The organism is Natrialba asiatica DSM 12278 (genome assembly GCF_000337555.1).
In the GTDB taxonomy this organism is placed as follows: domain Archaea; phylum Halobacteriota; class Halobacteria; order Halobacteriales; family Natrialbaceae; genus Natrialba; species Natrialba asiatica.
Genome location: NZ_AOIO01000017.1, coordinates 57,672 through 114,353 on the forward strand (window position 1 = coordinate 57,672; position 56,682 = coordinate 114,353).

Annotated in this window: 51 protein-coding genes and 1 pseudogene (1 of these 52 cut by a window edge); 22 read left to right on the forward strand and 30 right to left on the reverse strand. The window is 63.6% G+C overall.

Annotated features, from left to right (window positions below):
* Positions 1–261: 261 nt before the first annotated feature.
* Together C481_RS05355 and C481_RS05360 are read right to left on the reverse strand one after the other, a co-directional pair.
* Positions 262–882: a class I SAM-dependent methyltransferase gene (locus tag C481_RS05355; RefSeq protein ID WP_006108105.1), complete on the reverse strand. Its 621-nt coding sequence runs from the start codon at positions 880–882 to the stop codon at positions 262–264.
* Positions 882–1,829, reverse strand: a complete 948-nt coding sequence (locus C481_RS05360; protein WP_006108106.1) for an NAD(P)/FAD-dependent oxidoreductase — start codon at positions 1,827–1,829, stop codon at positions 882–884. The genes C481_RS05355 and C481_RS05360 overlap by 1 nt, the downstream gene beginning before the upstream one ends.
* Before the next feature lie 218 nt (positions 1,830–2,047).
* Here C481_RS05360 and C481_RS05365 point away from each other — a divergent pair, with 218 nt between their 5' ends.
* The 3 genes and pseudogenes from C481_RS05365 (at position 2,048) to C481_RS05375 (ending at position 4,823) form a co-directional block, all read left to right on the forward strand.
* On the forward strand, positions 2,048–2,446 hold the full coding sequence (locus tag C481_RS05365; protein WP_006108107.1) for a helix-turn-helix domain-containing protein: 399 nt from the start codon (positions 2,048–2,050) through the stop codon (positions 2,444–2,446).
* 278 nt (positions 2,447–2,724) lie between these two features.
* Positions 2,725–3,407: pseudogene (locus tag C481_RS23185) on the forward strand (transposase); the annotation flags it as partial.
* Positions 3,408–4,073: 666 nt separating this feature from the next.
* On the forward strand, positions 4,074–4,823 hold the full coding sequence (locus tag C481_RS05375; protein WP_006108108.1) for an IclR family transcriptional regulator: 750 nt from the start codon (positions 4,074–4,076) through the stop codon (positions 4,821–4,823).
* Positions 4,824–4,832: 9 nt separating this feature from the next.
* Here the strand turns inward: C481_RS05375 and C481_RS05380 are convergent, their stop codons facing one another.
* Positions 4,833–5,621, reverse strand: coding sequence for an enoyl-CoA hydratase/isomerase family protein (locus C481_RS05380; protein WP_006108109.1), 789 nt, complete (start codon positions 5,619–5,621; stop codon positions 4,833–4,835).
* Between the two features lie 201 nt (positions 5,622–5,822).
* Between C481_RS05380 and C481_RS05385 the strand changes: the two genes are divergently transcribed.
* Positions 5,823–6,950, forward strand: coding sequence for an acyl-CoA dehydrogenase family protein (locus tag C481_RS05385; RefSeq protein ID WP_006108110.1), 1,128 nt, complete (start codon positions 5,823–5,825; stop codon positions 6,948–6,950).
* A gap of 28 nt (positions 6,951–6,978) precedes the next feature.
* On the opposite strand, the gene C481_RS05390 is transcribed toward C481_RS05385, so the two are convergent.
* Complete coding sequence (locus tag C481_RS05390) at positions 6,979–7,839, reverse strand: 3-hydroxyacyl-CoA dehydrogenase family protein (protein ID WP_006108111.1); 861 nt, start codon at positions 7,837–7,839, stop codon at positions 6,979–6,981.
* Positions 7,840–7,918: 79 nt separating this feature from the next.
* Positions 7,919–9,571, reverse strand: coding sequence for an acyl-CoA synthetase (locus C481_RS05395; protein ID WP_006108112.1), 1,653 nt, complete (start codon positions 9,569–9,571; stop codon positions 7,919–7,921).
* Between the two features lie 179 nt (positions 9,572–9,750).
* Between C481_RS05395 and C481_RS05400 the strand changes: the two genes are divergently transcribed.
* Positions 9,751–11,451 carry an acyl-CoA mutase large subunit family protein gene (locus C481_RS05400; protein ID WP_006108113.1) on the forward strand — a complete coding sequence of 567 codons (1,701 nt, stop codon included), beginning with the start codon at positions 9,751–9,753 and terminating at the stop codon, positions 11,449–11,451.
* Positions 11,452–11,753: 302 nt separating this feature from the next.
* Here C481_RS05400 and C481_RS05405 read toward each other — a convergent pair whose 3' ends face one another.
* The 6 genes from C481_RS05405 to C481_RS05430 all read right to left on the reverse strand — a co-directional run bounded on the left by C481_RS05405 (position 11,754) and on the right by C481_RS05430 (position 19,015).
* Positions 11,754–13,826: a TRAP transporter permease gene (locus C481_RS05405; RefSeq protein ID WP_006108114.1), complete on the reverse strand. Its 2,073-nt coding sequence runs from the start codon at positions 13,824–13,826 to the stop codon at positions 11,754–11,756.
* A gap of 42 nt (positions 13,827–13,868) precedes the next feature.
* Entirely contained in the window at positions 13,869–14,921 is a 1,053-nt protein-coding gene (locus C481_RS05410) for a TAXI family TRAP transporter solute-binding subunit (protein WP_006108115.1), read from the reverse strand.
* Positions 14,922–15,014: 93 nt separating this feature from the next.
* On the reverse strand, positions 15,015–16,217 hold the full coding sequence (locus C481_RS05415; protein ID WP_006108116.1) for a CaiB/BaiF CoA transferase family protein: 1,203 nt from the start codon (positions 16,215–16,217) through the stop codon (positions 15,015–15,017).
* 82 nt (positions 16,218–16,299) lie between these two features.
* On the reverse strand, positions 16,300–16,485 hold the full coding sequence (locus C481_RS05420; protein WP_006108117.1) for a hypothetical protein: 186 nt from the start codon (positions 16,483–16,485) through the stop codon (positions 16,300–16,302).
* Positions 16,486–16,570: 85 nt separating this feature from the next.
* The gene (locus tag C481_RS05425) at positions 16,571–17,788 is read right to left on the reverse strand and encodes a mandelate racemase/muconate lactonizing enzyme family protein (protein WP_006108118.1); all 1,218 of its coding nucleotides are present in this window, start codon (positions 17,786–17,788) and stop codon (positions 16,571–16,573) included.
* A 117-nt stretch (positions 17,789–17,905) separates the two neighbouring features.
* On the reverse strand, positions 17,906–19,015 hold the full coding sequence (locus C481_RS05430; protein ID WP_006108119.1) for a mandelate racemase/muconate lactonizing enzyme family protein: 1,110 nt from the start codon (positions 19,013–19,015) through the stop codon (positions 17,906–17,908).
* Between the two features lie 160 nt (positions 19,016–19,175).
* On the opposite strand from C481_RS05430, the gene C481_RS05435 reads away from it, so the two are divergent.
* Complete coding sequence (locus C481_RS05435; RefSeq protein ID WP_006108120.1) at positions 19,176–20,477, forward strand: DUF362 domain-containing protein; 1,302 nt, start codon at positions 19,176–19,178, stop codon at positions 20,475–20,477.
* A 2-nt stretch (positions 20,478–20,479) separates the two neighbouring features.
* On the opposite strand, the gene C481_RS05440 is transcribed toward C481_RS05435, so the two are convergent.
* On the reverse strand, positions 20,480–21,277 hold the full coding sequence (locus tag C481_RS05440) for an IclR family transcriptional regulator (RefSeq protein WP_006108121.1): 798 nt from the start codon (positions 21,275–21,277) through the stop codon (positions 20,480–20,482).
* A 441-nt stretch (positions 21,278–21,718) separates the two neighbouring features.
* Between C481_RS05440 and C481_RS05445 the strand changes: the two genes are divergently transcribed.
* From C481_RS05445 to C481_RS05455, 3 genes are read left to right on the forward strand one after another with little or no spacing between them, the layout of a single operon-like run.
* The gene (locus tag C481_RS05445) at positions 21,719–22,507 is read left to right on the forward strand and encodes an SDR family oxidoreductase (protein ID WP_006108122.1); all 789 of its coding nucleotides are present in this window, start codon (positions 21,719–21,721) and stop codon (positions 22,505–22,507) included.
* Positions 22,504–22,851: a cupin domain-containing protein gene (locus C481_RS05450; protein WP_006108123.1), complete on the forward strand. Its 348-nt coding sequence runs from the start codon at positions 22,504–22,506 to the stop codon at positions 22,849–22,851. The genes C481_RS05445 and C481_RS05450 overlap by 4 nt, the downstream gene beginning before the upstream one ends.
* A 36-nt stretch (positions 22,852–22,887) precedes the next feature.
* Positions 22,888–23,709: a fumarylacetoacetate hydrolase family protein gene (locus tag C481_RS05455; RefSeq protein WP_006108124.1), complete on the forward strand. Its 822-nt coding sequence runs from the start codon at positions 22,888–22,890 to the stop codon at positions 23,707–23,709.
* A 68-nt stretch (positions 23,710–23,777) separates the two neighbouring features.
* On the opposite strand, the gene C481_RS05460 is transcribed toward C481_RS05455, so the two are convergent.
* From C481_RS05460 to C481_RS05475, 4 genes are all read right to left on the reverse strand, one after another.
* Complete coding sequence (locus tag C481_RS05460) at positions 23,778–24,212, reverse strand: universal stress protein (protein ID WP_049904449.1); 435 nt, start codon at positions 24,210–24,212, stop codon at positions 23,778–23,780.
* Between the two features lie 492 nt (positions 24,213–24,704).
* Complete coding sequence (locus C481_RS05465; RefSeq protein ID WP_006108126.1) at positions 24,705–25,364, reverse strand: metallophosphoesterase family protein; 660 nt, start codon at positions 25,362–25,364, stop codon at positions 24,705–24,707.
* A gap of 137 nt (positions 25,365–25,501) precedes the next feature.
* Positions 25,502–26,431: a ferritin family protein gene (locus C481_RS05470; protein WP_006108127.1), complete on the reverse strand. Its 930-nt coding sequence runs from the start codon at positions 26,429–26,431 to the stop codon at positions 25,502–25,504.
* 127 nt (positions 26,432–26,558) lie between these two features.
* Complete coding sequence (locus C481_RS05475; RefSeq protein WP_006108128.1) at positions 26,559–27,056, reverse strand: hypothetical protein; 498 nt, start codon at positions 27,054–27,056, stop codon at positions 26,559–26,561.
* 226 nt (positions 27,057–27,282) lie between these two features.
* On the opposite strand from C481_RS05475, the gene C481_RS22625 reads away from it, so the two are divergent.
* Entirely contained in the window at positions 27,283–27,504 is a 222-nt protein-coding gene (locus C481_RS22625) for a hypothetical protein (RefSeq protein ID WP_083860896.1), read from the forward strand.
* Here C481_RS22625 and C481_RS05480 read toward each other — a convergent pair.
* Positions 27,434–29,179, reverse strand: a complete 1,746-nt coding sequence (locus tag C481_RS05480; protein WP_006108129.1) for a spermidine synthase — start codon at positions 29,177–29,179, stop codon at positions 27,434–27,436. The two genes, C481_RS22625 and C481_RS05480, sit on opposite strands and share 71 nt — an antisense overlap.
* A gap of 290 nt (positions 29,180–29,469) precedes the next feature.
* On the opposite strand from C481_RS05480, the gene C481_RS05485 reads away from it, so the two are divergent.
* Positions 29,470–30,822, forward strand: a complete 1,353-nt coding sequence (locus tag C481_RS05485) for a sulfatase (RefSeq protein WP_006108130.1) — start codon at positions 29,470–29,472, stop codon at positions 30,820–30,822.
* A 198-nt stretch (positions 30,823–31,020) separates the two neighbouring features.
* Here the strand turns inward: C481_RS05485 and C481_RS05490 are convergent, their stop codons facing one another.
* The 3 genes from C481_RS05490 to C481_RS05500 form a co-directional block, all read right to left on the reverse strand.
* Positions 31,021–31,254: a hypothetical protein gene (locus C481_RS05490; RefSeq protein WP_006108131.1), complete on the reverse strand. Its 234-nt coding sequence runs from the start codon at positions 31,252–31,254 to the stop codon at positions 31,021–31,023.
* A gap of 83 nt (positions 31,255–31,337) precedes the next feature.
* Entirely contained in the window at positions 31,338–31,991 is a 654-nt protein-coding gene (locus tag C481_RS05495) for a DUF7344 domain-containing protein (protein ID WP_006108132.1), read from the reverse strand.
* Positions 31,992–32,261: 270 nt separating this feature from the next.
* Positions 32,262–33,527: a CobW family GTP-binding protein gene (locus C481_RS05500; protein ID WP_006108133.1), complete on the reverse strand. Its 1,266-nt coding sequence runs from the start codon at positions 33,525–33,527 to the stop codon at positions 32,262–32,264.
* A 108-nt stretch (positions 33,528–33,635) separates the two neighbouring features.
* Here C481_RS05500 and C481_RS05505 point away from each other — a divergent pair, with 108 nt between their 5' ends.
* From C481_RS05505 to C481_RS05520, 4 genes are all read left to right on the forward strand, one after another.
* Positions 33,636–35,666, forward strand: coding sequence for a hypothetical protein (locus tag C481_RS05505; protein WP_152422156.1), 2,031 nt, complete (start codon positions 33,636–33,638; stop codon positions 35,664–35,666).
* Between the two features lie 59 nt (positions 35,667–35,725).
* Positions 35,726–36,022, forward strand: coding sequence for a hypothetical protein (locus tag C481_RS05510; protein WP_006108135.1), 297 nt, complete (start codon positions 35,726–35,728; stop codon positions 36,020–36,022).
* Between the two features lie 139 nt (positions 36,023–36,161).
* Positions 36,162–37,136, forward strand: a complete 975-nt coding sequence (locus C481_RS05515) for an ArsA family ATPase (protein WP_006108136.1) — start codon at positions 36,162–36,164, stop codon at positions 37,134–37,136.
* Positions 37,137–37,303: 167 nt separating this feature from the next.
* Entirely contained in the window at positions 37,304–39,190 is a 1,887-nt protein-coding gene (locus C481_RS05520) for a carbon starvation CstA family protein (RefSeq protein WP_006108137.1), read from the forward strand.
* Positions 39,191–39,228: 38 nt separating this feature from the next.
* Here C481_RS05520 and C481_RS05525 read toward each other — a convergent pair whose 3' ends face one another.
* Positions 39,229–39,876, reverse strand: coding sequence for a hypothetical protein (locus C481_RS05525; protein ID WP_006108138.1), 648 nt, complete (start codon positions 39,874–39,876; stop codon positions 39,229–39,231).
* A gap of 154 nt (positions 39,877–40,030) precedes the next feature.
* On the opposite strand from C481_RS05525, the gene C481_RS05530 reads away from it, so the two are divergent.
* Positions 40,031–40,255, forward strand: a complete 225-nt coding sequence (locus C481_RS05530) for a hypothetical protein (protein WP_006108139.1) — start codon at positions 40,031–40,033, stop codon at positions 40,253–40,255.
* A 119-nt stretch (positions 40,256–40,374) separates the two neighbouring features.
* Here the strand turns inward: C481_RS05530 and C481_RS22110 are convergent, their stop codons facing one another.
* The 4 genes from C481_RS22110 to C481_RS05545 form a co-directional block, all read right to left on the reverse strand.
* Positions 40,375–40,533, reverse strand: coding sequence for a hypothetical protein (locus tag C481_RS22110; protein ID WP_006108140.1), 159 nt, complete (start codon positions 40,531–40,533; stop codon positions 40,375–40,377).
* A 144-nt stretch (positions 40,534–40,677) separates the two neighbouring features.
* Positions 40,678–41,877 carry a redox-regulated ATPase YchF gene (locus C481_RS05535; protein ID WP_006108141.1) on the reverse strand — a complete coding sequence of 400 codons (1,200 nt, stop codon included), beginning with the start codon at positions 41,875–41,877 and terminating at the stop codon, positions 40,678–40,680.
* Positions 41,878–42,051: 174 nt separating this feature from the next.
* Positions 42,052–42,360: a hypothetical protein gene (locus C481_RS05540; protein WP_006108142.1), complete on the reverse strand. Its 309-nt coding sequence runs from the start codon at positions 42,358–42,360 to the stop codon at positions 42,052–42,054.
* 95 nt (positions 42,361–42,455) lie between these two features.
* Entirely contained in the window at positions 42,456–43,592 is a 1,137-nt protein-coding gene (locus C481_RS05545; protein WP_006108143.1) for a pyridoxal-phosphate-dependent aminotransferase family protein, read from the reverse strand.
* Positions 43,593–43,720: 128 nt separating this feature from the next.
* Between C481_RS05545 and C481_RS05550 the strand changes: the two genes are divergently transcribed.
* The 3 genes from C481_RS05550 to C481_RS05560 all read left to right on the forward strand — a co-directional run bounded on the left by C481_RS05550 (position 43,721) and on the right by C481_RS05560 (position 48,423).
* Positions 43,721–44,455 carry an MBL fold metallo-hydrolase gene (locus tag C481_RS05550; protein WP_006108144.1) on the forward strand — a complete coding sequence of 245 codons (735 nt, stop codon included), beginning with the start codon at positions 43,721–43,723 and terminating at the stop codon, positions 44,453–44,455.
* A gap of 153 nt (positions 44,456–44,608) precedes the next feature.
* The gene (locus C481_RS05555) at positions 44,609–47,677 is read left to right on the forward strand and encodes an MMPL family transporter (RefSeq protein ID WP_006108145.1); all 3,069 of its coding nucleotides are present in this window, start codon (positions 44,609–44,611) and stop codon (positions 47,675–47,677) included.
* Positions 47,674–48,423, forward strand: a complete 750-nt coding sequence (locus C481_RS05560; protein ID WP_006108146.1) for a TrmB family transcriptional regulator — start codon at positions 47,674–47,676, stop codon at positions 48,421–48,423. The genes C481_RS05555 and C481_RS05560 overlap by 4 nt, the downstream gene beginning before the upstream one ends.
* 177 nt (positions 48,424–48,600) lie before the next feature.
* Here C481_RS05560 and C481_RS05565 read toward each other — a convergent pair whose 3' ends face one another.
* From C481_RS05565 to C481_RS05575, 3 genes are all read right to left on the reverse strand, one after another.
* Entirely contained in the window at positions 48,601–48,918 is a 318-nt protein-coding gene (locus C481_RS05565; protein WP_006108147.1) for a hypothetical protein, read from the reverse strand.
* 37 nt (positions 48,919–48,955) lie between these two features.
* The gene (locus C481_RS05570; RefSeq protein WP_006108148.1) at positions 48,956–50,023 is read right to left on the reverse strand and encodes an mRNA surveillance protein pelota; all 1,068 of its coding nucleotides are present in this window, start codon (positions 50,021–50,023) and stop codon (positions 48,956–48,958) included.
* A 145-nt stretch (positions 50,024–50,168) separates the two neighbouring features.
* Positions 50,169–51,125, reverse strand: a complete 957-nt coding sequence (locus tag C481_RS05575; protein WP_006108149.1) for an N-acetylmuramoyl-L-alanine amidase — start codon at positions 51,123–51,125, stop codon at positions 50,169–50,171.
* A 176-nt stretch (positions 51,126–51,301) separates the two neighbouring features.
* Between C481_RS05575 and C481_RS05580 the strand changes: the two genes are divergently transcribed.
* Entirely contained in the window at positions 51,302–51,718 is a 417-nt protein-coding gene (locus tag C481_RS05580; protein ID WP_006108150.1) for a DUF2178 domain-containing protein, read from the forward strand.
* Positions 51,719–51,808: 90 nt separating this feature from the next.
* On the opposite strand, the gene rqcH is transcribed toward C481_RS05580, so the two are convergent.
* On the reverse strand, positions 51,809–53,971 hold the full coding sequence (rqcH, locus tag C481_RS05585; RefSeq protein ID WP_006108151.1) for a ribosome rescue protein RqcH: 2,163 nt from the start codon (positions 53,969–53,971) through the stop codon (positions 51,809–51,811).
* A gap of 269 nt (positions 53,972–54,240) precedes the next feature.
* Between rqcH and C481_RS05590 the strand changes: the two genes are divergently transcribed.
* A complete protein-coding gene (locus tag C481_RS05590) occupies positions 54,241–54,900 on the forward strand; it encodes a hypothetical protein (RefSeq protein WP_006108152.1) in 660 nt (219 codons plus the stop codon).
* A 99-nt stretch (positions 54,901–54,999) separates the two neighbouring features.
* On the opposite strand, the gene tenA is transcribed toward C481_RS05590, so the two are convergent.
* Positions 55,000–55,659 carry a thiaminase II gene (gene tenA / locus C481_RS05595; protein WP_006108153.1) on the reverse strand — a complete coding sequence of 220 codons (660 nt, stop codon included), beginning with the start codon at positions 55,657–55,659 and terminating at the stop codon, positions 55,000–55,002.
* Between the two features lie 153 nt (positions 55,660–55,812).
* Here tenA and C481_RS05600 point away from each other — a divergent pair, with 153 nt between their 5' ends.
* Positions 55,813–56,682, forward strand: the 5' portion of a protein-coding gene (locus tag C481_RS05600) for a ZIP family metal transporter (protein WP_006108154.1). Its footprint extends 54 nt past the window's final position; 870 of the gene's 924 nt are visible here — the first part of the coding sequence; its start codon is at positions 55,813–55,815; the stop codon falls past the right edge of the window.

Below are 56,682 nucleotides of genomic sequence, written 5' to 3' on the forward strand. Positions count from 1 at the left end.
CGTGTTTTGGGATGTCCCATCGTATGCATCGAAAGTCCAATCTCATCTACACAATCTCGGAGGATGGTTTTGATGCGTGTCTTACTTGCAGATTGGGTGCATTAGAAATATCCGGCCGGTAAACTTGCTCGCGTAAGTGCCTACACAATCAATTAGCGGGGGCATTTGGTGAGGTCCAGACAGTCATATCAGGACCAGCCTCGACCATTCATAGAACGCCTACTTCTGGGATATAGACTCTGTGGAGAGAGTATCCATTTCCTAATCGCCACCGACCCGTTCGGCGACAAGAACACCCACTTGGTCATGCACACGCTCGACTGCAGTGACCACGAATCCGACGTCAGTGAGTACGTCCACGAGCATCCCGACGGTAGCCGCATCGATCCCGTGGCCGAATAGCGGTTCCTCAGGGTCGGTTGAGCCGAAGAACATCGCGTCACCGAGAACGAACCGACGCGGGCCGAGGTCGGCGATGGCCTCGATAGCCTCGTGCTTTTTCTCGTCGGGAAGGTGGTGAAGGGCGAAATTCGAAACGACAACGTCCACGTCGCCGTCGTATTGCGGGTCGCGAAACTCGCCATAGCCGAACTCGACGTTCTCGATGCCGCCGTCGGCGGCTTTCGACCGCGCCTGCTCTATCATTCCGTCACTGATGTCGCGACCGACGACGTGGCCGGCATCTCCGGCCAACGCGAGCGCGATTAAGCCCGTCCCCGTTCCGAGGTCGAGGACGACGTCGTCGGGGCGAGGGTCGGCGTGTTCGATAACGAGTGTGGCGCACGCATCGTAGATCGGCTTCTCTTTGCTGCCGTGTTTGTCGTCGTACTGATCGGCGATTTGTGAGAAACGATCGGCGAGGTCATCAATGGGTTCGTCCATTATTGTCGCCCCCCTTCGAAGTCTTCCTTGGAAAGTTCCATATTCACGGTCGTGCCGATTGCGTATCCATCGGAGACGGCGGACGGGATGGATGGAGGAGCCCCGCTAGAGGCGTCCCCAGCGATGAACAGCCCTTCGACCGACGTGAACCCCATTCCACGCTGAGACCGCGTTGCATCGACGAGTCCAGCCTGATTCACTTCGAGACCGAGCTGCTCTGGGAGCTCGCTGTGTTGTTCCATTGGTGGTGGGTAGAATAGAGCGTGGCGAGCTACGTCGCGGCCATCCGCGAGGGAGATGCTTTCGAGATTGCCATCGGAGCCGTTGAGTGCGGTAATCGGTTCGTCTTCGATTCCGATTCCTCGCTCGACGAACATCGACCGCGATTCTTCATCGAAGACGTCCTGCCCATCGGTGAACACGACGAGGTCCTCACTCAAGTTGTAGATGAGCTTCGCGTAGTCGACCATGTGTTGGTTCGTGACCATCACGCCGAGCGGTTCACCACGGACTTCGTATCCGTGACAGTAAGGACAGTGATGCACGCCACTCCCCCAGAACTCCTCAAAGCCGTCGGTATCAGGAAGATCATCCCTGACACCAGTCGCTAGTACGACCTTCCGACTCGTGACGGTCTCGCCGGAATCAAGGGTGCTGATGAATCCGTTGGTATCCCTGCTGACATCCGTTACTTTTATGTCTCGAAGCTCACCTCCGTATTTCATAACTTCTTCACGACCAAGACCGCGAAGTTCCTCCGGCGGGATACCATCCCTCGTCAGGTAACCATGGGCTTCAGTTGCTGGCCCATTACGGGGTTCGCCGTTATCGCAGACCAAGACGCTGCGGAGCGAGCGCCCTAACTGGAGGGCTGCACTCAAGCCCGCAGGCCCGCCTCCGATAATGAGAACGTCGTATTCCAAATCACTGCCATCAGTTGTTTGCATATCTAATGCAATGAGGAACGTAGTGATAAGGCTGTCGCTGTCGGAGACGAGCGCCGTCAAATGAATTAAGGTGCAATATTAGGGCCTGAATCCACATATTTCTTCATAGAACGGGTTCGACCAAATCGATCAAATGCTCAGCAGGAATTCTGGGTCCGCAGAAAGATTGTATCAATAGTGCAAACCTTATATGGGGGCAGTACCAATTCTCGATACCAATGCCAGACGCCGTACAAAAGCAACTCCAGAACGAACGGGAGTGGGAAGATCTTCTTGACTGTATATTCGGGTTGAATAAGCTCGACAGAGGTGTCTTTAGACTGTTAGCGGAATCTTCTGAGCCGCTTACCGTGGATCATATTGCAGAGTTCATCGAGAAAGAGCGGACGACTGCGTACCGTTCGGTCAAACGACTCGAAGAAGCGGGAGTTGCTGTGCAAGAACAAGAAAGCTGTCCGAAGGGAGGCTATCATCACGTGTATCGAGCCTCCGACCCGGACGAGATAGCAGACGAACTCCAACGAATGCTCAACCAGTGGTACGCTGAAACTGGACAACTTATTCAAGAATTCCGTGACGCGTATGCCGAGGATCATTCCCCCGAAACAAGTCAATAGCTTCTCACTCTTGGTATTTGATTGCAGGACAAACTAATGGGAGACCGTGATCGACGATCGACCGACGCATTCGTCGCTGCTCTCGAACTCCGCAAACACCTCCGTGAAGGCATGGAGTTCTGTACTCCACTTCCCATGTAGCCATTCGAGTCCCCACTATCGAACTCAAATTCAGAATAGCCCGCCTCTTGGGAGTTCCTGTATTACACGCTTCTAGTCATTAGTTGTCTGCTCAAATCATTCTGATATGAGTATTTCCTCTGTAGTGAACGCTTCGGTCGATCGTCGGGATGAACGTTCCTCTTGTATTGGCCGTTGAGCCCGTCCGCGAGAGTTCGGCGTGGGACGAGAACCCACCGAATCAGATTCATCGGGTTGTCCGGCGGCTCGTTCGACGCGCACAAGAGTTCGTCTCGATTGAGACGGTTCTCTACGACGCTGAATTCGACGCGAAGCCGGTCTACCAGACGCTGTCGAATCTAGGCGTGAACTACCTGGTCCAAAGCGGACGTTCAACGCATAGCGAGCAGCTATCAAGCGGGTGAGTGAGGACGGCCAAGACGCGGCCGTCGAATCGGCGACAGTTCACACTGACCAGGGATCGCACGCGATGCAGTTCTTGGACGTTCCTTCCACGAAAGGAGACGGAACAACAGTATTCGCAACGAATCTCAGGGTGAGGCCAGCTGAGGCCGAGGCGTTCTGCAAGCGATACAGCCGCCGATGGCAGATTGAGAACGAGTATAAGAGCATCAAATACGACTTCTAGCGAAAACTTCCTCGAAAGACTACCGTGTCAGGCTCTTCTACTTTGTGTTCGCGGTGCTACTGTACAATCTCTGGCGATTGACTGATTTCCTCCCTGAAAGCACGAGTTGACGGAGACGTTGACTACCCACCGGTTCTGACCGCCGGAGAATGTGTTGAGTTAGCGTCCGCTGCGCAGATCCCGGCTGATTAGCTGGTTGAACCCATTCGGTTCGCTTTTCGTGGGTGAAAACGCTCTCTGAGCGCAGAAAGTTGTACTGATTCCTTCATCTACAGGGTTTGGTTCGGCAATCGACTCTTCCTATCGAATTGGATGGATTGGCTCACCGTCGGCTCGAAAATAAGCAAGCACTGCGTGTCCTCCGAAACTGTGTGCATCTACTGCCGGGAGATTCTATATATTGCTATAGAATTCATATCGGTTGATTAGCGACGGGATCGCGTATTTGACGGCTCACTCTTGCCGAACGATATGTGTGGATGAATAACACTCAGCGCTGCTGAATACATGAGTACAACTGTAAATAACGTATGCCACCTTCGGTCAACGGGTCTCCGTACTGGCTGTACACCAGCACGTCACCGATACTGGAAGCCGTTTTCGGCACAGTCGGATTGCCAAACGTACAGCAGTATCTCGATGATGGCCCGTACGATCCATTAAACGGGCTACATCCGCTGTACTGGAATCCGACTCTTTCGGAACCGTCTCTTAGCACTAATTCTTCCGGTATCGTTCATCGGTCACCCACGTACTGCAATGATGGCCGATCCGATGGAGACGATCGGACCGAAATACTCGAAATAGTTTCCGGCACAACCGAAACACTTCTGTGGATAGTTCGTGGTAGTCGTCATAATGACAAACACCCCTAATCGGTCCGTCGAACGGGCCTTCAGGATCGTCGACGAACTCTCGGAGAACGGCGGCGGCCGAGCCTCCGAACTCGCGGCTCGACTCGAGATGCCGGTGAGTACCGTCCACGACTACCTGCAAGCACTCGTCGAAACGGGGTACGTGACCGCCGAGAACAAGGAGTATCGGACGTCGACGCGGTTTCTCGAGGTCGGCCACCGCCAGCGCCACCGGCTGGAGGTCGTCAAAGCCGTCCGCGACGAACTCGCGACCGTCGCCGACGAGACCGGCGAACACGTGACGCTGCTGATCGAGGAGCACGACCAGGCGGTGATCCTCGCCGTCCAGGAGGGACCGGATGCGATCAACCTGTTCGCCTATCCCGGCGCGCGGATGCCGCTTCACGCGACGGCACCCGGCAAGGCGATGCTGGCTCACATGACCGACGGGCGCGTCGCTGAACTCGTCGATCAGGGGCTCGTCGAAGTAACGTCCCGGACGGTAACCGACCCCGACGTACTACTCGAGCAACTCGAGACGGTCCGACAGCGGGGCTACGCGGTCGACGAGGGCGAGCGCATCGCCGGGATGGTCTGCATCGCAGCGCCGGTGCTCGACAAGCGCGAGCAGATCCAAGGGGCGATCTGCGTCTGCGGTCCCGAGAGTCGCCTCGGCGAGACGCGCCGTGAGGAAATCGCGGACGTCGTCCAGCGCGCGGCGAACGTGACGCAGGTGAACCTGGATTACGTTTGAGCAACCTCGTTAGCGGCCGACGAACTCGGGGTCGTCATCGCCGAAGAAGGCGCCGAGTCCGCGCCGGTAGTCCTCCGTTCGGGCCGCCGCGGCGATCGCGTCGGTTTCGGCCGCGAGCTGGGCCTCGAGTTCACGACCGTAGCTCTCGGTCAGGAGTCGGCTCGCGGCTCCGAGCGCCTGGGTCGGCCCTGCCGCCAACTCGTTCGCGAGTTCAGCAACGTGCGCATCGAACTCGTCGGTGGGGACGACCTCGGTTGCAAGACCGAGGTCGACGGCTTCCTCGGGGCCGATCGGCCGGTCTCGAAGGACGATTTCCTTCGCGTTCCGGAGGCCGACGAGTCGCGGCAGGAAGAAGGTTGAGCCGCCGTCGCCGGTCAGTCCGATGCCGGGGTAGGCAAAGCGCAGGGTCGCGTCTTCGCCGAGGACGAGCAGGTCGGGCATCAGCGCGAGGCTGAAGCCGATTCCGGCGGCGATACCGTTGACGGCACCGACGACGGGCGTTTCGGCTTGGTGGAACTGGACGATCGCCTCGTGGGCGCGGCCGGCGAGTTCGCGGAGGCGCGCGGCGTCGGCCTCGTCGCCCTCGAGTTGGGCGAGGTCGGCACCGGAGCCGAAGAACTGGCCGGCGTGGGTCAGCACGATACAGCGCGTCTCCCGGTCCTCGCCGAGGGTCGTCGCGACCGAAACGAGTTCGTCGGCCATCTCGAGGGTGAGCGAGTTCCGTCCGGCCGCGCTGTCGAGCGTCACCGTCGCCACGCCGTCGTCGTGATTGACGGCGAGGTTTTCGTAGTCGGTCATGTCAGTCAGCGATTCGTGACGGTGGTGGTTAACTGTTATCGTCCATCCGAGCACGGCACCCAGCCGCTGCCGCGTGGTTTACACAGTGATCCGAGCCGGATCTATTTCCGACTCTGCCGGAACGAGAGCGTATAGGCCGGCCCAACCGGTTCGTTTCCTGAAAATCGGACACTTTAGTATCCCGCTCACGAATATTCGACCATGGAACTGACGAGCGAACAGGAACTCGTTCGGGATACCGTTCGGGAGTTCGTCGAAAACGAGGTCGGGAGCGACGTTCGCGAAGCCGACGAGACCCAGACGTTCCCCGAAGACGTGTGGGACGGGCTGGCCGAACTCGATCTGACGGGGCTTACGGTCCCCGAGGAGTACGGCGGCATGGACGTCGACGAAGTGACCTACAGTATCGTCAACGAAGAACTCGCCTACGGCCACCTCGCGGTGGCGACGGCGCTGTCGGTCCACTGTCTCGCAACGTCGTGCATCCGCGAGTTCGGTTCCGAGAGTCGCCGGGAGGAGTGGCTCCCCGAGATGGTCTCGGGTCGTCCCGTCGGCGCGTTCGCCCTGTCGGAACCCGACGCCGGCTCGAACCCGGCGGAGATGACGACGGAGGCCGTCCGCGAGGGCGACGAGTACGTCATCAACGGCAAGAAACAGTGGATCACGAACGGCGAACGGGCGGGCGTGGTCGTCCTCTTCGCGAAGACGGACAGGGACGATCCCGAGACGGTCACCCAGTTTCTGGTGCCGAAGGACACGGCGGGACTCGAGGTCGGCAAGAAGGAGGACAAACTGGGCCTGCGGGCGAGCGACACGACGACGCTCATTTTCGACGACGTGCGGATTCCGGCCGAGAACCGGCTGACCGAGGTCGGATCGGGACTCAAGGCCGCCTTTTCGATCCTGACCGGCGGCCGAATTGCGATCGCGAGTCAGGCGGTCGGCGTGGCGCAGGCGGCGCTCGACGCCGCGGTCGCGTACGCGAACGAACGCGAGCAGTTCGGCCAGCCGATCATCGAGCACCAGGCGATCGGCCACAAACTCGCGGACATGCAAACCGACGTGCAGGCGGCTCGCCTGCTCACGCGGGACGCCGCGCGGAAGAACGAAGACGGCGTCGATCCGACGGCCGCGGCCATGGCCAAGTACTTCGCCAGCGAGGCGGCGGTCGACGTGGCCAACGAGGCCGTCCAGGTCCACGGCGGCTACGGCTACACCAAGGACTTCGACGTCGAGCGCTACTACCGCGACGCGAAGATCACGACGATCTACGAGGGCACCAGCGAAATTCAGAAGAAGATCATCGCGCGCGACCTCAAATCGCGCTGAGGTACAGCGTTGAGAGACGACCGCAGCGTTACTCGTACTCGTAGAAGCCCCGTCCCGCTTTCTTACCGAGCTCGCCCGCCTCGACCTTGCGCTTTAAGAGGTAGGCCGGCTGGTACCGATCCCCGAGTTCGTCGTGCAGCGTCTCCGAGGCGTGCAGGCAGATGTCCAGGCCGATGTGGTCGGCCAGGGTGAGCGGGCCCATCGGGACGTTCGTTCCGAGTTCCATCCCGGCATCGATGTCTTCCTTCGTGGCCACGCCCTCGTCGTAGGCCCGGATGCCCTCGTTGATCCAGGGCATCAGAATGCGGTTCGTGACGAAGCCGGGCTTGTCGTCCGATTCCCACGTCGTCTTCCCGAGGTCCTCGGCGAACTCGTGGGCCAGGTCGACGGCCTCGTCGCTCGTCTTCTCGCCGACGACGACCTCGACGCCCTCCATGATCGGGACGGGGTTCATGAAGTGCAGGCCGACGACCCGCGCCGGCCGGTCAGTCGCGCTCGCGATCGAGGTGATCGAGATCGTGCTCGTGTTCGTCGCCAGAAGCGTTTCGGCGGCGACAGTGTCGTCGAGTTCGGCGAAGATCTCGCGTTTCACGTCGAGATCCTCGAGTGCCGCCTCGACGACGAGATCGCAGTCCGCGAGGTCGTCGAGGTCGGTGGTGCCCTCGATTCGGTCGCGGATCACGTGGGGGTCGTCCGGGAGGGCGTCCCGGTCGTCGAGACGGCCGAGGCTCTCGTCGATCGAGTCGAAGCCGCTGTCGACGAACTCCCGTTTAATGTCGCGCATGACGACCTCGTAGCCGTTCGTTGCGGCGACCTGTGCGATGCCGTTGCCCATCGTCCCCGCGCCGACGACGCCGACGCGGTCTACCGTCTCCGGGGTCCGGTGCATACGCAACCTCTGCTGTCACGAGCAGTATAAGTGTGCCGACTCGCTGGCTGAGCGGTCGACCGCGCGAACGCGAGGGCAGTTAGCCGTGCTGTGCCTGTTCCTGTTCGCGGAGTTCGATCCGTCGAATCTTCCCGCTCGAGGTCTTCGGCAACTCGTCGGTGAACTCGATCCGGCGGGGGTATTTGTAGGGTGCAGTCTCCGCTTTCATGAACGCCTGCAGTTCGTCCGTTAGCTCCACGGTCCCCTCGTAGCCGTCGGCGAGGATCACGTAGGCTTTGACGACGCTCCCGCGCTCCTCGTGCGGACTCCCGACGACGGCCGCCTCGGCGACCGCGTCGTGGCTGACGAGTGCATCCTCGACTTCGAAGGGACCGATCCGGTAGCCCGAGGAGATGATGATGTCGTCGGCCCGTCCCTCGAAGAAGAAGTAGCCGTCTTCATCCTGTCTCGCGAGGTCGCCCGTCCGATAGAACTCCCCCGAGAGCTTTTGTTCGTCCAGATGGGGTTTCTCGTAGTAACCGTCGAAGATCGCCGGCGAGCCGACGGGCACCGCGATTTCGCCGATTTCGCCCGCCTCGACTTCCGCTTCGTCGTCGACATCGATGATGGTCGCGCCGACGTCCGGCGTCGGCTTCCCCATGCTGCCGGGCTTGACATCGATCCCCGGATAGTTCGACACGAGCGCAACCGTCTCGGTCTGGCCGTAGCCGTCGCGCGGGGTCACCCCCCAGGCGTCCTCGATTCGCTCCATCGGCTCCCGATTGAGCGGTTCGCCCGCCGAAAGCGCATCGCGCACCCGTACGTCGTACGCATCGAGGTCCGCATTAGCCAGCATCCGGTACTGCGTCGGAACGGCACAGAGCTTCGTGACGCCCTCGGTTTCGAGGATCTCGAGGAACGTCTCGGGCTCGAACTCGCCGTCGTATATGAGCTGGGTCGCGCCGGTCGTCAGCCCGACGCCGACCGGGCTCCAGAACCACTTCGCCCAGCCCGTTCCGGTCGTCGCCCACAGGAGTTCGTCCGCGAGTTCAGTCTCGTCGTCGATGTTCCACCAGTGGGGCGCGTTGATCCGATTGAAGCAGTACATCCAGCGGTGTTTGTGCAGGACGGGTTTCGGCTTGCCCGTCGTCCCGCTCGTGTAGTTGATCGACATCGGGTCCGCGGCGCCGAGGTCGGGACCGTCGTAGTCGGTCGGCTGGTCGGCGAGGACCGCCCGGACGGAGGTCCAGTGAACGTCGCTCTCGCCCGCTTCCCCATGCTCGTCTGCAAGCGCAGCATCGTCTCCGTCTAGTACGATCACCCGCTCGATCGGCGTCTCCGAGAGCACCGGCTCGACCATGTCGGTCAGCGACTCGTGGACGACGATCGTCGTCGCGTCGCAGTCGGTCGCCCTGAACTCGATGTCGTTCGCGCGCAGCATCGACGAACAGGGGACCAACAGCGCCCCGGTCGCGAGCGCGCCGAGTTGGATCGCGAACGCGTCCGGATGGCGCGGGAACAGGTGCATCACTCGGTCGTCCTTCTCCACCCCGAGTTCGGCTAGGCCGTTCGCAAAGCGGTACATATCGTCCCGGAGATCGGCGTACGTCCGCTCGCGTTGTGCGCCCGTCGCATCGCGGAAGTAAACGGCGGCGCGGTCGCCGAACGACTGGGCGTGCTCGGCAACGCGCGCCGTGACTGTGTATGACTCGGGAATCTCCCACTCGTCCACCGCGGTCGTATCGGTCGCCATGGGCAGTAGGTATCACACCACATGTCTTTATGGTTTCGACACCGATCCCGGGACGGTCCGAGTCGACTCGTACTCGCCACCGGTCGAAATGATCCGAGATGGCCGTCCCCGCCGCTGGCGGACGACCGTTCAACGAGTAACAACAAGACTTTAGATTCCTGCCAGACATATCCTCACTAATGTTCGACCAGGAAGAGATAGACCGGATTCGCGAACGGCGCGAGCAGTGGACCGAGGAGACGCTCGAGTCGACCCTCGACCACCGCGGCGAGCGCCAGAATCGGTTCGCGACGGTCTCGAACCACGAGGTCGACCGCCTCTATACGCCCGACGACATCGCCGAACTCGACTACGAGGACGATCTGGGATTCCCCGGCGAGCCGCCGTACACGCGCGGCCCGTATCCGACGATGTATCGCGGACGCACGTGGACGATGCGCCAGTTCGCCGGCTTCGGGACGGCGGAGGAGACGAACGAGCGGTTTCACTACTTGATCGATCAGGGCCAGACGGGTCTCTCGACGGCGTTCGACATGCCGTCGCTGATGGGGATCGACTCGGACCACCGGATGAGTCAGGGAGAGGTCGGCAAGGAGGGCGTCGCGGTGGACACGCTGCGAGATATGGAAATCCTCTTCGACGGCATCGATATCGGCGAGGTATCGACCTCGTTTACGATCAACCCCTCCGCGGCGGTCATCTACGCGATGTACATCGCGCTGGCCGACCAGCAGGGCGTTCCGCGCGATGAGATCCGAGGAACCTTGCAGAACGACATGCTGAAGGAGTTCATCGCGCAGAAGGAGTGGGTCGTTCCCCCGCAGCCGTCGCTCGAGGTCGTCACCGACACGATCGAGTTCGCCGTCGAGGAGACGCCGAAGTTCCACCCGGTTTCCATCTCGGGCTACCACATCCGCGAAGCGGGATCGACGGCGGCCCAGGAGGCCGCGTTCACCCTCGCGGACGGCTTCGCCTACGTCGAGGACTGTCTGGACCGCGGCCTGGATGTCGACGAGTTCGCGCCGCTGCTGTCCTTTTTCTTCAACTCGCACAACTCGATCTTCGAGGAGGTGGCGAAGTTCCGCGCCTCGCGGCGGATTTACGCCCGCGTCATGGAGGAGTGGTACGACGCCGAGCGCGACGAGTCCAAGCGGCTCAAGTTCCACACGCAGACGGCCGGCCAGTCGCTGACCGCCCAGCAGCCGCTCAACAACATCGTTCGGGTGACGATTCAGGCGCTGGCGGGCGTCTTCGGCGGCACGCAGTCGTTGCACACGAACAGTTTCGACGAGGCGCTCGCGCTGCCGACCGAGAAGGCGGTCCGAGTCGCCCTGCGGACCCAGCAGATCATCGCCGAAGAGTCCGGCGCGGCCGACATCGTCGATCCGATGGGCGGCAGTTTCGCGATCGAGAAACTCACGAACGAGATGGAAGCCCAGATCACGGCCTACCTCGAGGAGATCCAGGAGATGGGCGACGGGTCGATCCGCGACGGCGTTCTCGACGGGATCGAGCAGGGGTACTTCCAGCGGGAGATTCAGGACTCGAGCTACGAGTACCAACAGCGCGTCGAGCGCGGCGAGGAAGTCGTCGTCGGCGTCAACGAGTTCACGATCGAGGAGGATACGTCGCCGGAGATCCTCGAGATCGACGAGACGACGCGGGATCGACAGCTCGAGCGGCTCGAGCGGGTCAAGCGCGAGCGCGACGACGAGGCGGTCGAGGCGGCGCTTGCGGCCCTCTCGGACGCGATTCCGACGAACGAAAACGTCATGCCGTACATCGTCGATGCGGTCAAGACCTACGCGACGATGGGCGAGATCATGCAGGTGTTCGAGGACCATCACGGTGCGTATCAGGAGGAACTCAGCCCGGTTTAATACCGGATCTACAAAATATCTGTTGTACCGACATACGTCGGAGGGAGAGAACGAACCTGAGTGCTGCCGTTGAATTCAATATCCGACGTAAATCGCTCTTTGAGGCATTATAGTGGCTAATTCAGTGAAAAAGTTGACCGTGAACGAACGATATGTGTTGAACGGAGAGACGATCTGAATTGGGACGAGAGCCCTTGAAATGCGTATAGAACGCAGACACCAGATGAGGCCATCTGCTATTGCGAATAGTTCTGCGTTCTGTGAGATCGGCAGAATAGAATTATATCATATACATCATTGACCTATCGGGTAAGTTCGGATCCGACCGGTACCGTCCAACTGTCTGAGAGGTACTTTTCGGCGATGAAGACGAGTGCGAAGACGGCGATGCCAGCAACCTGGGCAAACAGGGCCGGGTAGACCATGATGAACGCGCCGAGCCAGAACAGGCCGAAGCGGATCGGGATGGTGTACTGGCGGTCGAAGTAAAACGGATAGTTGAGCCCGTAGATGATCGTCACCGCGCCGAGCAGGACGGCACCGGCCGTGATTAGCGACTGGAGACCGAGTGCGGTCGAGACGAGTTCAGGGTGGTAGATGAACGACAGGGGGAGGACGAAAAGCGGCGCGGCGATCGTCATCGCGGTGGCGCACGTTTCCCAGAAGTTGGATTCGGCGATGCCGGCGGCGACGACGACGGCGATGGCGACGGGCGGGGTGACGCCGGCCATGACGGCGGCGTAGAACACCATGTAGTGGGCCGCGAGTTCGGGGACGCCGAAGTCGTTGACGAACGCCGGAGCGACGAGGGTGGAGGTAATCACGTAGGCCGCGACGGTCGGCATGCCGATGCCCATGACGATACAGACGAGCATGCCGAGGATGGCGGCGATGAACAGGACGCCGCCGGAGATGTCCATCAGCATCAGCGCGATCTTCGAGGGGGTGCCGGTCACCATCAGCAGGTCGACGATGCCGTTGACGGCGGCCAGGATGATGGCGATCGGCGCGAGGATGATCGCGCCACGGCGAAAGCCGGCGACGGTGTTGCCGAGTTCGGTGACGAGCGAGTCGACGATGCGGGACCGGCGGACCGAACGGAGGCGCGGGCTTCGGGGCGACGGCCGGTCGTCGAGTTCGACGGTCGCGGATCGGCGTCCGGTGGCGACCGCGTAGATCGACTGGAGCACGGGGGTCGCGATACCGAGGCCGATCATGGTGGCAATGGTCCAGAGGGCGGACGTCGCGACGGTCCACTGCAACACGCCGAGCAGGGCGATCAGGACGACGAAGGGGATGCCGAATCGAATTCCTTCAACGAGTTTGTCCCCGCGGGTGAGCCGATTGTCGAAGAGGTCATCGAACTGCAGGTCCTGGCTCCCGACCTCGCGAATCGAGGTGTAGTGGACGCCGATGACGATGCTGGCGACGAGGATCGCGGCGGGCAGCAGTCCGGCGGCGATGACGTCGACGTAGGCGATCTGGAGGAACGAGGCCATCACGAACGCCGAGGCACCCATGACCGGCGGCAGGACCTGCCCGGAGGTCGAGGCCGTCCCCTCGATCGCGGCCGCCGTCCGCGGGCGGAGGCCGCTGTCGATCATCGTCGGAATGGTGAACGAGCCGGTCATCCCGGCGTTTGCGGCGTAACTGCCGTTCACCGAGCCGATGATCGCGCTCGCGAGGACGGCGGTCTGGGCGACGCCCGATTCGATGTACTTCGAGCTCGCGATCGCCACCCGAAGGATGAGATCGAACGCGCCGTAGGCGAACAACAGTCCGGCGTACAGGAGAAACGGCGCGATCAGCGTGGCCGTAAGCTGCGTCAGCGAGCCGAAGAACCCGCCGAGATCGGTGATCAGAACCTGCAACATGTACCGCGTATCGATTCCGGCGTGGCCGAAGATGCCGGGCAGCATCCACCCGTAGAGGGCGTACAGGATCGCACCGACGACGAGACCGAGGAAAATCTTCCCGTAGGACCGCCAGGTCAGGTACAGGATGACGGCGACCACCAGCCAGGCGAGGTGGTACTCGTGCTCCAGCGCCCGTCCCTGCCGCTGCTGGTAGACGGCTTCGAAGTTCGTAAACAGGTAGGCGCAGGCGACGATCATCACGCTGGCGCAGGCGATCAGTATCAACAGATCGAGATCGTCGCCGGCTTCGATCGATCCAACCGCCTCGTTGAGGATGTACAGTACCAGAATGCTGCCGAGGAACACGACGGCGTACTGCGCTCGGCTCAGCGTGCCGGGTGAACTCGCCCAGAAGAGGACGATTCCCCAGAAGAGCAGCGCGCCGATCGTGATCGCGGAGTTGAGGTATCGGAGCGTTGTTTCTCGAACGGTCGTCGGTGTCGGTTGTGCTGTCGTCATGGTTGCAGTGGTGGGTCAGTAGCGCAGGTCGTCCGCCCGTCGTCAGTTGTAAGAGCCGGCGTCGTCGGGATCGCCGACGAGCCAGTCGTCGTTCCAGGCGTCCTGGTCCTGGTAGTACTCCGCCGCACCGGGATGCCAGGGGTAGTCGCCGATCGCCGCCGACGTGAGTTCGTCGAGCGATTCGGGGGTGAATCGCGGTTCGGCGTCGCGAACGGCGTCTCCGTGTTCGTGTGCGATCCGCGTGAGTTCGTAGACGCGATCCGTGGACGTCTCGGGGTGAAACGTAAACGTCACTTCGAGGTCCCAGGAGACGATCCCGTCGGCACCGATGTCCTGTTGCCACTGGAAGTCTTCGACGACGTCGTCGTACTCCGAAAACCCGGCACCGGAGTACTCCTGGATCGCCTCGACGAGTTCGTCCGTGTGTTCGACGTATCGAACGTCGGTCCGACTGTCGTACTCGACGACGAAGCCGGTGTTGCCGACGCCGGGGGTGCCGTAGGCGATCGCGGCGTCGATCGTCCCCTCTTCCATCGCACCGGGGGCGTCGTCGACGCCCATGTCGACGATGTCCATCTCCTCGTAGACGTCCGCGACCTGGGGCATCTGCCAGACGTCGAGCGTCGTCGCGCGGGTCGAGTAGCCGGGCTCGGCCGGGTAGACGGTGGCACCCGCGAGATCGTCGAAGGTTTCGATGTCGGTGTCAGAACGGGCGACGACGTAAATGCTGTAGGGAAAGGCGAGAAACCCCTGCCAGGGGAGCGTCTCGACCGGACTGTCGGCGAACATATCCTCGCTGTTCATCGCTTTGGACATCGTGTTCGTGTCGACGATGCCGCCGTCGACCTGACCGTCGCTCATCCGGTTCGTCGTCCCGACGTAGCCCGGACTTTCGATCGTCGAGTACGCCACGTCCTCGCCGTGGTCGGAGACGGCCTGTTCGAACGCCAGTCCGACGTCCCACGTGCCGCCGGCGGACGCGCCCATTCGAACTGTATCTCCGCCCCCGCCGCCCAAACAGCCCGCCGCGCCGAGCGCACCGATCGCTGCACCTGTCTGTAGGACGCTCCGGCGGCTGACGTTACCAATAACCATGATGGGTCTACCATCGACTGGGTATCGTATATATTCTTTGGTGAGAGATAACGTACCACTGGAGCGAAAACCGAACTCGGTCAGCAAGCGGCGCTATCGCCCGAGGACGCTCGCAAGCGCCTCGTCGGACAGCACGGCCGAGAGCACCGGCTCCGTGTGCTCGCCGAGCCGCGGCGGTTCGTGTCCCGATCGCGTCGTCTTGCCGGTGAACTCGATCGGGCAGGTTGGGAACGGAAGGTCGACGCCGTCGATCGTCAGCTCGTCGAGCGTTCCGCTCGCCCGGAGGTGTTCGTCCTCGAAGACCTCGACGGTGTCCTGGACCGGCGCTCCCGGCAGGCCGCGCTCGCGGAACAGTTCGAACCACTCGTCGTTCGTTCGCTGCTCGAAGATCGGTTCGAGTGCAGCCGTCAGCGATTCGCGATGCTCGACGCGATCGTTGTTGGCCGCGTAGCGGTCGTCGGTCGCGAGTTCGGGGCGGTCGATGGCCTCACAGAACGCGGTCCAGGTGTCGTCGCTGCCGATGGCGACGGCGAACCAGCCGTCTGCGGTTTCGACGGTGCGGTAGGGTGCCAGCGAGGGGTGGACGGTGCCCCGTCGCGGGTACGGTTCCTCGGTGACGAACGTGCGCCCCGCCCGCTCGGTGAGCCAGGAGACGAGCCCTTCGAACATGGGCACGTCGATGTACTGGCTCTCGTCGTTGTAGAGTGCGGTCGTGATGCCGATGACGGCGTACATGCCGGCGCAGATGTCGCCGATCGGAATGCCGGGGCGGGCCGGCGGGCCGTCCGCTTGGCCGGTGATGCTCATGCTGCCGCCGAGCGCCTGGACGACCATGTCGAAGGCGGGCATGTCGCGGTAGGGTCCCTCGAGAAAGCCGGAGATAGAGCAGTAGACGAGTTCGTCGGTGACCTCGCGGAGGTCGTCGTAGTCGAGGCCCCACTTTGCCATCGTGCCGGGACGGTAGTTCTCGACGAGCACGTCGGCCGTCTCGGCGAGGCGTTCGAGGGCGGCGGCACCCTCCTCGGAGGCCAGGTTCAACTCAACGCTTCGCTTGCCGCGGTTGAGCGACGTGAAGTAGGCGGTGAGACCGGAGTCGCCGATTTCGGGACCGACGCTTCGCGTGATGTCGCCGCGGTCGGGCCGTTCGATCTTGACGACGTCCGCGCCCATATCCGCGAGCAGTTGCGTCGCGAAGGGTCCCGAAAGCATCTGCGTACAGTCGAGGACGCGAACGCCCTCGAGCGGGGCGTTCTCCGTCGGCGTCCCGGCCGGCGTCGACAGCGGGTCGGATGTCATGTCTCGAGTACCGTTCGCTCCCGTAATGAGCACTCCGTTCTCTCTCGCCTCGCCCGGCCCGCGGACGATCCCTGCAGCGTCGTCAGCCGAGATAGCGGACGAACCAGAGGGCAAGCATCGCGAACAGCGCCAGGGCGAGGACGACCTCGATGGCAGTGACGGCGGCGGGGACGTACGTCCGGATACCCGCCGCCGTCTCGTCGTAGCGCTCGTGGACGCGGCCGAGCGTCTCTACCACCCGCGTTCCGATCGTCTCGTCCGAAGCCATGCGTGATACACACTGACTACCGTGTTAAATCCACTCGTTTTGTCGTTTCAAAGCTGAACTCGTCGGCACCGCTGGAATCGACGCCCTAGAAGCCGGTGGTCCCGTCGAGCAGGTGTTCCTCGACGACGCGGTCGTCGAGTTCAACGCCGAGGCCCGGCGTCTCCGGAACCTCGATGGAGCCGTCCCGGATCAGCGGTTCATCGCGCTCGGTCAGATCGTCCCACCAGTCGACCTCGAGCGCGTGGAACTCGAGGACGTCGAAGTTGGGGATCACTGCGCCGAGGTGGACGCAGGCCATCGTCCCGACCGGGCTACAGACGTTGTGCGGTGAGATCGGGATGTAGTTTTCTTCGGCGCGGTCGGCGATACGCATCGTTTCGCCGAGGCCGCCGACGGTCGTCGGATCGGGCGTGACGATGTCGACGCCGTGGTCGTAGATGAGGCCCGAAAGTTCGTGGACGCGAAATCGGTTCTCGCCGGTGGCGACCGGCGTGCGCGTGGCCTTCGTGACTTCCTTCTGGGCGTCCATGTTTTCCGGCGGGACGAGGTCTTCGAGCCACATGAGGTCGTAGGGCTCGAGTTCGTAGGCGAGCCGTTTCGCGCTCTCGACGGAGTAGTCCCAGTGGCAGTCGAACGCGAGGTCGACGTCGTCGCCGATCTCCTCGCGGACGGCGGCGACGATCTCGCGTTTCTCCTCGATGGCGCCGTTCGTGAGTCGGCCGTTGAACGGGTCGGGATCGTTGTCTTGCTCGAGGTCGAGGTCGAATTTGAGAGCGCGAAAGCCCGTGTCGACGACGCGGCGGGCCTCGTTCGCGTAGGCCTCGGGCGAGTAGGCCTCGGCGTCCGCGTAGTCGGTGTAGCCGTCCTCGACGGCGTAGGCCTCGCCGGCGTGGCAGTCGCAGTAGATGCGGACCTCGTCGCGGAGTTTGCTGCCGAGCAACTGGTAGACCGGCAGGTCGAGGAGTTTCCCGGCGGCGTCCCAGAGGGCGATTTCGATGCCGGAGGCCGCGGTGACGACCTTGCCGGTCGTGCCGCCGTGGCCGGACATCTCCTGGATGATCCGTCTGTAGAGGCGCTGGACGTCGAGCGGGTTCTCGCCGAGCAGGAAGCGTTCGGCGTACTCGACGAGTTCGGGGACGCCGCCGCCGCGGTAGGCTTCGCCGATGCCGGTGACGCCGGCGTCGGTTTCGATCCTGATGAGGTTCCACTCGAAGTTGCCCTCGACGACGCAGGTGTCGATGGCGGTGATTTCGACGGTGCGGCTGTCGGCTCGGTTCTCGATCCGGTTGGAGAAGTCTTTCATGGTGTCGGTAAGTCGGTCGGTGACGAGTCGGAGTTCGGTTCGCCGGACGGATCGGGTATCGATTCGCTCGGGTGTGTTCCGCGTGCAGTGTCGGTGGTTGGAGGCTGGGCGTTCGTCTCATCGCTCGTATCGGAACCGCTCGATCGCACCCTCGTCCAATCGGACGCCGTGTCCCGGCTCCTCCGGCAGGGAAATCATGCCGTCGTCCGGGCGCAACGGCGCTTCGACGATGTCGTCGAAGACCTTCACGTCCATGTCCCGATAGAAGTACTCCACCCAGAGGGCGTTCTCGATCGAGCCGACCAGCGAGGCGTGAAGGTTCCAGTTGTAGTGAGGCGCGATCGGCACGTCGAGCGCCGCCGCGTGGTGGGCGATCTTGAGCCACTCCGTGATGCCGCCACAGACCGTCGCGTCCGGCTGGAGGATGGTCGCCGCGCCGTCGCTGTACAGCCGCTCGAAGTCGTAGCGCGGACCCTCGAGTTCACCCGTCGCGACCGGGTACGAGATCGCGTCGTTGACCGCGGTCATCGCCTCGGTGCTGTCGATCATGACCGGTTCTTCGATGAAGTACGGGTCGTAGGGTTCGAACGCGCGGCAGTTGCGGATGGCTTCCGTCGCGCTCGACCAGGCCCCGTTGGCGTCGAGCAACAGGGTGCGCTCGTCGCCGATTTCCTCGCGGACGGCCGCGACGCGATCGGCTTCCGCCTCGAGGGACCGCCGGCCGACCTTCATTTTGACGACGTCGTGGCCCTCGTCGACGTACCGGCGCATCTCCTCGCGCAGCCCCTCGTGGCCCTTGTCGTCGCGGTAGTAGCCGCCGCTGGCGTAGGACGGAACCGCGTCGGCGTGCCCGCCGAGGAGTTTGTACAGCGGCTGCTCGGCGATCTTCGCTTTCAGGTCCCACAGCGCGATATCGACGGTCGAAATCGCCCGCAGGAGGAGTCCTGAGCGGCCGATTTGAACGGTCCCGTCGTACATCTCGCGCCACAGTCGTTCGGTGTCTCGCGGGTCCTCCCCGACGAGCATCGGCTCGAGGAGCGACTCCACCGCCTGCGAGATCAGGTGCGCGCCCTCGTACCCGAGCGAGTAGCCGACGCCCTCGCGGCCGTCCGCGGTGCGAACGAACGTGATCGCGTGGTCGCGGGCGGTCAGCGTCCGGTTCGAGAAGGACACCGGCTCCGCCAGCGGGATCTCTACCGGAACGCTCTCGATTGCTGTGATCTCCACAGTCGATGCACGTCAAACGGTACCAAAAACCATTCACCATGCGGCAAGTGTCGCCTGTGGTTACGGTTCAGATTCAACCCTCCCCCCGCCGATCCCGTTTCACGCCGCGGAATCCCGTACGTGGCCGATAGTATATATACCACGATCGAAACAAGCCACTATGGAGTTCCCCGATCGGTGCGACCTCCAGGAACTGCTCGACCCGCAGCCGCTCCCGTCGTTCGCACGCGTTCGATACGACCCGGCCACTGCGACGCTCGACACCCCGCTCGAAACGGTCCGCGACGAGCTGGAGCGACTCCCGCTCGACGAACTCGAACCGGGCGCAACCGTGGCGGTCGGCCTCGGCAGCAGAGGGATTCACCGGATCGCGGACATCGCCGCGGAGACGGTTGCCACGCTCGACGAGCGGGGATTCGAGCCGATCATCGTTCCCGCGATGGGGAGCCACGGCGGCGCGACGCCCGAGGGCCAGCGCGAAATCCTCGCCGCGCTCGGGATCAGCGAGGAGCGCGTCGGTGCTCCCGTCGAAGCCACGATGGCCGTCGAGCAGGTCGACGAGGTCGCCGTCGGCGACACGGCCACACCGGTCTACTTCTCCGCCGCCGCACTCGAGGCGGACGCGGTACTGGTGATCAACCGGGTCAAACCGCACACGAACTTCACCGGCCGGATCGAAAGCGGGTGCTGCAAGATGCTCGCCGTCGGCCTCGGCAAACAGCGAGGCGCGCGGGCGTTTCACTCGACGGCGCTCGCGGAAGGCTACGTCCCCACCATCGAGGCGCTAACCGCCGCCATCCGCGACTCCACCCCGCTGCTCGGCGGCCTCGCGCTCGTCGAAAACTTCCACGAGGAACTCGGCCACATCGAGGCGATTCCGGCACTCGAACTCGAGACGCGCGAACCCGAACTGCTCGAGCGGGCGACCGCGGAGATGGCGACGCTGCCCGCCGACGACATCGACCTCCTCGTCGTCGACGAACTCGGGAAGGAGATCTCCGGCGCGGGCATGGACACGAACGTGATCGGCCGGTATCGAGTCATCAACGCGCCCGATCCCGACGAGCCCTCGATCGATCTCATCTACGCGCGCGGACTTACCGAGAAGACGAAGGGCAACGGCAACGGCATCGGCCTCGCGGACATCACGCGCCGGCGAGCGGTCGAGCAACTCGACCTTCAGAAAGTGTACGCGAACGCCTTGACCAGCGGCTCGCTCTCCAAGGCGAAACTCCCGCCCGTCGCACCGGACGACGAACTCGCGCTTCGGATCGCGCTGCCCGCCCTCGGCGGCTACGATCCCGCCACCGCCCGCATCGTCTGGATCGAGAACACGACCGCCCTCGCCGAGTTCCGCGTCTCCGAGGCGCTTGCCGCTGAACTCGAGAGCGACGACGAGATCACCGTGCTCGAGCGAGAACGGCTGCGATTCGGGGACGGTACGGCCGCGTTCGATGCCTGAGGCTACTCTACAATGTGGTCCGTTGCACTCGCGTCCGAGGCGTAGGTCACGTTCAGTTCGAGTTCGTTCGCGGCGGCGAGCATCATGCTCGGAACCTCGTCTTCGAACCACTCGCCGGTGAGGCGGTGTGAGGGGCCGGCGACGGCGAGTGCGCCGACGGCCCGGCCGTCGCGTTTGACCGGGACCGCGGTGCCGTTGAGGCCGTCGACGTGTTCCTCGCGGTTGAACGCGACGCCGCGCTCACGGACGGTTTCCAGTTCGTCGTAGAGCGCGTCGCGGTCGGTGATCGTGTTCGTCGCGTGGGCGGGCAGGCCCCACTGATCGAGGATGTCGTCGACGTGCTCGCGGGGGGAGTGTGCGAGGATCGCCTTGCCGGCGGAGGAGGAGTGGAGGTGGATCTGTCGGCCGACGCCGAAGCCGACGCGGACGGCCCGGCTACCGGTTTCGACGTGCAGGTAGATGCCGAGCCCGTGGTCTTCGACGACGAACTGGGCGCGTTCGCCGGTTTCCTCGGCGAGTTCCTGGATATGAGGCTTGGCCATCTCGTAGGCCGGATCGCGCGTCTGGGCGGCCCGGCCCAACCGCGCAAAGCGCAGGCCGATCTGATAGCGGTCGCCGTCGCGAGAGACGTATCGAAGGTCCGAAAGCGTCTGCAAGTGCCTGTGTGTCGTGCTTTCTGCCAGTCCGAGCCGATCCGCAATCGCGGAGAGGCGGGCGGGACCGAGTTCCTGCAGCGCGTGAATAATTTCGAAGCTGGTGTTCGTGGTCTGGATCGCGTCGGTGTCGTTCCGGTCCGCCATAGTGACTGTCGGTCGGACCGCTACTTAGTAGTTCCGCCCTGTGGAATCTATCGTGACCGAAGTGTAACGCTGCTGGTTCACCCGGATAGCGAGGATCCTGCGGTAGCGCGTCTGGTACAGCGGTTAGCCGGGGCTGTGACTGCAGACGGCGTCACGAAACGCTTCTATGGGCCGGAATTCAAGAATCGGACGAGGCGTGTCGTCGGTCGAACGGCGCTGTCACATTACAAGTGTACATATGTAATCTATTATCGAGTACTAAGCGGACGAAACCGCATGGCTGTGGAAAAGACGGTCGTTAGCCGTTGAAAGCCGAGGTACGTGTGGGCACAAGCTGATTCCGTAGCACGGAATCCAGCGGTTGCCGACGAAGTCTCGCCTCCCGTTGGGATTACCGCAACGGCAACCTTTTTCATGCTCTCCTTTGGCTTTACGGACGATATGGACCTACAGATCGACGGCAACGCGGCGCTGGTGACGGCCTCCTCGAGCGGCCTCGGAAAGGCGTCTGCGCGGGCGCTCGCCCGGGAGGGCGCAAACGTCGTCATCAACGGCCGCGACGCGGATCGACTCGCGGACGCGAAAGCCGATATCGAATCGGACGCGACCGGCGAGATCGTCACCCAGCAGGGCGATCTGACCGACGAGGACGACATCGAAGCGCTGGTCGAGACGACCGTCGACGAGTTCGGCGGCATCGACCACCTCGTGACGAGCGCCGGCGGCCCGCCGTCCGGTCCGTTCCTCGACACCGACGACGAGGACTGGTACCAGGCCTACGACCTGCTCGTCATGAGCGTCGTCCGCCTAGCTCGGGAGGCGGAACCGCACCTGCGCGAGAGCGACGCGGGAACCATCGTCAACATCACCTCCCGGAGCGTCAAAGAGGCGATCGACAGCCTCGTCCTATCGAACTCGGTTCGGATGAGCGTCATCGGCCTGGAGAAGACCCTCTCGCAGGAGTTCGCGCCCGACGTGCGGACGAACGCGGTGCTTCCCGGACCACACGAGACCGAGCGCATCGAAGAACTCGTCAATCAGGCCGTCGACCGCGGCGAGTACGACTCCTACGAAGCGGGGCTCGACGACTGGGCGAGCAACCCGCTCGAGCGCGTCGGCGATCCGATGGAACTGGGCAACACCGTCGCGTTCCTCTCCTCGCCGCTGTCGGGCTACATCAACGGCGAGAGCGTCCTCATCGACGGGGGGTCGACCGGAGCGAACCTATGAAACCGGTCCCGTTCGACGAGGCCGAGACCTACGAGCCCGACGACGGCTGGCGACGGGTCTCGATGGCCGGCAGCGACTCGTTCTCCTTCGAGTGGTTCGAAAAGCCGCCGGGCCACAGCTCGCCGATGCACGACCACGAGAACGAGCAGGTCTGTCTCTGTCTCGAGGGCGAGTTGACGGTCGCGACCGAGGACGACGAGATCACGCTCGAACGGTACGATTCCGTCTGGCTCGACGCCTGGGAGTCCCACCGCGTCGAGAACACCGGCGACGAACTCGCGGTCGGGCTGGACGTGTTCGCGCCCGGGCGCTCGTTCGACTTCTGGACGGATCGGGACGACTGACTTCCCATCGAGAGACCACGGATTCGGAGACACCCAATGAAGTACCTCGCACGCACCATCGACGGAACGCCGCTTCTCGGCGACGACGACGGCTACGTGCCACTGGCGGCGGCGATGCCCGAACTGACGGCCGTCAGGGACGCGCTGGCGCTTGCCGCCGCCGGAACACTGCCCGATCTCGACACCGTTCCGGCCGCGCGAATCGATCCGGCACACATCCAGTTCGGCCCGCCGCTCGCCGAGTTCGGCAAACTCTGGGGAATCGGCCTCAACTACGCCGACCACGCCGGCGACCTGGACGAACAGCGACCCGACGAACCGGCGAGTTTCATGAAACCCGAAAGCGCGCTCACCGGCCCGGGCGGCCCGATCAGACTGCCGCCGATCGAGCAGACAGACGGCGTCACCGCCGAAGCCGAACTCGCCGTACTCATCGGCCGCTCCTGCCGAAACATCGACATAGAGACCACTGCCGACGTGATTGCGGGCTATCTACCGGTTATCGACATGACCGCGGAGGACATCCTCCGTCGCAACCCGCGATTTCTCACCCGCGCCAAGAGCTTCGACTCGTTCCTCGTCGTCGGCCCGGCGATCGCCGTCCCCGAGGAACCGCTCGCACTCGAGGAGCTGACAGTCCGTACCATCGTCAACGAGCAAGTGGCGGCCGCAAACGAGATCCGAAACATGCTGTTCCCGCCGGCTGAACTCGTCTCGTTTCACAGCGACGTGATGACGCTCGAACCGGGCGATCTGATCAGCACCGGGACGCCCGGCGCGGAGCCGATCTCGCCCGGCGATCACGTCAGCGCCGCAGTGGAATCGATTGGCACCGTCGATGCTCCGGTCGTTCGCTGACGACGGCGGGGACGAGCACCGGACGCTTATCTGCCGTCGGAAACTGCGGGTGCGGAGCCGCTGACGACTCAGTCTTCGGTCTGCATCTGGGTGATGACGGGCCGATCCGCCGAAAGCAGGACCGACTGCGTGACGCTGCCGAACAGTACCTTCCCGGTCGGGCTCCGCTCGCGGCCGCACAGCACGATACTGTCGGCGTCGATCTCCGAGGCAACCTCGAGGATCGTCTCGGCCGGATCGCCGTGTTCCCGCCGCATTTCGATCGACATCCCCTCGTCTTCGAGTTCGGCGAGCGCGGTCTCGGCGTGCTGTGGGAAGGCCGTTTCGTCGTAGAGATTTTCCGAATTGACGCGGCCGCTGACGCCGGTCACGTCGAACTTCTCGAAGACGTTCAGAGCGACGACCTCGATGTCCGACGGATCGCCGGGGAGCGAGCGGAGAATCGAGATCGCCTGGTCCGTTCGTCGTTCGTTCCGGTTGACCGACAATAAAGCGCGATACATATCGTATCCCTCTTCGAGCGGCCCCTTAAGTGTCCTGGCGGGCCGTCGTCTCTCTTCGACGACTGATCGGTATCGGGACTGGTTACGACGGGGAGCAGCGACGGCGGAACCGGATTCGCCGTCCGCCGCGAGGGTATCAGTATCGATATTGATACTGCGCTGACAGTCCCGATGGATTTGACGTATAATGTTGTATATTGGAAATCAGATGTATCATCGAAAATCTCAAATATAGTGTTTGTACGGGATTTCCTCACCGTTCTCCAGAAGAACGGCGTATTCGTCATTTGAGGCCCTAGGAGGATGTTTGATATATCGGTACTCCGCTGCGTCGAATCGCATCTTCTTATTTAGAAAGACGCCCATCTGGGGATTCTATCGCCTGTAACGGTGGAACAGGTATTTATGTCCCTACTCTCCGTTCGAGTATTCTAAAGTTATTGTCTATTGTTTTGATTTGGTAGTCTCCGTTACAGTCGAACGCACAACCAGTCACTCGTCAGGAGCGAGTTCACCGGAGCCGAACTCGTGGTCGTAGGCGGTGAGTTCGAGCGTCGCCGGGTCGAGCGTGTAGTAGCGCTCCCAGGCGGGTGCGAGACTTACGACCCTGGAACCCGCAATTTCGGCTTCGCGGTGGGTGTGATGATGGCCGACCAGACAGAGGGTCGGCGAGAGCGCCTCGATCAGGTCGGTCACGTGCTCACAGCCCGGATCGTAGCCGTAGTACAGCAGGCCGGTCGGGGCCTCGTGAGCGAGCAGCACGTCGATATCCGACAGGTCGGCGGCCCGTTCGATATCTTCGTGGGTGAAGTGACGGCGGCGGTTTCCCTCGAGTTCAGCCCGTGCACAGTCGTACCTCGTCGGCGCGTAGTTGCCCGAGAGGCCGGCGACGCGACGGCCCTCGAGCGCCGCGACTGAACTCGCAAGGAGGTGTGCGTTGGTCGTTCCCGCCGGTCGGTTTCCGGTCCGGAGCGCCTCGATCACGTCGAGGTCCTCGTTGTTGCCGGCGATGAACCAGGTCGGTGCCGGGAGGTCGTAGTGTTCGAGGTCGCCGGCCTGGAGGACGTGATCGGGGTCGACCGTCCGATAGCACTCGAGCAGGGCCTCGCGGCGGGCCGGATCGGCGGCGTGGGCGTCACCGAGGACGAGCATGGGGGAGCGACGACCGCTGGGACCATAGTGTCCGTGGCGGCAGTCGTCGGGGTTCTCGGGGTGCTGGTCGGTTCAAGCCACCGACGAGAGCGATCCGTCGCGGGCCGTCATCGGACGGCCTTGGCCGCGTCGAACCTCTAGTCGTCTTCTATCCGAACGAGTTCATCGACGTCCGGAATGTCGGCTGCGGCGTCCGTGATCTGTTGCATTCGGTCCGTGTGCTTCTCGAGTGCGTAGGCGGCCAGCCTCCCGTTTTCGAGACCCACCTGCTCGCTCTCGTCGTCGGGCTGGAACCGCTCGTCCTCGGTGATCCCCTGGACGAGCGGCACGAGTTCGTCGACCGTCTCCTGGACGAGCGACGGGTCGACGCCGTCGGCGATGAGTTTCTTGAGCTGGTTCATACCGAAGCCGACGTGTCTGCCCTCGTCGCTGCGGATCTTGCTGAACCCTTCGACCAGTCCCGGAAGATGCGGCAGCGCGTCGAACTCGCCGCCGTAGGACGTTTGCATCCCGTAGTAGCCCGTCTGGGCGAGGATCCCCTCGACGGTGAGGTGGTAGTGACAGTACGCCTTCGCGCGGTTTTCGGGCGTGTCGTCCTCGAGCAGCCGGTACTGGGCCGCCCGGTTGCGATCGAACAGTTCGACGTAGGGCTCGTTGAACCACTTGTCCGCGCGAGGATTCGACCGATCCCAGCCGCGTTCGTCCTCGACGGTCCAGATGACCTCGCGCCAGTAGCGGTCGAAGAAGTCGGCGTGTTTGGCCTCCTCGTACAACTGCGTCGTCAGAAACAGCTGTTCGTCGAGGTCGTCGAGTACCGTTGCAAGCGGCGCGAGATCCTCCGTGACGGCGTCCTCGCCCGCCCCGAACTTCGCGATGCCGTTCAGCGTTCGCTCCCAGTCCGTCCGAGTGAACTCGTTTGCAGCGTCGATGTATGCGAGGAGATTCTCAACGTCTTCCTCGAGTTCGATTTCGCCGGGGTCCCAGTGGCGCTCGACCGCGTTACGATAGTAGCGGTTCGCTCGGGAATCCCGATCCATCAGCTCGGTGGGCGTGTACTCAGTTGCCATAGGCCACGGTATTCCGTACAACTATTAAAGACGAGTTCACGAGAAACTGATACCAACTGAACAGGTGTGGTTCGCGGTGTGTGGTTGGAGGAGCCGTCCGATGAGGCGAGAGCGGAGCAGGCGGCGGCTACGCGCGCTGGGATGGCGAGCCGATTTCGAAGATCTCCTCGTAGAGGGTGGCTGCGAGTTGGTCCATGTTCGCCGCCGCCTCGCTGGCGTCCATCGTATCGCCGACGCCCTGCCATTCAATCGAGAGGCGAGAGAGCGGAACGAGTGCGATGCCGCCGATCGTGATGGTTCCGTCGGAAGTGCGAACGGTCCACTCGGTTCGCATGCCGGTAGCGGATTTCGTGACGGTTTCGATCTCGCCGCCGGCCTCGGCCCAGCGTTCGACGAGGCCGTCGGTGATCCGTCGCAGTTTTCGTTCGCCGAGGACGTGCACGACGACGCCGGTGCCCGCGAGAAGGACGAACGCGGCAGCCGCGAACGGGACGCCGCCGTAGGGGACGTTCACCGACGCTGCGAGCCCTGCCGTCACGACGACGAGGCCGAGTACGCGAGCGTCGAGTGCGCTGGGGACCGTTCCGCCCCATCCGGTCTCCCGCGTCGACTGATCGAGTTGCATCTATGGGGCGTGGGTCCGCCGAACGGGTAGCCGTTTGCCTGCTCCATTGGTTACTTTATACGCGAGCCGGGAACGACACTACCCTGTCGCCCCGCTGCTGGCGTCGTGAGTCGATTGTGCGGTCCCTCGAAACGTCCTCTTACCGCCGGAAGTAGACACGGATAAAGCCGAAACCAGTGCAGTCGAGTTCTTATCCGACCGGCGGCCCGTGTTCGCTATCGAGCGTATGTCACGGTCACGAGAGTTCGCCGCCGATACGCGGTGGGGCTGGTGCTGTCCGCGCTGTGAGTCTGACGTGCCGGTGTGCGAGGATCCACAGTCGGAGACGTTCCGGTGGGAGTGTCCGGAGGAGTCGTGTCCGGCCGTCGGGTTCGGGTTCACGTCGCGACGGCGGGCGCGGATCGCACTGCGGGAGTATCGGGAGCGATATCAGGAGATATATCGATAATCGGGGCCCGATCTTGGCCGACGAGTGTCTCCTTCGCACCGGGGTCCGAACCGGCAGCGATCGCAGCCGCCGGTTCGGCGGGTTCAGTATCGGTCTCGGTCCCACCCCCGCCGTCCGCCGATTCCTCGATTACGTACCGCTGTCCCAGCATCGGGTCGAGGAGGCTATCGACCTCGCCGCGGTCGTCGCGGAGGACCGGCGCGTCGTCCGTATTCGGCTCGTCCAGTCTGTTATCGATTGCACCGCCGAGATCGACCCCCATCGTCTCGGCTCGCGCGTCGTTCCTGGCTTCGAGTTCGGACTCGTCGAACGCGGTGTCGTCGTTCGTCGCCACGATTTCGATGTTCTGGACGGCGTTCGAGTCCGACGTGCGGAAGCTGTAGGCGTCGGGGAAGGCTTCCTGTACCGTCCGGTACTGGGCGCGGTAGAACTCGGCGGCCGGTCCGTTCGGAGCCGAAATGACGTTCGCGTGGAAGCGGCCGTCGTCGGCCAGCCGATCCGAAACGAGTTCCATGAACTCGACGGTGGTCAGGTGGAAGGGGACCTGTTCTTTCTTGTAGGCGTCGAGGACGATCACGTCGTAGGTTTCGTCGGTTCGCTGGAGGAACTGTCTCCCGTCGGTCGCGTGGACGTTTATATCGTCGGACTGCTCGGGGTCTTCGAGGCCGAAGTACTCCTCCGCGGCATCGGTGACGGACGGATCGATTTCGACCACGTCGACCGTCGCGTTGTACCGGTCGGCGAAGTCCTGCGGCCCGGTGTAGCCGCCACCGCCGATGAACAGGACGCGGTCGACGTCCTCGACATCGTCGCTCATGAGCATCGGCAGGTGGAAGTACTTCGTGTAGGTGAAGACGTGTCGGTCAGGTTGGTCGAGGTCGAGCGCGCTGTGCTGTGCGCCGTCGAGGTACATCGTCCGCTCGCCGCCGTTATCGATGACCTCGAGTTGTTGGTACGGCGTCTGGGTCTCGTAGACGACCTCGCCCCGGTGGTCGATGTCGAAGAGGGCGGGACCGCCGGCGGCAGCGACGACGAGCACGAGCGCGACGAATACGCTGGCAGCGGTCGGCCTGCGCGGCAGTTCCGGAGCGACGAGGACGAGTGCGGTGCCGACGAGCATCAGACCGAACAGGAGGCCGATCCCGTCGATGCTCAGCGCCGGAATGAAGACGAACGTCGTCGCGCCCGAGCCCACGATGCTGCCGATCGTGCCGAGGGCGTAGACGTGGCCGGAGGCTTCCCCGGTGCCCTCCTTCTTCGAGAGTTCAGCCGCGTAGGGGCTGATGAACCCGAGGAGATAGGTCGGGGGGCCAAAGAGGATGATGACGGCCGGCAGGGACGCGTATCGCGCCGGGAGCGCGAGCGTCGAGGTGTACATGAGCAGAATATCGCTCGCGAAGACGACGACGCCGACGTACGCCGCGGTCGCGAGCATGAGCCAACTCATCTGGCGGTTCGTCGCGACCGCCGCGCGCTTGCCGCCCTGCCAGTAGCCGAGGCTCAACGCGGCGAGCAAGACGGTCAGGATCCCCCCAACCGTGTAGATGTGATTTCCGAACTCGGGAGCGAGCGTCCGCATGGCGAGCATCTCGAGACCCATACTGGTGACACCCGAGATGAAGACGGCGAGGTCGGGTTTGCTCGGCCGAACCGAGGAGAACGCGGGGACAGCCATTGCCGGGATTGTCGCGGTCGACCCGTGAGTACCTGTTGGCTTCGGCAGATCGATACCGGCGGTCTAGTCGCTCGGTTTCAGCGCCGATCGGCCGTCCCGATTCGATCTCTTCCCGTCCGTTCGTTTCGCCGAGAACCGTCACCGGCGAGTTCAGCCGCCCCACGAGTGCAACGGAGGAGACGTGTGAGTGCGCCCCTTTGTTGGTTCGGGTATCTGCCTCCGTCCACACATATTGAATTTCAGCAATCCATACCAAAAAGGACTAACTAGTTTAGCCGTGTTGCATCGGTATGACCAATTCGGGCGAACTGCCGCCGGTTGACGATCTCGATACCGTAATCCTTCTTTCGGCGGACTCGTTGCGTGCCGACCGCGTTCATGCGACCCGCAACGGCGAGCCGCTTACACCGACGCTGGACGAACTCGCGGCGGAAGCGCTCGAGTTCGAACCCGGCATCGCGCCCGGTCCGTCGACGCGCGACACGATTCCGTCGATGCTCACCGGAAAGTATCCATCCCAGTTCGACGAATACGGGTTGCCAGCGGGCGGTTCGCCGACGACGATCGCGGAGGAACTGTCGGACCGCGGCTTTGCCACCGCCGGACTCAGCCAGAACAACTTCACGGGGCGACGGTACAATATCGACCGCGGGTTCGACTACTTCGACGACGTGAGTGCGGAAGCGCGAAAGGAAAACGACGGCGGTGCGTGGCGGCTATACGTCCGTAATCTGATCGAGGACACGCCGCTCATGGATGCCGCTTCGCACGCGAACAATCTCGCGATGGAGCACCTCGGAAAAAGCCTCTTTCACAGGGACGACGGCGCTGACGTCATCACCGATAGAGCGCTCGATTGGATGGCGGAAACGGACGGTAAACGGTTCCTGTGGGTCCATTACATGGATACCCATCATCCGTACCTCTCGCCGAAACGGATCCAGAAACAGTACGGGCGCGTCTTTTCGCCGAAGAAGATCAAACAACTCTCGCAGAAAACACGGAGTGCGCAGGACGAAATCACCGACGCGGACGTACCCGATATGGAGTACGTCTACGACTGCTCCGTCCGCTACGTCGACGAGCAAATCGGCCGTCTTTTCGACCACCTTCGTTCGGAAGGCGAGTTCGAGAACTCGCTTATTATCGTAACCGGGGATCACGGCGAAGGGTTCGGCGAGTTCGGAAAATTCGGCCACGCACACGAACTGTGGGATACGCTCGTTGCTGTCCCGCTCATCGTCCGTCACCCCCACGGGCCGACCCGAACCGTCGATGGCCAAGCGCCGCTTCGGCTACTGAAAGAATCTATCGTGGACGGAAGCGGACTGTTCGAGCTTTCGGACGGGGGTGCCGACTCTGTTTACACGGAAGTCCCGGACTACCGGGAAGACATCAAGGGCGTCCGCGGAACGGAGTACAAACTGATCGATACCGGAGACGAGCGGATCGCGACTCGGATCGACGACGGCGACGGCGACGGCGACGAAGAGGTGATTCCCGTCTCGGAGATACCGGAGTCGAAACGCGAGCGGTTAGCCGCGGAATTGGATCGCGAGTTCGAACCCGTGCAGGTCGCGTCGGACGTCGAACGGCGCGAGTTCAAGAAGGACCTGGCCGCGTTAGGCTATCTCGACGAGTGAGGCGATCTGCGGTACCGATTTCCCGGCGCACTCGCAGGCGGGTTGCGGTCTCCAGAACCGGTTTCCAGCGGTCCGGATGGGACGGCGCTCGTCGCTGCACCAGGTGCCCTCGTCGCACTCGTACCGCGTTCTCTCGATGAACCGATCTCGGACCTCGGGCGTCGCTTCGACTGTCGGCAGCAGACGGACGCGTTCAGTCTACGGGCGCGTCATCACGTGCGTGAGAACGAACAGTCCGACCGCGACGACGGCAACGGTAGCGAGGCTGAACTCGATCATCCCGATCGCGTCTGCACCCCAGACGAGCCACCAGGCGAACAGACCCGAGAGGACGGCGTTCAACACAACGAGCAGGCGCGGATCGCCGCTCGAGGATTCGAGTCCGTCGCGAAATCCGTCACGGCTACTCTCCGAGTCGGGATCGCTACCCATAGCGCGATAGGGGCACGTCACTCACTTAGCCGTTTCCGTGCTGGCGGTTCGGATCCGCCGCCGCGGTCGGACGGAGTGTCCGATCACTGACTTCGGCGACGGTCGGTGGCCTGTTGAATCGCAAGCGGGCGGTCGGCACATGCGACGGTGGTCAGGACGAACAGGGCTGTGACGATGGTGCCGAGAGCGAGCCCGGAGATCGGGAGGAAACCGAACGCGGCCGCAAGTAACAGGCCGACGCTCGCTGTCGCGGTGGCGACGTAGTACGTTTCGTCAGTCATAACCGGACCGCCGAAACGACCGAGCAGCGATTGGTCGGTTTCGTCGTCGCCAGTCATCGAATTGGGCGTCGTGACTTCGAGATACGGTCTGAAGATCTCGAGGTGATCCCCGGGATTGACGATGCCGCGTGACTTGTTGTAGTCGATAACGCCGGCCTTATCGAGTTTCGGCAAATGCGACTGGTAAAGCGGGATGTAGACCCGTTGGCGCTGTGTCGAGGACAGTTTGGCGACCGTCGTCTCGTGCTCGCGAGCGGCGACGTGCTCCGCAAGATTTCCCATCTTGACGGACCCGTCCGCCGTGAGCATATACCGAATCGCCTCGCGTCTCCGCGAGGTCTGAAGGATATGAAAGACATCGTCATCGGAGAGTGTCGTCGATTCGTCGCGCGAGCGGTCGCTCGCCGATGCATTCGCTGCGGCCGCGGAGGGGGTCGGGCGGTCGGTGGTGCTCATACTACTCACTCAGGTGAGTGAACTACGCCCTCCTAAACGTTATTGTATATCGTGTCGGCACAAACAGTAAAATAGCTATTACGTTTCAATTCAGGGACGGTCTCCATTAAGCACTCATTAGGCAGTTAGTAGTCGTTTACCGGACAATCTCGGCATCTAATAACCACCTAATAGAGTTCTAATACGCCGCTATATATCGAGCAAAATACGACATTCGTCATAAAATGAAAGTACAGTATTGGAGTCTTTCTGCTCGCTCTAAAAGAGCGGCTATTCCCGCCGTAAAACGGTTTCTTCCCCGGGTTCTACCGGAAACGAGTTCTCGGGAGCGAACTCGTCACGGTCCCGCTCGATCTCGGTGACGAGACTGTCCGTTAGCCGCGCGCGCAGTCGCGATTCAACGCCGTCGATTTCAGCGTCGAAATCGTTGTGCTCGCCGGTATCGTCGTGCGCCGTCGCGATAACCACGAGTTCGGTCTGCCGGTCGCCGAACTCGTCGTGCCACTCGAGGTCGGGACGGTTCGAACGGTAGAGGTCGCGTTCGAGCGCCGGAAGGGTGGCGATCCAGGGGCCGGTTGCAGTCAGCCGAACGGACGGGCCGGCCTGGGAGAGGGAGAGTTGCATGTCGGTGCCGGCGACCCAGACGGTGCCTTTGGAGCGAACGACGGCAGCGGGCAGCTCACGGAGAAGGGCGGCGAATCGGTCCGGGTGGAAGGGCCGGCGTGCGCGGAAGACGAACGAGTCGACGCCGTAGGCTTCGGATGGGTGGCGATGGGTGTGGTCGACATCGCGGTCGTGATCGGAATCCTGGCCCCGTCCCCGACCGTGGTCCTGCCGGTCCCGACCCCGCTGCGCATCGGCTCTCGGATCGAATCGGTCCACGCCGAGCACTCGATCGGGATCGACCGCGCTGAACTCGGTGTGGATCGTCTCGGCGGTCGGCCGAAGTGCGTCGAGAAGCGCGCCCGTTTCGGCGAGTTCGGCCGGCTCACAGCGGTCGGTCTTGTTGCAAAGAATCAGGTTGGCGGCCTCGAGTTGTTCGATCAGGAGGTCCGAGAGCGGGCGGTCGGATTCCGCGGCCGGGTCGGTCCGTCGTTCCGGTACCGCTTCCCCCGCGAAGGTGTCGATGAACAGCGGCGTGTCGAGGACGGTAACGATCGCATCGACGTCGTAGCGAGCGGCGACGCGCGAGGTCGTGGTAAAGAGGCGAGCAACGGGTTCCGGCTCGGAGATGCCGGAGGACTCGACGACGAGGTGATCGAACTCGTAGGAGCGAGCCAGTCGGACGACGGCGGTTTCGAGGTCGTCTTGCAGTTCACAGCAGAGACAGCCGTTCGAGAGTTCGGCGATGCCGTCGTCGACATCGAGTTCCGACCCGTCGGCGACGAGTTCGGCGTCGACGTTTACCTCGCCCATATCGTTGATCAGAACGGCGAGATCGCGGCCGTCGGCGTGTTGGAGCAGGTGATTGAGCAGCGTCGTCTTACCGGCTCCGAGGCTGCCGGCGAGAATCGTGACGGGAGTCGTCGAAGCCATGGGAAGCAATTGTAGCGAAGGAATAAGAACCATCGTTTATCACGGACGTATCCATGGAGACGAAAGTAATGAAAACCTATATTTGAAAGCGAAAATAATGGGTGCCTGATGACAGAGTGTCCCCGCCGTCCCGTCCTGAGTGGTATTGGCACTGCGATGACCGTCGCCCTCACTGGCACCGCGGCCGCAGACGATACGTCTGCCGAGACGAGCCAGTCCGAGTCGTTTGACGACCTCTATGCGTTCTTGCCAGCAACCCTTGCTGAGCAGGAGTCACTGTCCGTCTCCGCCATCGATTACGACCGGATGCGCCAGGCGAACGATCCGGCCACTATTATGCCTGCGGGCGGGCCGTTCGATCTCGACGCCGACGCCGTTTCGAAAAGCGTCCGCGTCTTCTCTCGAGACCAGTCGTTCTCACAGCCGCTACAGGTCTTCACTGGCGACATTGAACTCGAGGGTACGGCCGACACGCGTGAGACCGCCGGGATCGAATACGACTACTACACCCAGAGCGACCGGGATGTCGTCGCTGGAGTCACCGATGATGCGCTCGTCCTCTCGACCACCCGGGGGACGATCGAGCAGGCACTCGCCGCCGCTGCGGGCGAGACCGATCGCCTCCTCGATGCGGCACCAGCCATCGACGATGGGTTCGAGGCCGTCAGTGAGGCCGATACGAAGGCCGTCATGACGGGAACGCGGCAGTCGCTATCAGTCGACCTCGATGGCGATATCCGGTACGTCAGTCACGCTCAGACCGTCCAAGGTCCGGACACGCTCACGGTTACACAAGTCATCGAGTTCACCGACGAGTCCGACATCACGGACGAACTGCTCGAGACGATCGAGGCCGATCTGGCGTACGTGTCGACGGCCGAGGAGCCGTCTGCCGAGGTGGACGGCTCGGTCGTCACGATTACCGTCGACCGCGATCTTGCTGCCGAGCGGGCCGTCCGAGAACACGAGAGTCCAGGCTCGCTCCGGGCCGAACGTGATATCGATCTCGATGCCGAGTACCTCGAGATCGAACTCCGCCGCGGTGATCCGACCCCGGTCGAAGATCTGACGCTCGAACTCGATGACGAGGAGTACGACCGCGACATCTGGGCCGATGGACACGGAACCCTCGAAGCGGGCGATACCATCCGGATCAAGATGGACGATGTCGAACCGAACCTCTCGCTTAGATTGCGTCACGATCACGAACTCGGGAATAGTTCGAGTGGCACGTCGATTCTCTCTCACTTCCAGTTCACGTCGACGTACGATATTGATAGCGGAACGCTCAGTATCGAGTACGCCGACGAGTACCCGCTTGACGGAGACAACGTCTTCCTCGCAGCGTACGACGAACGACCGTACTACCGGCCAGACGAAAGCGCGCCGGAGCCTAAGACGACTGCCCAGCCCTGGGAGGGCAAAACCCTTGCCAGTGGCGACGAGGCGACGCTCGAGGACATCGCCCCCGGCGATACGATACTCGTCTGCTGGAAGGGAACGGACTACGAGGACAGCATCAGTCGAGCGCAGGCCGAGCCCCCGGGGATCGCTCGGTTCGAGTACGACTACGAGAGCAAGACGGTCTCGGCGTCCCTCGAGTTCGGCGATACTCGGCCCCAGCCACGCATCGCCGAGGTGTCGGAGGCCGAAACAGAGCCGTCGACTGACGAAATTGAACGCGATGCGACGGAGTACGAACTCCGCATCGACGACGAGCCCGCCGGCACGCAGTGGTCCGACGAGTTCGACACCGTCAGTTCGGGTGCGACGATCGAGATTGCGGATATTCCGGTCGGTTCGGATGTCACGGTCGTCTGGGCGGCAACCGGCACCCGCATCGGCGGCACGCGAACACAGCCCCAGGTCGATCTCGAATACGACGACGGGACGATCACACACGTCGGTGGGGATGCACTGTCCGCAACCGATCTCACGCTCCGGCTCTCGACGGAGACAGACCGCTTCACAATCGAACTCGAAGACGTCATTTCGGGAACGTTCGAGGAGGGAGATTCGTTCGAGATCACTGCAGAAACCGTCGGATCGGACGACGAAATCGGGGCGGTCCGGTACGCCCACCTTCTGTACGGTAAACAGGACCAGTACCACGTCGGGTACGTGTCTCTTGACCGGTAGCTGATCGCCGGACACTCGGGGCGATAGCTTTTAGTCACTCGCCCCAAGCATGACCGACGATGACGCTTGCCGATCGAATCGCCGCATTTCGGGATACGCTCGAGGAGTGGCTTCGCGGCCTCTTTCACGGACTGTTCACGCATCCAGCCTACGAGAAGATCGAGCAGGAGGCCGAGGACGCGGAGGATGCGTTCATGTTGGCGTGTTTCCCCGACGCCTTCGGCATCCCGAGCCCGGTTTCGTACTACACCGCTGAACTCCTCCCGTATCTGGAGGACGAGTTCAGCGCGTGGGAGCGTCGGATGTGGGATCGGCAGTCGGTTATCGAACGAAAGGGACACCAGTATCACTTCTGAGGGCAGACAACGCAATGCATTCCACGACGGTGATTCCACGTCCACGTCCGCGCCCGCGTTCGCGTTCGCTGTCGGCAGTAGCGCCGACGCTGCCACGTGGAACGACCCTGCTGACTGATGTGGTGATTCGATTCAACCGATGACCGAGTTCGTCTTTTTCGGCGGCAAGGGAGGGGTCGGCAAGACGACGATTTCGAGCGCACACGCGCTCGAGTGCGCCGATTCGGGGCACGAGACGCTCGTCGTGTCGACCGATCCGGCCCACAGCACGACCGACGTGTTCGAGCAGGACTTCGGTGACGAGCCTCGAGAAGTCGAGGGGTACACCGGCCTCTCGGCGATGGAGATCGACCCGGAGCGAGAGGTACAGGACCACCTGCAGGATCTCAAGCGGCAGTTAAATGCGCAACTCTCCGCGGCGATGGTCAACGAGGTGGACATCCAACTGGAGATGGCTCATCAGACGCCGGGTGCCTACGAGGCGGCCCTGTTCGATCGATTCGTCGACGTGATGCAGACCGCCGAGGACTACGGCACGGTGATCTTCGACACCTCGCCGACCGGATCGACGCTGCGACTGCTCGCGCTCCCGGACCTCCTCGAACAGTGGATCGATCGACTGGTGGCCAAACGCAGGCGGAGTATCGATCGCTACGAGAAGGCTGCGATCGGCAACCGCGAGCCCCGACGGGTGATGGACGGCGACCCCGTCCTCGCTCGCCTCCAGCAACGCAAGGAGCGATTCGAGTTCGCCGGCGAGGTCCTGCGGGAAAACGCCTCGTTTTACCTCGTGTTGAACCCGGACGAACTCTCGATCCGGGAGACGCGCCGCTCGGTCGAGACGCTTACCGACGCGGGCCTCCCCGTTCGCGGGCTCGTCGTCAACCGATTGACGCCGGAACCCGACCCCGACGAGGACGGCCGGGGCGCACGCTATCTCCGCGAGCGGGTCGCAACCGAGCGCGACCGCCTCGACCAAATCGAGCGCGAGTTCGACGTGCCGGTCGTCGCAACCATCGAAACGCGCGTCGAGGAGGTCCGCGGCGGTCTCCTCGAAGATGTCGCAGCTGAACTCGATATGGGGGGCGCGGACGAGCAGTCGCGGCTGGAGTAGACCGAACTCGCGAGGTTACGAGATGCCCATTTGTTTTCGACTTGTCGTATAATATCTGATTTCTTCCATTTATGGCCGAAAAGAGGTGTTTTCTCGAGGGGGATGCGGACCTCAATAAATAATATTTATAGTGCCTCCGTCCAACAACCGGCACGTGATATAATACCATGGTTGGTGTAATCTGGATCGTCGCACTGGTACTGGCGACGTTTAGCGTGGCATACGTCACGTATGGGCGGTATCTCTCGCGGTTCGTCAACCTGGACGATAGTCGAGAGACGCCGGCTCACAAGTATCAGGATGGGCAGGAGTACGTCCCGGCGAAGAAGTCGGTCTTGCTGGGGCATCACTATTCGAGTATCGCGGGGGGCGCGCCCGTCGTCGGGCCGATCACGGCCGCGCTGGTCTGGGGATGGTTGCCGGCCGCGCTGTGGGTTGCGATCGGGAATCCGCTGATCGGGGCGGTCCACGACTTCGTGTCGCTATCGAGTAGCGTTCGACACGAGGGGAAGTCGATCGGCTACATCATCGGGGAGTACGTCGGCGAGCGCGGCAAGAACATGCTGCTGTGGTTCGCGTTCTTGCTGACGATCCTCGTCGTGGCGGTGTTCGCGCTCGTCATCGGGGTCGTTTTCAACGCGTATCCGCAGGCGGCGACCGCGAGTTTGATCTACGTCACGCTCGCGTTCCTGTTCGGGTTCTGGCTCTACCAGCTCGGACTCCCCTTCTCTCTCGGGACGGTCGTCTTCGTCGCTGGGGTGTTCGGCTCGGTCTGGGCCGGTATCCAGTACCCGCTCGCGCTCGTTCCGGCCGCCGAGGGCGCCGCGTACCCCGAGGGAACGATCGTGTTGCTCGACTCGGCACCGTGGTTCATTCCCGCGCTGCTCGAGAGCGTCAACATCGGCGCGTGGGTGCTCGTCGTCCTCCTCTACGGGGCGCTTGCGAGCGTGCTGCCGGTGTGGATGCTCCTCCAGCCGCGCGACTACCTCTCGTCGTTCCTGCTGTACACCGGCGTCGGCGGGGGCCTGCTCGCAGTTATCGTCGGTACGTTCATCACCGGGATGGGGAGCGACGCGGTCCACCCGGAAACCGGCGAGGCGCTGAACCTCGACATCGCGACCGGCGCCTGGTACGGCTTCTTCGGCCAAAGCGGGCCGCTCGCGGACCTCATTCCGCTCATGCCGCTGTTCCCGCTCCTGTTCGTTACCATCGCCTGCGGGACCGTCAGCGGCTTCCACGCGCTGGTGTCCTCGGGGACGACGGCGAAGCAACTGAACAAGGAGAGCGACGCCCGGCTCATCGGGTACGGCGGCATGCTCGCCGAAGGACTGCTCGCGGCGGTCGCGCTCTGTTCCGTGACGATCATCGCGATGACGCCGGCGGATACCGCCGGCGGTATCGGACTCGCACTACCCAACTTCGCGACCGGCGGCGGTGCAATCCTCACCACCCTCGGCATTCCGATGGATTACGCAGCGCCGTTCATGGCGCTCGTCCTCGCGAGTTTCCTGCTGACGAGCATGGACACGGCCGTCCGACTGGGCCGGTACATGTTAGAGGAACTCGTCGGCACTCCCGAAACGACCGTTCAAGGGTACGCAGCCAATCGCTACGTCAACACCTCGATCATCGCTGTCGTCGCGTTCTTCCTGCTCGGGAGCGGCCGGTGGGAGGATCTCTGGACGCTGTTCGGCGGCGCAAACCAGTTGCTGGCGTCGCTCGCGCTGCTCACCGGGACGGTCTGGCTGGCCAACTGGAGCAAGACGAAACAGCTCGTCTCCACCGGCGCTCCGACGGTCCTGATGGCCGTCATCACGCTCTGCGGACTGACGTGGGTCGGCGGCTATCAGATCGTCGGGGGTCGACTCCTCGGAATCACCGCGGAGGCAGAGACCTCGGTTATCGGACTGGCCTCGGCTATCGTTCAGGTCATCATCATCGCGACGCTGCTCGGGTTGGCGCTTTCCCTGTTCAAGATCGGCTACGACAACATGCAGATGGCCCGCGACGGTAGCTCGGGAGTCTCCGCCGAGGTCGGACAGGACGACGACTAATTCGGCGTTACTCCGAGTTCAGCGATTTCTTCGCGGCACTACAACTGTAATCGACGCGATAGCAATCCGAGCAGCCCCGGCTCCTCCCGCTCGATCGGCTCCCAGAGGCGAAACGCCGACGCCACGTCCGCGTTCTCGCTCGCAACCAGCGTCTCCGACGCCGGCGCGACGACGACGACGTTGATCTCGTAGTGGCCGTGATAGCCGTACTTCAACAGCGTCCGCCCGTCGACGGCCTCGATGCGACGCCGCACGTCCGCCGGATCCGGAATCGACGGCGTAACGAGGACGAACGTGAACTCCGTGGCAAAGTGCTCCTCGTTCGCCTCGATCCACTCGTCCGCGAGTTCGGAGCCGAGGTCGGCAAAGCGCTCCAGCGTCCGGTCGTCGACAGCGTCGACGTGCGTGACGAACAGGTGCTCGGTCGACTCGTGGTCGGCGAACGAGAGCGCGGGGTGGAAGACGTGCTTCTGGTTGACGACCGACAGCGTCCCGTACAGCGTGAACGCCTCGCCGGCGACCCGGTAGTCCTTCTCCAGATCGTAGTTGTGCATGAGCCGATCGCTGACTCGGTCGACGAACTCGTCGTCCCAGTCGGGGACGGCTGCAAGGTCGCGGTCGCCGGCTGCATCCTCGCCGGCCGGGTCGAGACCCGTTTCGGTGGGCCTGTCCGCTGGACGTTCCATGTGAGGTGATGCCACGTCGCCTTCAAAAGTCCGTCGGGTGTCGGCTGGATCGAGCAGACGTAGGACAACGGCAGCCAGCGCGCGACTGGTGAAGCCGCCCAGCGACCCACGTGTTTACATACCACTGGGACGAACCGTGGACACGAGAGAGCGCATGGCACGAGACCGAGAAGCGTGCGGACGGTGTTCGACTTCCATCGTCGTTGATGCCACACAGGGCGACCAGCACGATGGCGAGCGTGGAGACCGCGATCCCTACGGCGATGCGCGTATCGAAGTCGACGACGCGCAACTGCGGCGGTTCTCCCCGGACGGCTGGCTCTCGCGCGCGGCGAGTGAACTCGATGCCGTCGTGCGTCGATTCACCTGGGGCGAGTAAACGGTTCACACCACCGTTCGAGACCGGCGTCGCCAGTTCTGCTTTCCCGCCGTATACGTACCGGCGATTTGCTGTCGACGGTGAACTCGTCGAGCCTGTCCACGATAATGCGTGTCCGGTTACGTTTCGGTAGTGTCGACCGAGCGGTAGATATCCGAGCGGAGTTCGGCCGCTCGTTCTTCGTCGATGACGGCTTCGGCCTCGAGTTCGTCGAGAATCCCGAGGATCGCGTCGCAGAGTCGCTCCGGGTGGTCGATACGGACCTCTGAGTCGTCCATACGACCCCGACCACGTCGAGGGTATTCAACGACCGGGGCGGAAACCGGCGGTTCTCGTCCGGCTCCGATAGTCGGAACGCGGGACGACGGCTCGTGAGTCCGGGTGCGGCTCTCGCCCGTTAATCGGAGCGATCACCTGCTGACTTAGTTCGTCGTGATGATCTCGATCACGTCCCGCGACTCGACCGTGTAGTCCTTGCCGAGTTGGCGGTTCGTCCGGCAGTCGATCGCGTGCAGGAAGCCGTCGCCGATGTCGGAGTGGAGGCTGTAGGCGAAGTCCTCGGCGGTCGAGTTCGGCGGGATGAGATAGCAATCGGGCAGGACCTCGCCGCGTTCGTTGCCAAGGCCGTTCGCGCCGCCGGGGAAGACGGGCGTGACGCCGAGCACGTCGAACAGGGCGGTTTCGATCGCGGCCTGCACGCCGGTCGCGCCGAACTCGGTGAGGAACTCGCGGATCTGCTCGAGGCCCTGTTCTTGCTCGCCGGAGACCTCACCTGTAATCTCGAATTCGGCGTCGCCGGGCCGGTAGTCGACGACGCCGGCCTTGTCCGCGGACTTCAGGGCTTTTTCGGCGTGAGCGCTGCAGGGGACGATCGTCAGGTGTTCGTAGTCGGGATCGGTCGTGATCTCCGCGTAGTTGGCCTGCGCTTCGGGGGCGTCCATCTTGTTCGCCGCGATGACCATTGGCTTGGTCTCCTTACGGATTTCGCGGGCGAGTTCGAGTTCGTCGTCGGCGTCCCACGCGTCGGGATCGAAGCCGACGTCGACGCGGCGGATGAGGCGCTTGATCTCGTCCGCGTTGGTCTTGAACGCGCTCATCTGTTCGGCGAGTTCGTCTTCGATGGCGTCGTCTTCGGTGGTGTAGCCGGACTCGTAGCGCTCGATGCCTTTCTCGAGGACGCCGAGGTACCACTGATCGAGTTCTTCCTCCAGGAACGCGATGTCCTCGCGGGGGTCGTGGCCCTCCGTCGGCTCACCTTCCAGATCCGTCTCGCCGGAGAAGTCGACGACGTGGACGAGTACGTCCGTCTCGTTTAAGTCGGTGAGGAACTGGTTGCCGAGGCCGTTGCCCTCGTGTGCGCCGGGGATCAGGCCGGCGACGTCGACGAGTTTCGTCGGCACGAAGCGGGTGCCGTGGTCGCAGTAGCCGACGTTCGGGGTGCACTCCTCGTCGAACTCGGGGGCGGCGCAGTCGACGCGGACGTAGGCCTCGCCGACGCTCGGGTCGATGGTCGTGAACGGGTAGGCCCCTTCGGGTACGTCGTTCATCGTCGCGGCGTTGAAGAAGGAGGACTTGCCGACGGAGGGTTTGCCGACCAGTCCGATTCTGTAACTCCTACTCATTACCCGTCTCTGTCGTGGCCGACCTAAACGGGTTTCTGTCTCGGCAGCGAGTGATATGTCTATTCCTGGCACGCGAACGCGCGAGCGGGAGATCGAGAGAACGAGAGGGAGAAACAGAACAGAACGGAACGGAACGGAACAGAACTCGAAGGGAACGCAGCGCGGATAGGACTGTCACCGGATCAGCGTCGTCCAACTCCAGCCGGCGAGCGCGACGACGATCAGCGCAAGAACGGCGAAGACGGCCCACTGCTGCGTCTGCGTCTCCGCGATCGGCCCGAACACGTCGACGAGCCCGGTCGCCTGCATCATCCCGACGACGATCAACAGGAGCAGAAAGATCGACACGACGCCGACTGCGATCCAGTTGCGAGCCATCTGCTCTCCCTCTTGCTTTGCCTCCTCGGCGTCCCGCGTCGGCTTCTCCGTCGGATCTCGATCGCCGCCGGCGTCGGGATCGAGATTGGAGTCGCGATCGGACATATCAATCAGTAGATCGGGAGGACGGGAAACGGTTTTACCTGCAGATTCCGGTGGCGCTTGAAGTACGTGACTGCCACTCCCGACGCCGTTGCTTGCTATTTGAGCGCCGTCTCGAGTGCGACCATCGTCCGCTCGACGCGTTCCGTCCGTGCGTTGTGGCCCATGTGACCGATCCGGATGATATCGTCTTCGAGTTCACCGAGGCCGGTCGCGACGACGACGTCGTGCTCGGTCCGCAACCGCTCCTGCAGGTCGGTCGCACTGCCGCTGAACTCGAGTGCGGTCACGGTCGGCGAACAGGCCTCGTGAGACGCGGGGTACGGATCGAGTCCGAGTTCCGCTGCGCGGTCGCGACACAGCGTCGCAGCCGCCTCGTGGCGGTCGAAGACGGATTCGAGTCCTTCTTCGAGCAGCAAGTCGGCCGCGGCGTCCAGTCCCAGGACGTTCGCGGCGAGGTGGGTGTAGGGGAACCACTCTTCGCCCTCGTCGGCGGCGGTGCGCCAGGGCTCGAGGTCGGTGTACAGCGAGGCGGTCTCGACGCGCTCGATGCGGTCCCAGGCCCGGTCGCTGATCGTGCAGGTGGCGAGCCCCGGCGGGGCGCTGAAGCACTTCTGGCTCGCGCCGAGACAGACGTCGATCCGGTCTGTTGGGACGGGTGCGCCGCCGAGCGAGGAGACGGCGTCGACGACACTGATAATGGTGTGGGACTCGAGCACGTCGAGGATCGGCTCGAGGTCGTTCAGCGTGCCGGTGGGAGTTTCGCAGTGGACCACGGTCGCCACGTCGAACGACTCGTCCGCGCTCTCGATTGCCGCCTCGACGGCGTTCGGGTCGAGCGTTTCGTCCCAGGAGATCTCACAGCGAACTGGCTCGCCGCCGTACTGCTCGACGAAATCGGCGAAGCCGTCGCCGTACAGCCCGTTCGAGAGACAGAGCACGCGGTCCCCGGGGGAGACGAGCGAGGCGATCGCAGCTTCGAGTCCCAGGATCCCCTCGCCGCCGAGGACGACGGTGTCCCTGTCGGGCGTGGCGGGAGCTTCCCCCGCCGGTCCGGCCGCGTGAATCCGGGTGAGTTTGTCCGTCAGATTCCGGTAGCACGAGAAGAACTCGGGTTCGAGGTCGGGATTCGGCGCTGGCTCGGCCATCCGCTCTCTAACCGGGGCCGGGATCTCGGTCGGGCCGGGAGTCATCCGCAGTCGATCCGCAGCGAGACAGTCGGTAGTGTCGGTCACGGGTGCGTGAGACTATCGCTGGCGGGGACTAAAGTCGTCGGTGTCGTGGGCTGCCCACACCGCTGTCCCGCCGGAACGCCCGACTGGAAGGGGCTACCCTTATCGGTCGGGCCATCGCACTGTCGCGTATGCACGTCACGTTTCTCGGCACCGGTAGCGCGATGCCGACCGGCGAGCGCTTCCAGGCTGGTATCCTCGTTCAAAACGACGACCGAACGCTCCTGGTCGACTGCGGCTCCGGCGTCCTCCACCGCCTGCAGCAGTCGGGCGTCGGCTACGAGAGCGTCTCGACGGTCCTGCTGACCCACCACCACCTAGACCACGTCGCCGACCTCCTGCCGCTGATGAAAGCCCGCTGGCTCGCCGGCGAGGAACACCTGGAGGTCGTCGGCCCCCAGGGAACCAAAGCGCTGCTGGACGACCTCCTCTCGGTCCACGAGTACATGCAGGATAAACTCGACCTGCAGGTTCGCGAGGTCGTCCCCGGCGAGTTCAGCGTCGCCGACTTCGACGTGACGGCCTACGAAACGCGCCACTCCTTGCCGTGTCTGGCCTACCGCTTCGGCGATCTGTTCACCTTCAGCGGCGACACCGAGGCGTTCGCGGGGCTGGCGAACTTCGCCGAGGGCTCCGCGATCCTGGCCCACGACTGTTCGTTCCCCGACGACGTCGACGTCTCGAATCACCCGACGCCCGAAGCTCTCGGTCGCGAACTCGCGGGCCGTGATATCGGTCGCGTCTATCTGACGCATCTCTATCCGCATACGGAGGGTCGCCACGAGGAAATGCTCGAATCGATCGGCACGCACTACGACGGCGACGTTCGGTTCGCGGAGGACTTGATGACGATATCGGTCGAGTAAGCGCTGCTTCCGACTCGTTTTTACCCGATCGAGGAGACAACCGGGCAGCGTTGCGTATCCAAATACGTATAACCGGTCCCGTTTGTAGGATCATAACAACAACATGATCCAGGACGAACGGGAGCAACAGCTAGTCCCCGGGAGGGGGATCGAATGAGCGCGCCCGAACGGCTCGCAGCGATCGTCACGAAACACTCGCGTGTCGTGCTCGTCGTACTCCTGCTCGCGACCGCGGTCGTCGGTGCAGGCGCGACGATGGTCGACGACGACTCGTCGCTCGACCAGTTCGAGACCGATTCGGACGAGGCGCGGGCGCTCGAAGACATCGAGGGTAACTTTACGAGCGAGCAACAGGAGAACACGACGAGTTTGCAGGTGATAACCCGCACCGACGAGGGCGGCGACGGCGGGGAGAACGTGCTGACGAAATCGTCGCTCATCTCGTCGCTCGAGTTCCAGCAGGACGTTCGAGCGAACGAATCGATAAACGAAACGCTGGCCGACGACCAGCCGATCACCGGCGTCGAGAACATCATCGCCATCTCGGCGATCAGAAGCGAGGAGGCGGACGCGCTGAACGAGACCAGCGCACGGCTCGAACGCGGGCTCAACGAGACGGTCGCGATTCAGCGCCAGTACGAGCAGCTAAACGCGACGTACGACGAATCCGATCCGGAGTACGAGACCCGCGCGGCCGAACTCGAAGCCCAACTCAATGCGACCGTCGAGAACGCGACGGCACCGCTGACCGACGCACAGACCGCCGAGTACGAGTCGGCCGTCCAACAGGCTCGCGATATCGAATCCCAGCGCTATCAGCTCGAGCAGACCACGGACGATCCGAACGAGTCCTCCGAGTACCAGGAGCTCACCGAGCAACTCGAGGGCGTCTATCAGGCCGGTACCGTGGGCGTGCTCGAAGAAGAGTACGCTGCACTCGAGGGCGGCGCTGATGGTGAGAACGACAGCGGCGACCGGCCGTCGCTCGACGAACAGATCGACGCGCTCGAGGAACTCGACGACGACGAGTTCAGCGAACTCGTTGCGGAGACGCTCTCGGACGGCGAGGGCGAGGACAATCCGGCGATTTCGCTGATGCCGACGTCGTACGAGCCGGGGAGTACGGAGGCCGACGCGCGATTGACATCGATCACGCAGTCGGCCGGGGGTGACGGCATGTCCGAGATGGGCGGGGTCGACGATGCAGTCGTCGACAGCCAACTCGAGATTCGCGACATGGCGAACGAACACGAGGGCGACTACCTCGTCTTCGGGTCCGGCCTCATCACCGACGAGATCGACCGGTCGATGGGCGATAGCCTCGCGATCGTCGGACCGCTCGCCTTGCTGTTCGTCGTCGTGGCGCTGCTGGTCGCCTACCGCGACCTGCTCGATATCGTCCTCGGTATCGTCGGGATCGGCGCGGTCCTCGTCTGGACGTTCGGCTTCATGGGCTGGGCCGGGATCGCGTTCAATCAGATGTTCGTCGCGGTGCCCGTGCTCTTGATCGGGTTATCGATCGACTACGCGATTCACGTCTTCATGCGCCACCGGGAGCAACGCGAGACCGAGCGGTCCGCGGACGCCGACGATCACGCCGGCTCGGTTCGCGGCTCGATGTCGGTCGCGCTCGCCGGCGTCGGCGTCGCGCTCGTCTGGGTGACGGCGACGACCGTCATCGGCTTCCTCTCGAATCTCGTCAGCCCGATCGGCCCGATCCGCGAGTTCGGCATCGTCAGTTCGGTCGGCATCGTCGCCGCGCTGATCGTCTTCGGCGCGCTGATCCCGGCCGCCAAAGTCGAACTCGACGCGTTCCTCGAGGGTCGCGGCCTCGATCGACACAAGCGCGCGTTCGGGACCGGCGGCGGTCGCTTCAGCGAGGTGCTGACGCTCGGATCGACGGCGGCCCGAAAGATTCCGCTGATCGTGCTCGTCCTCGTGTTGGTGCTCTCCGTGGGCGGCGTCTACGGCGCGACGCAGGTCGACACCAGCTTCCAGGAGGAGGACTTCCTCGCGGAGGACCCGCCGGCCTGGACCGAGAGCCTGCCCGGCGGGATGAGTCCCGGCGAGTACCAGGCGAAAGACGACCTCGACTACGTCAACCAGGAGTTCCAGCGCGCGGACAGTCAAGCGCAGCTCCTCGTCGAAGGTGACGTCGCCGATCCGGCCCTGTTAGAGCAGATCAATGCGACGCGCGAGGAGGCCGCATCGAGCGATGTCGCCTACGAGTTGGCGACGGGCGAGGCGGACGTGCAGGACCCGCTCTCGACGATGGAATCCGTCGCCGCGCAGAACGAGTCGTTCAACGAGTCGTTCACCGCGGCCGACACTGACAACGATGGCGTGCCAGACGAGAACGTCTCGGCGCTCTACGACGAACTCTTCGAGGTCGACGAGGAGGCAGCGGGTCAGGTGCTCCACCAAACCGACGACGGGGAGTACAATATGACGCGACTGGTCATCGGCACCGACGGCGGTGCAACGACGAGCGAGACGACCGACGAGATGCGCGCCATCGCCGAAAGTCTCGAAGACGGCGGCGATGGCGACTGGACCGTCACCGCAACCGGCGATCCGATCGTGAGCTACATCGTCGAACAGGACCTGCTCGACACCGTCCTCGAGAGCCTGCTGATCACGCTCGTGGCGGTGTTCGTCTTCCTCACGGCGGCCTACTGGCTGACCGGAAACAGCGCGACGCTCGGCACCGTCACGCTGTTGCCCGTCGCGTTCTCCGTCAGTTGGATTCTGGGGACGATGTACCTCCTCGGCATGCCGTTTAACGTGCTGACAGGGATGATCACGAGCCTCACGATCGGACTCGGCGTCGCCTACAGCATCCACGTGAGCGCCCGCTACTCGCTCGAGTTAGAACGCCAGGGGAACGTCTGGTCGGCGCTTCGGACGACGGTGACCGGCACCGGCGGCGCACTGCTGGGCAGCGCGGCGACGACCGTCGGCGGCTTCGGCGTCCTCGCGTTCGCCATCCTGCCCGCCCTTCAGCAGTTCGGGATCATCACCGCGCTGACGATCACGTACGCGTTCCTCGCGAGCGTCGTCGTCCTTCCGACGCTGCTGGTCCTCTGGACGCGGTACTTCGGCCCGGACGTGTCGTTCGACTTCGATCCGACCGCCGAACCGACCCCCGCAAGCGACGGCGGCGCGCCGGCGGACGCTGCCACCGCCGAGGACACCGCCTCGGAAGACGGTGACGACCGATGACCGCCGACGAATCCGAGGCGATCGACGCTTTCGAACACCTCGGACTCACCAGCTACGAGGCCAAGGTCTTCATCGCCCTCCAGCGACTCGGCTCCGGCACCGCCCGCGACGTCGCCCGAACCACCGACGTTCCCCGCTCGCAGGTCTACAGCGTCGCCGAAAGCCTCGCCGAGCACGGCCTCCTCGACGTCCAACAGGCCAGCCCGATCCGGTATCGGCCGGTCGACATCGAGGACGCCCGCACGATCCTGCGCGACCGATTCGAACACGAACAGGACCGCGCCTTCGAGTTCGTCGATCAGGTCTCGGAAGCGGTCGCCGACGAGGAAACCCAGGAGGACATCTGGACCGTCCGCGGCCGCGACCGGATCGACGACCGCACCGTCGACCTGCTCTCGAGCGCCGACGAGCGTCTCGTCTTCGCGACGCGCCTTCCCGAACTCCTCACGGACGCGATCGGACACGTCCTCGAAGAGCGGGCGCGCGCCGGCGTCGAGACGATCGCAGTTAGCCGCACCGACACCGTCTGCGACCGCTTCGCTGAACTCGAGGGCGTCTCCGTCGAGTCCCCGACGAGACCCCGCACGGACGACCACCGGTCCGGGCGGATCGCCATCGTCGACGACGACGGAATCCTGCTCAGCGTCGTCGACGACGGCGGCGAAGAGACCGCCATTTGGAGTTCGGAATCGCTGTTTGCCACCGTTCTCATCCAGCTCATCGAGGCGAACCAGCACGTTCGCTGACGATGCCTGACGGGATCAGCCCGTCGTGAGGGGCTCTTTTCCCGCCGCCGTACCGCCGGCTTCTCAGCCGAACGTCGATGCAATGACTACTCGAGCGCGTCTCGCGGATCGTCGTCGTCGGCACCGACCGCCCGAGTGCGATCGATATGTGAGCGTAAGTCGTCTCGTCCGGCAGTATCAGCGGACGCGCCGAATCGCACGCAGGTTGTTGCTCACCGCAACGATTCCGATACCGGCGATCGCGGCGGGGACGAGAACTCGCATTCGGTATCCAGCGAGGAATAGGTACCCCCCATAGAACGCCAGAAACAGCACACCCTTGAACGCCCCGAACCGGACGAGTCCGCCCGGCGTCGGCGGCTCGCCGAGTAGTCTGCGCACGAACGCCGATCCCTCCTCGAGTTCAGCGTACCGGAGTCCGGCGGCGGTCGTAATGAGATCGCCGAGCCCGTACGAGCACACTGCGAGGAGCCACAGCACGGCGTGGTCGGTCATACGAGTGAGTCGGAACCATCGCGGTCCCAAAGCGTCATCATTCGAGCCGGTATCGCAACAGCGCCGCGATGCCGCCGAGGTTCGAGAGCTGCTGTCCCGGCGGGAACTCGCTCGAGAAGACGGTTACGTCGCCGCCTTTCTGTTCGGTCGTGCGGACGATCTCGTCCACGTCGACGGCCCACTCACCATCCGGGCCGCGCTCCTTGCGGAGCCGGTCGTCGAGAACCAGGAGTCGCTCGATCGCGCCGAACTCGGCCGCCTGCTCGACTTCTTCGGGACCGTAGGCCGCCTTCGCACCCTGGGCGATGCGCTCGGTGAGTTCGTCGATGAACTCGGCCTCGCGCTCGATGCGGGTCTCCTGTTGGACGTCCGCGACCGCGCCGCGCTTTAGCACCTCGTGGACGCCCCGGTCACCGACGCTCGCCGTATCGACCATCGTGATCCGTTCTGCGACTTCGGGCTCGTTGTCCTCGATGTACTTTCGGGCGTCCTGTTTCGTAAAGCCGGGGCCGGCGAGGATGATCGCGTCCGCGTCCTGGCGTTTGAGCACGTCGCCGAGTTCGGCGAACAGTTCCGAGCGCTCGCGTGCGTACTCGCCTTTGCCGGTCGGGCCGGTGATCGCCGCCCGTTCTTCGGTGCCGTACTGGGCGACGGTGTGGACGTGGGCCTGGCCCTCCTCGACGGTCGCGATGGCCACGTCGGGATTCTCGGTGGCTTCCTCGGCCTCTTCGAGGCGGGCCTCCTGATCCGGCTTGAAGCGTTTCTCGATCGAGATTTCTTCGCGTCCCTCGACGTTCAGGGTGTGGTGAAAACCGAGTTGGTCCTCGCGCGAGCAGGCGACGATTTCGCCGCCGACGCGCAGCCGGTTTGCGAACTTGTGGAACTCGATGTCCTCGACGGCGATGGCGACCCACATGGGTTCGCGCTCGCCGCCCGTATCGCGCATCTGATCGTCGTTGCGCTGGATGCGTCGGGTCGTGTCACCCGCGACGCGGTCGCCGGGCTCTAGGACGTACTGGAGGTGCCAGAGATCGTCGACGCTCTCGGGGACGACGGTAACCCGCTCGCGCCCGCCATCGAGCGGTTCCCGGTCTTTGATCTGCATACCCGTCAGTCCGGGCGGACCGGTAAAAGGTGCTGTTATTCACAAACTGCGGCCGGGCGGGTGGTTCAGGCGGGCTGCTGGCAGTCCGTTCCGGCGCACCCGCGACTGTCTTCGGGTGCCCGGGAAATCGGTACAGCAGACCGTCTCAGGCGTGAGCCAGGTAATTCTCCGAGCACCAGACCCACTCGTTGTACGCCGGGACGTGCAGTCCCCACCAGGTGATGCCGTCGCAGTCCTCGGGACCGTTCATGACTTCACCCTGGGTTCCCTCCGGCAGCGTCAACACGACGTCGTCGTTGAGACACGGCTGCTCGCGACCGTTGAGAGCCGTCGTCGTGACGACCTGATCGCCGTCCTGGAACTTGTCGCCGCCACCGCCACCGCCGCCGTCACGAACCAGACTCGCAAAGTGATCCATATCCCAGTCCGGATACGGGCAGGTCCGGCCGCCGTGATAGAAACTGCTACAGTCGCCGTCCGGCACGTGCGTATGCCCGATGATCCCCCCCGGCTCGTTCTGGATACAGGTATTGCTCGTGTAGAACTCGAGCGGAATGTCGTGCATGTCGGCGATACAGCGGACGAGTTCAGCTGAAGACTCGTAGCAGGCGTCGGTGATGCCGTTGTCGTTGAACCACTCGTGTTCGATGCCGATCGAGCGGTGGTTGGCGATGTACCTGGCGTGCCACGCCGCCCGGTCGTGGTGTACCAGTTGGTCGACGTGGCCCGCCGACGGCCCCTCGGTCCAGTCGTAGTTCTTCACGAGGTAGTGCGAACTCACGCCCGAACTCGAACTCGTCAGCGTGCTGAGCGCACCCTGATACGCACCCGCCGTGACGTGGATGACGATCCAGTTGATCCCGTAGTTTCGCGCGCTGTGATTCGCCGCTTCGACCCAGCGATCCGCCGCGCTACACTCGGTGTGTGAGGCCGCGACGCGCTCACCTTGCGCGGCGAGCACCGTTCCCGAGCCGGCGGCGACACCCGTCGCCCGGAGAAACGACCGCCGGTTCCAGTCGCTCCCATCGCGTTCCGTGTCGACGGACTCGTCGGCTGAACTCGAATCTCGCTCCGAACCGTGGCTTGTGCACTCAAGACACATGAGGAGACAGTACGTTGTGAGCTACAATAATAGTTATTGGGAATTACTCGTAGAGAGAACATCGAACGTGATATTCCGAGGTAGCCGCAATCGGCGGGGGCAAATAGATTTAAGTAGGTGTGTAAAGCATGTTTTACTGTAAAGGTCGCTTTACAGACCTCGGGTGCCATCGATCCATGACAGAAACGACGCTCCCGTTGATTCGGAACGACAGCCCAGCGACGTACAAACGACTGATGGGAATCTGCGGTGTCGCCGGCGGTCTCGCGCTCGGTATCGGGACGGCGTTGAACCGTCCCGTCATCGCAGTTGTGCTCTACGCCGTCGGGCTGACCGCAGCGGTGGTGATTCCGTACGGGACGGCGGGGCCACTGTTCGACGAGCGCGATGACGCGATCCACCGACGGGCCAGCGGAACCACGCTGGCGCTGTTCGGATGGCTATCGGCGCTCGTGTACCCGTCGCTGGTCGTCCTCTCGGGGACGAAACTCTTCTCGTGGGGGCCGGCCAGCGCAGCGGTTGCGTGGACGACCGTCGTCGTCTACGGAACCTACGCCGTCGCACTTGGGTACTTCCGCCATACCGCCGGGTAACACCGACGAAAGCGGCGTCGCGAGAAAAGCGGTGACGGCGTGAACGCGGCGTCGATTCTGCGCTTCGGATCAGCGACGGGGCCGATCGCCTCAGTCTTCGGAAACCCGACTGCCGCCCGGCGGCATGAAGTGTTGAATGCGGTCCGGACTCGCGATTTTCCGAACGAACGTCTCGTCTTCGAATCGCTCGCGGAAGCGCCGGTAGAGTCGCTTCGCCGCGTCGGCCTGGGCGTACCGGCCGGGTTCGAGTTCGATCGTCGTCTCCGCTGACTCTTCGATGGCCGCCGGCGGACCGCCGATGACGCGGGTGTACGGCTCACACTGGATGCCGACGGCGGCACCGACCGGGGTGTCGCGGTAGTAGGTTCGGTCGCCGCGGACGGCGAAGCCACCCTTTTCCAGATATTCCCCGCTTTCGGGGGTCTTCGTCACCTGGTCGGAGTCGACGGCGTAGACGTCGCCCGCGTAGCGGCCGTCCTTCCAGACCGAGGAGTACGAGACCGCGAACTGGGCGGCTTCCTCGATGCTCGACTCGGGGAGTTCGATATCCGACGAGGAGGCCTCGCTGGGATCGGTCGCCTTCAGTACCGTGACGGGGCCGCCGTGGGCCTGCGTGTGCAGGACTTTGTCGCCCGGCTCCAGGTACTTCTTTACCAGTTCCTCGTTCTGGTCGGCGTCGCGGCCGCCGATCACGAGGTAGCCGTCGCTGGTGTGGAACCAGCGGAACCGGTCGAACCAGGGTTCGTTCTCGCGGATCGGGATCGACGGGTCCGCGAGCCAGTCGTGGTCTTCACCCTCATCTTCGGCAGCCTCGTCGTCCGCCACCTCGCCGTCGGCGGCCTCCCACTCGTCGCGGCGGCGCTTTGCCTCTTCGAGGTCCTCGCGGGTGTCCTCGATTGCGGCCAGTGCACCCTCTTTCTTTTCCGCGACGCGCTTTGCCTCGGTGTAGAGGCGATCCGCGTTCTGCTCGACGCCGTCGTGCGCCTCGAGTTCGATGTACTCCCCGTCGACGTCGACCGTGACGAGTCCCTCGCTGCCGTCGACGTCGACGACAGCCTCGGCGGCGTCGATGCCCTGCTCGGCACCCTCCGCGAAGCGCTCCTCGATTTCGTCCCAGGGGCGGTCCTGTTCGCGGGCCTCCTGAATCGTCGAGAGGATCTCGTCGACGAGGCCGTACTCGGCGTACAGCGACTCAGCGTTCTCGCGGAGATTTTGGGCGTCCTGCTCGAAGCCCTCGATCGCGCCCTGTTGCTGTTCGATGATTCGCTCGTGTTTGGCGATCTCCTCCTCGAAATCGGGGCGCTGATCCGTCGGGTCCGGCTCCTCCTCGTCCTCGAGTTCGAGTCGGAAGAAGTAGTCGTCGAGTGCCTCGAGGAAGGTATCGTAGGGTTCGCCGTCGAGGTCGTCCTGTTCGTGCTCCTCGAGCGGGAAGGGAGTGACGTCGACGACGCGGGCGGCGCTCCCGTCGTCCCCGTCGCCGTCCTCGGTCCGGTCCTCGTCGCCGGTGTCGAGATACAACCGCGAATCGAAATTCCCGTTTCGGGTATCGAGCGCGAGTCGTTCGATCGCCTCGTAGAGCCCGTCGTAGGTCTCCTCGTCGGCGTCGGCGATGTCCATCGCCTTCTCGACGCCCGCGCGGGTGCAGAGTTCTTCCGCGTAGAGGCCGCCGAAGTTGAGCTGCGTCGCGAGCGTGCGGACCACGTCGGTATCCGAATCCTCCATCTCGTGGCCGAAGGCCTCGCGCGAAATCGTCAGCGGATTCGTCCGCGTGTCGGGGAACTCGTAGCGCGAGCCAGGGACGACGGTTCGAGACTTTAGACGAACCGTCTCGAGACAGTCGATCACCTTGTACTCGCCGTCCGTCACCGCGACGTTGCCCTGGCCGAACAGCTCGACGATGATCCGGGTCGTCCCGTCGTCGCGCTCGAAGACGAACTCGAGGATGCGGTCGAACTCGTACTGGGAGACGCCGGCGAAGTCCGCACCGGACAGCCGATTGCGCAGCATCATCGCGAACTGCGGCGGCCGACCGGGGGCGTCTGGCACCCGCTCGGGGGCGACCGTGTGGGCGCGTTTCACCTCGCCGACCTCGAGAAGCAACTCGATGCGACCGCGGTCGAAGTCGCGCAGCTTGAGGCGGACGAGATCGTCCCCGTAGAGATAGGCCTTGTCGAGCTTCGCGCCCTCGTAGGCTCCGAACTCGCGGACGAGGGCGGCGAGGTCGACGCTCGTAAGCTCCCGCTTTGGATCCATACAACAGAGTGCCCGGCGCGGTCAAAAAGGCGTGTCGCTCCGTTCGCGGGGCCGGTTGGCATCCCCGTCGAGAACCTGGGGCAGTCGGAAAGGCTAATCCCGCCCGACCCACTGGTACCTGATATGAACGCCGCGCTCGACCCCCTCACCGGCGTCGAACCGCCGTCCGTCGGAAACCGGAGGCGTACCGCTACCTGCGGCACACGCAGGGCAACTCCCGTCGCGCCCGTCGCGTCCGTCCCACCCGAAACCGGAGGCAGCCCGCAGCTATGAGCGCGCCGGAAGACCAGCGCACCTGGCAGGCCATCCTCGAACTCCCGCCGGTTCTCGACCGGCTCGAGGACGCCGGCGGCATCCCCGTCGTCGAACTCGTCGACGAACTCGCCGAGCGCAACGACCTCGTCGTCGAGGCCGACGGCGTCGTCTACCACGACCGGGGCATCCGCGTTCCCGGGTACGACGCGACCTTCGTCCACGAACCAACCGGCTCGCGGGGTCGCCCTGCCTTCAGCGTCGAGGTGAACTCCGTCGGGCCGCGAAACACCTGGGCCGTCTTCGACAAGACGCTCTCCTGGGACGTGTACCTCCTTCAGACACCCGAGGTCGCCGCTCTCGCCTGGCTCAGCGACGAGGAGTACCGGGTCGAGGATGCGGAGCATTTCGAGACGAAACAAGACGCCGTGGCCGCCGGCCGGTTCTCGTTCGGCATCTTCCTGCACAGCGGCGAGGACTGGCAGGAGCAGGTCGAGTACATTCGCCAGACGGACGCGCCGGCGTTCCTCCAGCGCGAAGACGGCTCGACGATGCACCCCTCGACCCAATCCGAGTTCTACCAGCTCGTCGACTCGACGCCCACCGAGTTCAGAACGAGCGGCGGAAACGCGCAGTCGTATCTGGGGCTGCTTGAACTCGAGATTACGATCGACTGATATTGGGACTGACACCGACACCGACACCGACACTGACACTAACACTGACGCCGGCTATCGGATCGCTCGTTCGGATCACCAGACCACGCTACCGCCGTCTCACAGCTCCCATCCCTCCTGCGTGTAGGCCATCTCCCAGAACCGGTACTCCAACTTCGCGCTCGTCAGGAACGCCTCGCGAATCGCCTCGTGCTCACCTGGGTAGCGCTCGCCGCAGCGGTCGACGAACTCGCGACACCAGGCCGTCGCCTCGCGGAACTCCTCGCCCGTGTACATGTCGATGAATGGGGTATAGCGGTGCTCTTCTGTGGCGAGTTCGGCCATGTGCTCGGCCACGTCGAGGTAGCCCTGCATGCACGGATAGAGCGCGCCCGCGATTTCGGCGATGGTCCCCTCGTGGGCCGTCCGAAGGAGAAAGTTCGTGTAGGCGACGCAGGTCGGGGCCTTCTCGACCGACTCGAGTTCGGTGCCCGAAATCCCGTAGTCCGCGGCGAACTCGCGGTGGAGGTCGAGTTCGTGCTCCAGCACGTCGTGAGCGACGCCGAGGAGGTGGGTCATCGTCGCCTCGTCGCGCGCTTTCGTCCCGGCGATCGAGAACAGGCGCGCGTAATCGAGCAGGTACCGGTAGTCCTGTTTCACCCAGTGGCGAAACGCGTCCTCCTCGAGCGTGCCGGCGGCGAGTTCGGTGACGAACGGGTGGGCCTTCTGTGCGGACCAGACGTCCGCGCCGGCGTCGAGGAGATGGTCGCTGAATGCCATGGACGAGTTCGGTGGTTGCGCGGTATTATATGTTGGTGGTACAATCCGGTTATCCACCGCGGAGCGTTCGCGTGCTATCGACCCTGTCCGCGACCGAAGTCGGACGGTACGCGACCCGGACACGTATTTTTGTCTCGGCGGCGAACGAACGGTATGGTATCGCTCGCGGAGGTCGTTCTCGTCGCCGCCGTCGCGGGCGGACTCACCGGCGTCGGGGCGCTTCCGCTGTTGCTGACCGAGCGGGTGAGCCACCGGCTCTACGACGGCGCGCTGGGACTCGCCGCCGGGATCATGGTCGGCGCGGCCGTCTTCGCGCTCGTCCGCCCCGGCCTCGAACTCGGAACGCCGTTCGAGGTCGTCGCGGGGCTTCTCGCCGGCGGCGCGTTCCTGCTCGTCGGAAACGCCGTGCTTCCCCACCTCCATCTCCAATTTCGGGGCGAGGAACGCGTCGAGGGAACGTCGCTCGTCGATCCGCCGCTCGCTTCCGGGACGACGGTGAACTCGCCGACGGCGGGCGAGAGCGAGGTCGGGAACGAGAGCGAGGTCGAAAACGGGAGCGGTAGTAAGAGCGACCGCGAGGCCGGAAGCGCCGACGCGGGCGACGACACCGACGCCGCGAGTTCCGAGGGGCTTCGCCGCGCGACCCTCGTCGGCGGAGCCGTGACGATCCACAACGTCCCCGAAGGCCTCGCGGTCGGCATCGCGTTCGCGAGCGGCGAGTCCGCGATCGGCTTTGCAATCGCGACCGCCATCGCCGTCCAGAACGTTCCCGACGGGTTCGCGATGGCGGTTCCCGCAGTCCGAGCGGGCGTCTCTCGCGGCCGAACGATCCTCTATACGACGCTCTCCGGCGGAATCCCGGAACCGATCGCGGCGGCCGTCGGTTTCTCGCTCGTCACGGTCGTCTCCGGGCTCTTCCCGGTCGCCGCCGGCTTCGCCGCGGGCGCGATGATCGCCGTCGTCTTCCGCGAACTCGTGCCCTCGAGTCACGGCCACGGCTACGCCGACACCGCGACGGCGGCG

Excerpts from the sequence above, each read along its gene's own strand:
- C481_RS05355 (WP_006108105.1), bottom strand. The coding sequence starts at position 882 with ATGGACGAACCCATTGATGACCTCGCCGATCGTTTCTCACAAATCGCC.
- C481_RS05360 (WP_006108106.1), bottom strand. The coding sequence starts at position 1,829 with ATGCAAACAACTGATGGCAGTGATTTGGAATACGACGTTCTCATTATC.
- C481_RS05365 (WP_006108107.1), top strand. The coding sequence starts at position 2,048 with ATGCCAGACGCCGTACAAAAGCAACTCCAGAACGAACGGGAGTGGGAA.
- C481_RS05375 (WP_006108108.1), top strand. The coding sequence starts at position 4,074 with ATGACAAACACCCCTAATCGGTCCGTCGAACGGGCCTTCAGGATCGTC.
- C481_RS05380 (WP_006108109.1), bottom strand. The coding sequence starts at position 5,621 with ATGACCGACTACGAAAACCTCGCCGTCAATCACGACGACGGCGTGGCG.
- C481_RS05385 (WP_006108110.1), top strand. The coding sequence starts at position 5,823 with ATGGAACTGACGAGCGAACAGGAACTCGTTCGGGATACCGTTCGGGAG.
- C481_RS05390 (WP_006108111.1), bottom strand. The coding sequence starts at position 7,839 with ATGCACCGGACCCCGGAGACGGTAGACCGCGTCGGCGTCGTCGGCGCG.
- C481_RS05395 (WP_006108112.1), bottom strand. The coding sequence starts at position 9,571 with ATGGCGACCGATACGACCGCGGTGGACGAGTGGGAGATTCCCGAGTCA.
- C481_RS05400 (WP_006108113.1), top strand. The coding sequence starts at position 9,751 with ATGTTCGACCAGGAAGAGATAGACCGGATTCGCGAACGGCGCGAGCAG.
- C481_RS05405 (WP_006108114.1), bottom strand. The coding sequence starts at position 13,826 with ATGACGACAGCACAACCGACACCGACGACCGTTCGAGAAACAACGCTC.
- C481_RS05410 (WP_006108115.1), bottom strand. The coding sequence starts at position 14,921 with ATGGTTATTGGTAACGTCAGCCGCCGGAGCGTCCTACAGACAGGTGCA.
- C481_RS05415 (WP_006108116.1), bottom strand. The coding sequence starts at position 16,217 with ATGACATCCGACCCGCTGTCGACGCCGGCCGGGACGCCGACGGAGAAC.
- C481_RS05420 (WP_006108117.1), bottom strand. The coding sequence starts at position 16,485 with ATGGCTTCGGACGAGACGATCGGAACGCGGGTGGTAGAGACGCTCGGC.
- C481_RS05425 (WP_006108118.1), bottom strand. The coding sequence starts at position 17,788 with ATGAAAGACTTCTCCAACCGGATCGAGAACCGAGCCGACAGCCGCACC.
- C481_RS05435 (WP_006108120.1), top strand. The coding sequence starts at position 19,176 with ATGGAGTTCCCCGATCGGTGCGACCTCCAGGAACTGCTCGACCCGCAG.
- C481_RS05440 (WP_006108121.1), bottom strand. The coding sequence starts at position 21,277 with ATGGCGGACCGGAACGACACCGACGCGATCCAGACCACGAACACCAGC.
- C481_RS05445 (WP_006108122.1), top strand. The coding sequence starts at position 21,719 with ATGGACCTACAGATCGACGGCAACGCGGCGCTGGTGACGGCCTCCTCG.
- C481_RS05450 (WP_006108123.1), top strand. The coding sequence starts at position 22,504 with ATGAAACCGGTCCCGTTCGACGAGGCCGAGACCTACGAGCCCGACGAC.
- C481_RS05455 (WP_006108124.1), top strand. The coding sequence starts at position 22,888 with ATGAAGTACCTCGCACGCACCATCGACGGAACGCCGCTTCTCGGCGAC.
- C481_RS05460 (WP_049904449.1), bottom strand. The coding sequence starts at position 24,212 with ATGTATCGCGCTTTATTGTCGGTCAACCGGAACGAACGACGAACGGAC.
- C481_RS05465 (WP_006108126.1), bottom strand. The coding sequence starts at position 25,364 with ATGCTCGTCCTCGGTGACGCCCACGCCGCCGATCCGGCCCGCCGCGAG.
- C481_RS05470 (WP_006108127.1), bottom strand. The coding sequence starts at position 26,431 with ATGGCAACTGAGTACACGCCCACCGAGCTGATGGATCGGGATTCCCGA.
- C481_RS05475 (WP_006108128.1), bottom strand. The coding sequence starts at position 27,056 with ATGCAACTCGATCAGTCGACGCGGGAGACCGGATGGGGCGGAACGGTC.
- C481_RS22625 (WP_083860896.1), top strand. The coding sequence starts at position 27,283 with ATGTCACGGTCACGAGAGTTCGCCGCCGATACGCGGTGGGGCTGGTGC.
- C481_RS05480 (WP_006108129.1), bottom strand. The coding sequence starts at position 29,179 with ATGGCTGTCCCCGCGTTCTCCTCGGTTCGGCCGAGCAAACCCGACCTC.
- C481_RS05485 (WP_006108130.1), top strand. The coding sequence starts at position 29,470 with ATGACCAATTCGGGCGAACTGCCGCCGGTTGACGATCTCGATACCGTA.
- C481_RS05490 (WP_006108131.1), bottom strand. The coding sequence starts at position 31,254 with ATGGGTAGCGATCCCGACTCGGAGAGTAGCCGTGACGGATTTCGCGAC.
- C481_RS05495 (WP_006108132.1), bottom strand. The coding sequence starts at position 31,991 with ATGAGCACCACCGACCGCCCGACCCCCTCCGCGGCCGCAGCGAATGCA.
- C481_RS05500 (WP_006108133.1), bottom strand. The coding sequence starts at position 33,527 with ATGGCTTCGACGACTCCCGTCACGATTCTCGCCGGCAGCCTCGGAGCC.
- C481_RS05505 (WP_152422156.1), top strand. The coding sequence starts at position 33,636 with ATGACAGAGTGTCCCCGCCGTCCCGTCCTGAGTGGTATTGGCACTGCG.
- C481_RS05510 (WP_006108135.1), top strand. The coding sequence starts at position 35,726 with ATGACGCTTGCCGATCGAATCGCCGCATTTCGGGATACGCTCGAGGAG.
- C481_RS05515 (WP_006108136.1), top strand. The coding sequence starts at position 36,162 with ATGACCGAGTTCGTCTTTTTCGGCGGCAAGGGAGGGGTCGGCAAGACG.
- C481_RS05520 (WP_006108137.1), top strand. The coding sequence starts at position 37,304 with ATGGTTGGTGTAATCTGGATCGTCGCACTGGTACTGGCGACGTTTAGC.
- C481_RS05525 (WP_006108138.1), bottom strand. The coding sequence starts at position 39,876 with ATGGAACGTCCAGCGGACAGGCCCACCGAAACGGGTCTCGACCCGGCC.
- C481_RS05530 (WP_006108139.1), top strand. The coding sequence starts at position 40,031 with ATGGCACGAGACCGAGAAGCGTGCGGACGGTGTTCGACTTCCATCGTC.
- C481_RS22110 (WP_006108140.1), bottom strand. The coding sequence starts at position 40,533 with ATGGACGACTCAGAGGTCCGTATCGACCACCCGGAGCGACTCTGCGAC.
- C481_RS05535 (WP_006108141.1), bottom strand. The coding sequence starts at position 41,877 with ATGAGTAGGAGTTACAGAATCGGACTGGTCGGCAAACCCTCCGTCGGC.
- C481_RS05540 (WP_006108142.1), bottom strand. The coding sequence starts at position 42,360 with ATGTCCGATCGCGACTCCAATCTCGATCCCGACGCCGGCGGCGATCGA.
- C481_RS05550 (WP_006108144.1), top strand. The coding sequence starts at position 43,721 with ATGCACGTCACGTTTCTCGGCACCGGTAGCGCGATGCCGACCGGCGAG.
- C481_RS05555 (WP_006108145.1), top strand. The coding sequence starts at position 44,609 with ATGAGCGCGCCCGAACGGCTCGCAGCGATCGTCACGAAACACTCGCGT.
- C481_RS05560 (WP_006108146.1), top strand. The coding sequence starts at position 47,674 with ATGACCGCCGACGAATCCGAGGCGATCGACGCTTTCGAACACCTCGGA.
- C481_RS05565 (WP_006108147.1), bottom strand. The coding sequence starts at position 48,918 with ATGACCGACCACGCCGTGCTGTGGCTCCTCGCAGTGTGCTCGTACGGG.
- C481_RS05570 (WP_006108148.1), bottom strand. The coding sequence starts at position 50,023 with ATGCAGATCAAAGACCGGGAACCGCTCGATGGCGGGCGCGAGCGGGTT.
- C481_RS05575 (WP_006108149.1), bottom strand. The coding sequence starts at position 51,125 with ATGTGTCTTGAGTGCACAAGCCACGGTTCGGAGCGAGATTCGAGTTCA.
- C481_RS05580 (WP_006108150.1), top strand. The coding sequence starts at position 51,302 with ATGACAGAAACGACGCTCCCGTTGATTCGGAACGACAGCCCAGCGACG.
- rqcH (WP_006108151.1), bottom strand. The coding sequence starts at position 53,971 with ATGGATCCAAAGCGGGAGCTTACGAGCGTCGACCTCGCCGCCCTCGTC.
- C481_RS05590 (WP_006108152.1), top strand. The coding sequence starts at position 54,241 with ATGAGCGCGCCGGAAGACCAGCGCACCTGGCAGGCCATCCTCGAACTC.
- tenA (WP_006108153.1), bottom strand. The coding sequence starts at position 55,659 with ATGGCATTCAGCGACCATCTCCTCGACGCCGGCGCGGACGTCTGGTCC.